Source organism: Aeromonas aquatica (genome assembly GCF_000764655.1).
GTDB classification, from domain to species: Bacteria; Pseudomonadota; Gammaproteobacteria; order Enterobacterales; family Aeromonadaceae; genus Aeromonas; species Aeromonas aquatica.
The window spans coordinates 1-55469 of the sequence record NZ_JRGL01000089.1 but is presented as its reverse complement, the minus strand read 5'-3'; the positions used below and the strand labels follow the sequence as shown (position 1 = coordinate 55469).

The following is a 55469-nucleotide window of genomic DNA, read 5'->3' as shown; positions in this document are numbered from 1 at the left end:
TAGATGGCTTTGTCGGCGGATGCCTTGTTGTCTTTAATGAAGGATCTGATATCCCCTTCCAGCTCCTCATCTTCGAGCAGCATGATGTGGCCTTCGAAGATGGCCTCTTTTTCCTCACCGAAGGTGCGACCGGCCATCTCTTTGATGGCTTCCAGCTGTGTGGCTGACTTGGTGCGAGCTTCGAGGAAGCGGTTGATTTCGGCGTCAATCTGGTCAACAGAAATCTTGCCCTGATTGATAACGATTTCATCTTCTTTCAGAAGAAGCGCCTTGCCGAATGCGATACCGGGGGACGCAAGAATGCCAGATATCATAATCCTTCCTATTAAAACGACTGTGGGGGAGGAATAAAGCCGGATTACTCCAGCTCGTCCATCAGGGCAACCAGCTTCTCAACGGCTTTCTGAGCGTCCGGGCCGTCGGCCTGGATGGTCACGTTGGTGCCTTTGGTCAGGCCCAGGGTCTGCAGCTTGAACAGGCTCTTGGCGCTGGCGGACTTGCCACCGGAGACCACAGTGATCTCGCTTTGGAATTCTTTGGCTTCTTTCACGAACTGAGCTGCGGGACGGGTGTGCAGGCCGTTTTCAGCAGTAATAACAACAGACTTCTCGTACATGGTTTCACCCCATATTATTGATATTGTGTGGAGAGATGGTTGCTTATGAGGCTACCTGTCTCACCGTGTCAGTATGGATATGTTGTAAAGTAACGAAATCAGACCCGCAATGGTTTAATCCAGGTCAATTTTCTGTGCAGTATTCGGCGTCCTGGCTAAGTCTTTTTCGTTATCGGGCTACAAGCCGCGTCAGGACTGGCCTGAAATTAATTTATAACGAAAAATAACACTTTGTTACCTTGTGATACCTAACCGGCAAACACCTCGTGACGCCGCACAGGATATGAGATTTATCACAGAATGTCTGCTTTTTTTGTCACTCTGAAATTTGTTATTTTACCCCAAAAAATAAGGGGTCGACTGAAACTAATGACGACTGAGTTTAGCTCATAAAGAAAAACGGCGCCCCGAAGAGCGCCGTTGTTTTGATGTAAGGAGATCAATTACTGCTGCAGTTCCTGCTCGCTGAACACACCGGCGAACAGCGCGCTGGAGAGGTAACGCTCGGCGGCGCTCGGCAGTATCACGACTATGGTCTTGCCCTCGAACTCCGGCAACTCGGCCAGACGGGCGGCGGCCACCACGGCGGCCCCCGAGCTTATCCCCGCCAGAATTCCTTCCTCTTCCATCAGGCGACGGGCCATCTCGATGGATTCCTCGCTGCTCACCTGCTCGACGCGGTCGAGCAGGGTCAAATCCAGGTTGCCCGGGATGAAACCGGCGCCTATGCCCTGGATCTTGTGCGGACCCGGCTTGATCTCGAGACCCGCCAGTCTCTGGCTGATGACGGGGGATTCTGACGGCTCGACCGCCACCGAGACGATGGCCTTGCCCCTGGTCTGTTTGAAATAGCGGGAGACCCCTGTGATGGTGCCACCGGTGCCGACCCCTGCCACGAACACATCCACGTCACCGTCGGTGGCGTCCCAGATCTCGGGGCCTGTGGTCTTCTCGTGGATCTCGGGGTTGGCGGGGTTTTCGAACTGTTGCAGCAACACATACTTGCCCGGCTCGGATTCGAGGATCTCGTTAGCCTTGGCGATGGCACCCTTCATGCCGAGGGGACCTTCGGTCAGCACCAGGTTGGCGCCGAGCGCCTTGAGCAGCTTGCGGCGCTCCAGGCTCATGGTGGCCGGCATGGTCAGGGTGATGGGATAACCACGGGCGGCGGCCACGAAGGCCAGAGCAATGCCGGTGTTACCGCTGGTGGGCTCGATGATCTCCTTGCCCTTGGTCAGCACGCCGCGTTTCTCGGCATCCCAGATCAGGTTGGAACCGATCCGGCATTTGACGCTGAAGCTCGGGTTGCGGCTCTCGATCTTGGCCAGCACGCGGCCCTTGGTAACACGGTTGAGACGAACCAGCGGGGTGTTGCCTATGGTCTGGCTGTTGTCCTCAAAAATTTTGCTCATGGTGTTATCCCTGTGTTTGTTAAGGCGATGAAACCAGATTACCCTGTGATTTCTGAATGAGAAGTGACGAATCGTTATAACAATATGTTATTAGAACATATAGAACTTATTCTTTCTTACCGGAGCCCTGGCCGGGCCCTGTGCTACCAAAGGAATGGACGTCATGGGATTTGCAGGAAGCGATCGCTATCTCGCCTCAACGGCACTGAGTATGGCCGTCAATGCCGCCATCGTGCTGGAAAAGCCGCTGCTCATTAAGGGGGAGCCCGGGACCGGCAAAACGGTGCTGGCGGAGGCGGTGGCCGAGTCGCTCGGCGCCGAGCTGATTGCCTGGCACATCAAGTCCACCACCAAGGCCCAGCAGGGGCTCTATGAATATGACGCCGTGGCGCGGCTGCGGGACTCCCAGCTCGGGGATCCCCGGGTGGGGGACATCAACCACTACATCCGCCGGGGCAAGCTGTGGCAGGCCTTCGGCGCCGAGCAGAGACCCGTGCTGCTCATCGACGAGATCGACAAGGCGGACATCGAGTTTCCCAACGATCTGCTGCTGGAGCTGGATCGGATGGAGTTCGACGTCTACGAGACGGGCGAGCGGGTCAAGGCCCGCCAGCGCCCCGTGGTCATCATCACCTCCAACAACGAAAAAGAGCTGCCGGATGCCTTCCTGCGCCGCTGCTTTTTTCACTACATCCGTTTCCCCGACAAGGCCGAGATGCAGGCCATCGTCCGTCTGCACTATCCCAAATTGAAAGAGGCGCTGCTGGACGAGGCCATGGCGCTGTTCTTCGAGCTGCGGGAAGTCGAGGGGCTGCGCAAGAAGCCCTCCACCTCGGAGCTGCTGGACTGGATCCGGCTGCTGCTGGCGGATGGCATCTCCCCCGAGGCGATGCGCAATCGCGAGCCGGGCAAGCTGGTGCCGGCGCTCTATGGCGCCCTGCTCAAGACCGAGCAGGACTTGCATCTGTTCGAGAAGCTCGCCTTCCTGGCCCGGCGCGGCGGCTGAATGCTGATCGACTTTTTCCTCCATCTGCGTCGCCACAAGCTGCCCTGCAGCCTGCGGGAATTGCTGGACCTGCACGGGGCACTCGCGGCCCGGCTCGTCAGCCTCGACATGGATGCCTTCTACCTGCTCGCCCGCTGCCTGTTGGTGAAAGACGAGGCGTACCTCGATCGCTTCGATCGCGCCTTCGCTGAGTATTACGACGGCTTGCAGGCCAGCCCCTTGTTGCCGGAAACCTTGCCGGATGACTGGCTGCGCCGGGAACTGGAGCGCTTGTTGAGCCTGGAAGAGCGAGATTTGCTGCGCTCCTTGGGGGGCCTCGACAAGTTGCTGGAGACCCTCAACCAGCGCCTGGCGGAACAGAAAGAGCGTCACGCCGGCGGCAACAAGTGGGTAGGCACGGGCGGCAGCAGCCCCTTCGGTCACGGCGGCTTTCACCCGGAAGGGGTGCGCATGGGGGGCGAGGGGGAGCACGGCCGTGCCGCCAAGCTGTGGGAGGCGCGCCACTATCGCAACTTCAGCGACGATGACTCTCCCTTGGGCCAGCGGGCTATCCAGCTGGCCCTGCGCAAGCTCAGGCGCTGGGTGCGTAAAGGGAGTCTCGACGAGCTGGATCTCGACGACACCATCCAGAGCACCGCCCGCCAGGGCTGGCTCGATGTGAAGCTGAGGCCCGAGCGCCACAACGGGGTCAAGCTGCTGGTGTTCTTCGATGTGGGAGGCTCCATGGACAGCCACGTGGCCGAGGTGCAGCGACTGTTCTCGGCCCTGCGCCACGAGTTCAAGCACCTGGAGTTCTTCTACTTTCACAACTGCCTCTACGACTTCGTCTGGCGGGACAACGCCCGCCGCTTCGAGGAGAAGTTCGATACCTGGCGCCTGCTGCGCACCTACGGCCACGACTACAGGGTGATCCTGGTGGGGGATGCCAAGATGGGACCCTACGAGATAACCTGGCCAGGGGGCGCCGTCGAATACTGGAACGAGGAGCCGGGTCAGCTGTGGCTCGCCCGCCTGCAGCAACAGTATCCGAAGCTGGTGTGGATCAACCCTCTCCCGAGGCGGGAGTGGCTCTGGCATCCCTCCATCAAGTTGATCAACGAATTGATCGGCGGGCGCATGCACCCGCTGACCCTGGCTGGTCTCGCCCAGGCGATCGATCAGCTGTAATCCTCTGACCCTACAAAACAGACAAGCCGGGATTGCACCCGGCCAGGAGCAAAGATGACTTCCATCGTAATCAGCGGCTCAGGCCTCTATACCCCGCCCTTTGCCGTCAGCAACGAAGAGTTGGTGGCGGCCTTCAACCAGTATGTGGATCTCTACAACGAGGAGAACGCCTCCGCCATCGACGCCGGCCAGCTGGACGCCAAGCAGCATTCGAGCTGCGAGTTCATCGAGAAGGCCTCCGGCATCAAGAGTCGTTATCTGGTGAGCAAGGAGGGGGTGCTGGATCCCGATATCATGCAACCGCTGCTCCCCGAGCGTCCCGATGACAAGCCCTCCATCATGGTGGAGATGGCGGTGGCGGCCGCCGAGCAGGCACTGATCGCCGCCGGTCGCGAACCCGGCGAGATCGATCTGGTGATAGTGGCGGCTTCCAATATGCCGCGCCCCTATCCGGCGCTCTCCATCGAGCTGCAGCACTATCTCGGTGCCGGTGGCATGGCGTTCGACATGAACGTGGCCTGTTCCTCCGCCACCTTCGGCATCAAGACGGCGGCGGATCTGCTGGCGGCGGGCACCGTCAAACTGGCGCTGGTGGTAAACCCGGAGATCTGCTCGGGTCACCTCAACTTCCGCGACCGGGACAGCCACTTTATCTTCGGCGATGCCTGCACCGCCGTGCTGCTGGAGCGGGAGGCCGACTGCAAGGTGGCGGCCCCCTGGCAACTGGTGGCCAGCAAGCTGGTGACCCAGTACTCCAACAACATCCGCAACAACTTCGGCTTCCTGAACCGCTTCAGCCCGCGCACCCGCTACGGCGATGACAAGCTGTTCCGCCAGCAGGGGCGCAAGGTGTTCAAGGAGGTGTTGCCCCTGGTGTGCGAGCAGATAGATGGTCAGCTCAAGGCGCAGGGCTGGGAGGCGGATGAGTTGAGCCGGCTCTGGCTGCATCAGGCCAACCTCACCATGAACCAGTTCATCGGTCGCAAGCTGCTGGGCCACGATGCCAGCCAAGCGGAGGCGCCGGTGATCCTGGACAGCTACGGCAACACCAGTTCGGCGGGATCCATCATCGCCTTCCACCTGTTCAATCAGGATCTGCCGAGCGGCGCCCGCGGCGTGCTCTGCTCCTTCGGCGCCGGCTACTCCATCGGCAGCCTGCTGCTGCAGCGCCGCTAAAGGCTCCGACCTCGTTCTTACAATGAAAAAACCACCCGCTCGGGTGGTTTTTTACACTGCATGACTCGCGTTTTTCATGTCGGTTCTATGGCTATAACGACACACTCTGGTTCCTTTATCTGGAACCTGACGTTCAAGTCGAACAATCTCACCCCGTACTCCTTCTCGTCCGGCTTGCCCTTCTTGTAGGCGGGACGGGGATCCTGGGCCAGCACCTCGCTCACCAGTTGGCGCAGCTCGGGATGGTGGCTCATGAGTTGAGCGAGCTGCTGCTCGGCCTCTTGGCCGAAGCTCACCGTCAGCGGCGGGGTGGGGGCATCCGGGGCGAAGCCGCCACGGGCGGCCGGCAGGCTGTCCGCATAGGGGATGTAGGGCTTGATGTCGACGATGGGGGTGCCATCGAGCAAGTCCACCGCACCGAGTTCGAGCCACAGCTTGCCCCGCTCGCGCCCCACCCCGTGCAGCTCGACCACCGACAGGCCCAGCGGGTTGGGGCGGAAGGTGGAGCGGGTGGCGAAGACTCCGACCCGCTCGTTGCCACCGAGGCGCGGCGGGCGCACCGTCGGGTGCCAGCCCTGGGCCATGGTCTGGTGGAACACGAAGCTGAGCCAGAGGTGGGAGAACTGCTCTATGCCGCGCAGCACGTCCGGCTGATCGTAGGGAGGCAGCAACTCGAGCCGGGCGCGGGCCGATTTGACCAGGCCGGGCTGGCGGGGGATGGCAAACTTCTCCTTGTAGGGAGAGTGGATGATCCCGAGGGTGTCGATTTCGAACTTCATGGCGGACTCGTGACTAAAAACCCCGGCAATTTAGCACAAGCGGCCCCAAAACGCAGGCTCCACCTCGCTCCGCTCATCTGCATCGCCCTGCCGTGATCCCTGTCTCATCCCGGCACTATGGCGGCTGTGCCACGGCGTCGACTTGCGTAGGCTGGGGCGAGAGTCATGTCGGCATGGCACTCGCACCTCATTCAAGGCAAGCGATCGCGCCGCATAGGGGGACAGGGATGAAACTGCTTGTTATCGGCGGCACCGGCTTTTTGGGGCGCCATCTCACCGCGCTGGCGCTGGATTGGGGCCACGAGGTGACGCTGTTCAATCGCGGCCACCGCCAGCATCCGGACTGGCGCGAGCTGACCGCGCTGCGAGGGGACAGAAGCCAGGATTTGAGCGCGCTGCTGGGGAAGGGATTGCACTGGGATCTGGTCATCGACACCTGCTGCTATCGACCCGAGCAGGCGGCCAGCCTCTCCGCGGCCCTGCTCGGGCGCTGCGAGCGGCTGATCTTCATCTCTACTATCAGCGTCTATCGCGACTTCGCCCAACCGGGAATGGACGAGTCGGCGCCGTTGCACCGGATCCCCGCAGGGGAGATGCCGGATGACTACGGCCCCCTCAAGGTACTGTGCGAGCAAGAATACCTGGCCCGCTGGGGGGAGCGGTTGTGCATACTGCGCCCCGGGGTGCTCTGTGGCCCCCATGATCACACCGGAAGATTGGCCTGGTGGGTGAAGCGGGTAGAGCGCGGCGGCCCTTGGCTGCTGCCGGGGGCGGGGCAGGACAGGCTGCAATATCTGGACGTGCGGGACTGCGCCGAGTTCGTGCTGCGGGCCGCCGAGCAGCGGTTGGGAGGGGTGTTCAACCTGCTCAAACCAGGCATAGCGCTAGGGGACTGGGTGGAGCGCCTCGCCGCGCGGCTGGCCCCGGCGGTGCCTATCCAGCCCGAGTGGCAGCCCTGGCCCGCACTGCTGGGGGCCGGGGTAGAGTCCTGGCAGAGCTACCCCACCCTGCTGCCGAGCGAGCTGGCGGAGTATGCAGGTTACGGCCGGATCAGCGCCGAGGCGGCCATAGTGCAGGGGCTCAACTTCCGGCCGCTGGAGGAGACGGTGGCCGATCTCGCCCAGTGGCTGGCAGAGGGAGGGCAGGGGGCGGTGACGGGGATGACGGCGCAGCAGGAGGAGGCCCTGCGTCAGCGCCTGCGGGTCAGCGCTCTGCCATAGGCTGTGGTTGGTCTATGTCATGCGATAAAGGGCGTCCCACGGGACGCCCTTTATCGCAATGAAACCACGAGATTTAGCGCAGGCTGGCGCCGCAGCCGACCAGCAGCTCTTTCAAGATGCTGCGATGACAGCGGGACTCCTGCTCGCAATAGCAACCCACCGACAGGTTGCTGTGGTGGGAGAGGGCGGCCAGCAGCGCGAGATCGTGCCTCGCGGCCGGTGTCGCCATCTCTGCCTTGTACTGCTTGCAGAAGGTGGCCCACTGAGCGGGGGTCTCGGCGCCCTGGCCCAGCTTCATGGTCTCGGGGCTGGGGGCCAGGTTGGGGAACCAGACGTCGTACCAATCCTGGTTCGCGAATTCGCTCTTGGGCACGCCACGGGGCGGGCGACGGACGGTGCCAATGCGCAAGCCCTCATCGGGCAGGCGGGGGCTGCCGAGCCGGACGATGGCCAGCGCCATTTCTGGTTACTTCTCTTCGGCCACTTTCAGCGCCTGGCCGTAGCAGATCACCTGCTTCAGGCAGCCCGGCACGTCGCTGAATTCGGCGCACTTGTCGAAGCTGACGCCGTTGCCGCCCATGTCGGCCACGCGGCGACGGGCCAAGGTGCGCGCCTCCCCTGCGTTGGGCACCGCCTGATTGGCGTCGCTCTGGCAGGATTCCCCCTCGACGGTGCCGAGGTAGAGGTAGTTGAGGTCGGCAAGCTGGCTCTGTTCATAGATCCGGACGCCGCCCGGCTTGAAGTAGTCGTCGAAGTTTTCCTTGTCCAGATTGCTGTTGAAGGAGAAGTAGGCGCAACCTGAGGTGAAAAGGGGCAGCAGCAATAGGGTCAGGCGTTTCATGTCGGCATCTTGTTGAACGGTGAGGGGGTCATTATAGGGGCCAGTTGCTGCCCGGGACCAGCCCCATTTTTAGCCAGCAAGACGGGGTGTGACGGGGATCGGGCCTGTGCTGGTCTTTGGGGGCTGGCGACGTTCGTCGTCATCGGACCGGCATTTTTTCAAAAGAGGCAAAAGAGTGAGGGGGCATGAATGCCCCCTCTTGGGTTCATAGCGTTCAGGCTGGTGTGAGCCGCTGATGCAGGCTGCGGTAGTCGTCATCGGCCAGCAGCTCGGGGAGGAGGGGGCGCACAGGCGGCTTCCCCCTTCTTTCGTGCTTTTTCTGGCACGGGAATCAGATCGGCGCCAACCGCTGATGCAGGCTGCGATAGTCGTCATCGGCCAGCAGCTCGGGGAGGAGGGGGCGCACAGGCGGCTTCCCCCTTCTTTCGTGCTTTTTCTGGCACGGGAATCAGATCGGCGCCAACCGCTGATGCAGGCTGCGATAGTAGTCATCGGCCAGCAGCTCGGAGAGGAGGAGGGCGCACAGGCGGCTTCCCCCTTCTGTCGTGCTTTTTCTGGCACGGGTATCAGATCGGCGCCAGTCGCTGATGCAGGCTGCGGTAGTAGTCGTCGGCCAGCAGCTCTGCGTGGGGCGCGCACAGACGGATCTGTCCTTCTTCCATCAGGGCTATCCTGTCCATCTGCTCCAGCCCGATCAGCCGGTGGGAGATGAGCAGCAGGGTGCGCTCGGCGCCGAGCCTGAACAGCAGCGCCATGATCTCCCGCTCGGTCTGGCTGTCGAGCCCCTCGGTCGGCTCGTCCAGCAGCCAGAGCGGGGCGTCGTGCAGCAGGGCGCGGGCGATGCCGATACGGCGGCGCTCGCCACCGGAGAGCGGACGACCGCCATCCCCGAGCCAGGCGTCCAGCCCGGCATCATCTTCCAGCCCAGAGTCATCTTCCAACAAAGTGCCGAGGCCCACCTGCTCCAGCACCTTGATGAGCCGTGCATCGTCGGCCTCTGGCGCGGCCAGCTTGAGGTTGTCCCGCAGGGTAGCGGCAAACAGGTGCACCCGCTGGCTCACTACCGAGAAGGAGGTGCGCAGTGCCGCCTCGCTGTACGAGGTCAAGGGTTTGCCACCCAGCAGGATCTCCCCCGCCTGCGGGTTCCACTCCCGGGTCAGCAGCCCCATCAGGGTGGACTTGCCACAGCCGGTCTGGCCCAGCAGCGCCAGCTTCTCACCGGCCTGCAGTCGCAGGCTGCAACCCCGCAGCACGGGCTGAGGGTTGCCGGGGTAGGCGAAGTGGAGATCGGTGATCCGCAGGGAGCCATCGTGGGCAGGCTGCTGCTCGTCACCCCAGTCGGGGGCCTTGGCCTCCTGCAGGATCTCGTTGAGACGACGGGCCGAGGTGAGGCTGGTGGAGAGGTGCTGGAAGGCCCCCGCCAGTGGCAGCAATGCCTCGAAGCTCGCCAGGGTGGCGAACACCATGAGCGCCGTGATGGGATCCGGCAACGCGCCGCCGACCCCGTGGCCGGCCAGCCACAGCATCAGGGTCAGGGTCCAACCACTCAGCAGCTGGACGCTGGCATTGGCCAACCCGCTCACCCTGGCCATGCGGGCCTGGGCGCGGATCAGGGCCTGCTCGGCCTGTTGCAACTCATCGAGCGCCTTGGGGGCGGCGGCAAACATCTGCAACTCGGCCTGGCCGTCCAGATAGTCCACCAGCCGGGTGCGCAGGCTGGATTTCTCGGCGATCAAGGCCTGGCCCGGCTTGCGACCGGCGAAGTAGAACACCAGCGGCAGGGCAATCATGCCGAGCAGCAGTATGGCGCCCAGGGTCAGTGCCAGCTGGCTGTCGAAGAAGGAGAGGAAGAACACCAGCCCGGCGCAACTCAGCAGGGCCGCCCCTATGGGGGTGATGAGGCGCAGGTAGACGTGATCCATGGCGTCTATGTCGGCCACCAGCCGGTTGAGCAGGTCCGCCTGGCGGAATCCGGCGAGGGCGCTGGTCTGGAGCGGGGAGAGCTTTTGCCAGAACCAGACCCGCAGCCGGGTCAGCACCCGGAAGGTGGCGTCGTGGCTCACCACTCGCTCACCCCAGCGGCTGGCGGTACGGATGATGGAGAAGAAGCGCACCCCACCGGCCGGGGTCATGTAGTTGAAGGTGTCGCGGCTGGCGATGGCCAGACCGGCCACCGCGGCGGCGGAGAGGAACCAGCCGGAGAGGGACAACAGCCCCATGCCCGCCACCAGGGTCACCAGCGCCAGCAGCAGGCCGAGGGAGAGGCTGAGCCAGTGCTGGCGATAGAGGCGCAGAAACGGCAGTAGATCACGCATCGAGAGAGTCCCCTTGGGAGAGGTGTTGTGACAAGAGGCGGGCAAAGGGCCCCTTGGCCTCACTGAGTTGCTGGAAGCTGCCTTGCTCCACCAACAAACCGCGTTCCAGCACCAGGATATTGTCCATCTTGGTGAGCTGATCGAGGCGGTGGGTGATCATCAGCAGGGTCTGGCCTGCCGCTGCCTGCTCGAGCGTGCTCATGATGGCGCGTTCCGAGTGGCGATCCAGGCTGGCGGTAGGTTCATCCAGCACCATCAGCTGGGTCGACTTGAGCAGGGTGCGGGCCAGGGCGAGACGCTGGGCCTGACCGACCGAGAGGCCGCCCGCCTGATCACCGACTCGATAGTCAAAGCCCTTCTCCCTGGCAAACTCCCAGGCCTGGGCCCGTTTCAGAGCCGCTTCCAGCTCGGCGTCGCTCGCTGAGGGCTTGGCCAGCAGCAGGTTGTCGCGCAAGGAGGCGTGGAACAGCTGCGGGTTCTGGGATAGCCAGCCCAGTTGCAGGCGCCACTGGCTCATGTCCAGTTCGGCGAGTTCCTGGCCATCGACTTTCAGTTCACCGCGATAGGGGGCGAAGCCGAGCAGGGCGTTGACCAGCGAGCTCTTGCCCGCTCCGCTGATGCCGACCAGGGCCGTACGCGAACCGGCTGTCAGCTGGAAGTCGAGTGGGCCGACCAGCACCTTGCCCTCGGCGCTCAGCACCTCGAGCCTACGGGCTTCCACCCGGATGGGGTTATCTGCATGGAAGGGAGCATTGCCGGAAGCCGGTTCGCTGACCTCGGCCTCCAGGAACTCCAGCAACTGCTCGGCGGCGCCGATGGCCTGTGCCTTGGCGTGATAGTGGGCGCCAAGCTCCCGCAGCGGGGCATAGAACTCGGGGGCGAGGAAGAGCACGAACAGGCCGGTAAAGAGCGTGACCTTGACGCCATAGTTGCCAAAGTTCAGGTGATCTATGTAGGAGAAACCGAAATAGACCGCCACCAGTGCCACCGCGATGGCGGCGAAGAACTCCAGCACGGCGGTACTCAAGAAGGCGAGGCGCAGCACCTCCATGGTGCGCTCCCTGAAGTCTTCCGAGGCATCGCGGATGGCCTCGCCCTCGGCCTGGGTGCGCAGGAAGAGTTGCAGGGTGCGTAATCCCTTCAGGCGGTCGAGGAAGTGGCCGGAGAGGCGTGCCAGCGACTGGAAGTTGCGGCGGTTCGCATCGGCGGCGCCGACCCCCACCAGGATCATGAACAGCGGGATCAGGGGCGCCGTGCCGAGCAAGATGATGCCGGCGGCCCAGTTGACCGGGAACACGGCCACCAGGATCACCAGGGGGATGAAGACGGCAACGGCCATCTGGGGCAGGTAGCGGGAGAAGAACTCCTGCATGTCTTCGATCTGCTCCAGCAGCAGGCTGGCCCAACTGCCAGCGGGGCGGCGCTGGATGTAGGCAGGGCCAAGGCGACCGAGGCGGGTGAGCACCAGCTCGCGGATGGCCTGGCGCACCGCGCTGCCCGCCTTGAAGCTGGCGACCTCGCGGCCATAGGCCAGCCCGGCCTTGGTCAGCGTCACCAGCAGCAGGCTAATGAAGAGGGGGATGGATTGCTCGGGGGTAGTACCCTCGATGATGAAGCCATGGAGCAGGGTCGCCAGCAGCCAGGCCTGGGCCACCATCATGATGCCCTGGCCCATGCCAAGGCCGATGGAGAGACCGATCCAGCGTCGGCCATGGCTCGACTGCTTGCGCAACCAGCCATAGAGATGTTTCTGCGTATTCTTGTCCATTACCACCCTCCTCAAACGAGTGGCGCAAGACTATCGTCGCCCCCTGTGCTTGGCAACCTTGCCGTGCCGGGAGCCTGAGACTGTTTGCTTGAAAAACGACCTCCATGCTCATTAGTTGGTCGAACAGCTTGATTTACGGCAAAAAACACCCTGGCGGTGATTGCGCTCACCGGCAAAATGCATATAGTAGAGGCCACTGACGCGGGTGTAGTTCAATGGTAGAACGGTAGCTTCCCAAGCTGCATACGTGGGTTCGATTCCCATCACCCGCTCCACATTCCGATATCCGGTAGACGACCCGTCTCGTTATTGCCTCTGCCTAGCACGCTACCCCAGACGCAGACCCATCCCCGAATATCGACAGCAGTTTCTGAGCCTTGCGGGCATCGTATAATGGCTATTACCTCAGCCTTCCAAGCTGATGATGCGGGTTCGATTCCCGCTGCCCGCTCCAGATTTCATGCAAAAAGCCCACTCAATCGAGTGGGCTTTTTGTTTTCCGGCTCATTGGATGGGCCAGCTTCGCTTGCCTCGATCGCCGGAAACAGAAGAGGCGCCAACGGCGCCTCTTCTTACCACACAGGGATCTGACGAACAGGGATTATTCCTGCTCCAGCTCGCCGCAGAAGCGGTAGCCTTCGCCATGGATGGTGGCGATGATCTCCGGGGTGTCACCCACGCTCTCGAAGTGCTTGCGGATACGGCGGATGGTGACATCCACGGTGCGATCGTGAGGCTTGAGCTCACGGCCGGTCATCTTCTTGAGCAGCTCGGCGCGGGTCTGGATCTGGCCCGGGTTTTCGCAGAAGTGCAGCATGGCACGGAATTCGGAGCGCGGCAGTTTGAACATGTCGCCCGCCGGGCTGACCAGTGCGCGGCTGTTGATGTCCAGCGCCCAGCCGTTGAACAGGTAACGTTCGACCAGCTTCTTCTCTTCACCGCCCGCCGTCACGTTCATGGTGCGGCTCAGCAGGTTGCGGGCACGGATGGTCAGCTCGCGGGGGTTGAACGGCTTGGTGATGTAATCATCGGCGCCGATCTCCAGACCCAGGATCTTGTCCACCTCGTTGTCACGACCGGTCAGGAACATCAGGGCGATGTTGTCATCTTCACGCAGCTCGCGTGCCAGCAGCAGGCCATTCTTGCCCGGCAGGTTGATGTCCATGATCACCAGATTGATGGTATGAGTGGTCAGGGCCTGGTGCATCTCGTCGCCATTGTTGGCTTCAAGCACTATATAGCCTTCGGCCTCAAAGATGCTTTTGAGCGTATTGCGAGTGACCAGTTCGTCTTCGACGATCAGAATGTGCGGTGTTTGCATTGAGTATTCCCAGATTCTTATCAGTTAATTTTCGAAATTTTAACACTCTTTGGCGTTATCCGACCGGTCCTGAAAATTTATTACGTCATCCTGGATATGAAAATCAGGTCGAATCATCGCGAATGTGGTATCAGCGTTGGCAAACATCCCTGTGCCATGCATAGGCACTCATCAAGTCTGAGCGAGCAAAGCCTGAAAAGTCATCCATTACAAAAGTGGCTGCATTTTATCAGTTAACAGGCGCATAACAACACTCTTTGCCGTCAGATAGCAACTTTTTAACTCAGGTTTGATATAAGTCAATCCCTGAGTTCGCTGCATGATACTTGGGCTAGCCCGCTTTTTCGCCCCCATGAAATGTAATGGGATGTAACATGTGGTTGACATGGATTTGTGGGAAAACTACAGAAAACTGTGTCTTATTGCCCCTCGGTACCACCATCCAGGCCTGCCTGTGCCATGGTCAAGGCCCAGAATGCAGCCCATGTTCGAGCCTGGGTCGTCAGCGCTGCCTCTCTCTGGATTGTCAGCATAGCGGCTTGATGAAAGAATGAGCGGACTTACTCATTCCACGGAAGGATGCTGAATATGCTGGATTTACTGCCCGATCTTTGCGACCAACACGGCGATGCCCTGCAGGTGGCGCAGCCCCTGTTTCACGACTATGGCGGCAAGTCGCTGTTTTACGGCGAGGCGGTCACCCTCTCCTGTTTTGAAGACAACAGCCTGGTGCGCGAGCTGGTGACCCGTCCCGGTCAGGGCAAGGTGATGGTGATCGACGGCGGTGGTTCCCTGCGCCGTGCCTTGCTCGGAGATCAGCTGGCCATCAAGGCGGTGGAGCAGGGATGGGAAGGGATCCTCATCCACGGCGCGGTGCGGGATCTGGGTACCCTGGCGACGTTGGCGTTAGGCGTCAAGGCGCTGGCGGCCTGTCCAGTCAAGACCGAGAAGCTGGGGCGGGGTGAGCTGGATGTCGTGGTCTCTTTTGCCGGGATGATCATAGCGCCGGGCGACTATGTCTACGCCGATCTCAATGGCGTGCTGGTGAGCGGCGCCCGGCTCCTCTGAAGGATCAGAAGTTGAGGCCCACCCCCAGGATGAGAAATTGCTCGGCACTGAAGGCGCTGACACCGTAGTTGGCGGTGAGGGCGAGCTGAGGGGTCAATAACAGGCTGCTGTTGAGCTCCACCAGGGTGCTGGGCTTGCTGGTTTCCAGTTGTTTGAGCTGGCTGCCGATGTTGAGCGAGGGGGAGAGCTGGTAGCGCACCCCTGAGCTGATATTGAAGCCAGCCTGTTCGCTGCGGGCGCCGATGGCGGGCCCTGCCTCCATGTAGAGGCTGACATTATCCTCGACCGGATATTGGTAGCCGGTGTTGATGAGCCAGAGATCGAAGTTGTCGCTGTGGTGGGTCTGAGTACCGAGCAGTACGCCGGAATAGCTTTTCACGTAGAGCTGGCTGTCTGATTCGTTCTGGAGAAAGCTCCAGTCGGCTGCCTGGGCCGAAAGCGCAAGGCTGGATGTGAGCACAATAATCAGAGACTTGACCATTCGTTTCCCCTCCCTGGGTCCGAACAGGACTACAAGCATGGCACAGGACTGCGGGGAGTAAAGGCAACCTCGCTCACAATAAAAGAGTTTTAATTGGCGCCACGCTCGTGGTACACAGGCCCCTCATTCCGCGTCTTCACGCTTTTTTCCATCGGGAGATGAACGCATGAACAAGAAACTGACCCTGCTGGCCGCCCTGGCCCTGGGAGGCTGCGCCATGGCAACGGGTTCCAATATGGCAGAGCTGCAGGCATCGAACTGGCAACTGCAAGGGGCAAGCGGCGACGCCTTCACCCTGCAGGTCGCCGGTGACAAGGTGGCCGGCAAGGGCGGCTGCAACCGCTACTTTGGCGCCATCACCCAGCAAGGTGACGGTGTCCTGGTGCTGGGCCCGCTGGGGGCGACCCGCATGATGTGTATGGGGGACTTGGCCGGTAAGGAGATGAGTTATCTGCAGACCCTGGAGAAGGTCGCGGCCTTCCAGATCAAGGGCCAGCAACTGGTGCTGAGCGATGCCAACAAGGCGACGCTGCTCACCTTCGATGCCGTGAAATAACCGGCACTGCCGTCAGCGTCTGTCGCAATCGGACGCTCGCATCGGTATTAGAAAGGGACGCCATGGCGTCCCTTTTTTGATGGTCATCGGGATGAGATGACTCATCCCCCCCGCTGAAACCGGAAGCGTTTCTTGCGTCGATAGGGATAGACATCCTCGAACACCCCCTCCTTGATGTTGCCCTGCAGCATCTTCCAGTAGCTGGCATCGAACAGCTCCTTGTGCACCTGCATCATGATCGTTCGCACCTGGGGCTTTTGCAGCAGGAAGGTGGCGAATTCCTCGGGGAAGATGTCGTTGGGGGCGACCGAGTACCAGGGCTCGGCGCTCCACTCGTCCTCGGGATAGCGCGGCGGCGGGATCTGGCGGAAGTTGCACTCCGTCATGTAGCAGATCTCGTCGTAGTCGTAGAACACCACCCGACCGTGGCGGGTCACGCCGAAGTTCTTGAACAGCATGTCGCCGGGGAAGATGTTGGCCGCAGCCAGCTGCTTGATGGCGTTGCCGTACTCCTCCAGCGCGAGCCGGGTCTGCTGCTCGTCCGCCTTGTCCAGATAGAGGTTGAGCGGGATCATCTTGCGCTCGGTGTAGAGGTGCTTGATGACCAGCTTGTCGGCGGTGAGGGTGAGCGCAGAGGGGGCTACCGTCTTGAGCTCGGCCAAGAGCTCGGGGGAGATCCGCTCGAGGGGAAACTCGAAGTTGGTGAACTCCTGGGTATCGGCCATGCGGCCCACCCGATCGTGCTGTTTCACCAGCCGGTACTTCGCCTTGACCTGCTCGTGGCTCACATCCTTGGGGGGGGTGAACTCGTCCTTGATCACCTTGAACACCACGTCGTAGGAGGGGAGGGTGAATACGCTCATCACCATCCCCTTGATGCCGGGGGCGATGACGAACTGCTCCCAGCTCTGGGCCAGGTGCTGCTGATAGTGGCGATAGAGCTCGGTCTTGCCGTGCTTCTGGCAGCCGATGGCGTTGTAGATCTCGTAATCGGGCTTGCGGGGCATGATCTGGCGCAGGAACAGCACGAACAGCGCCGGCACCGGGGCATAGACCATGAAGTAGGCGCGGGCGAAGCCGAACACGATGGAGGCCAGCTCCGGCTCGAAGATGACGGTGTCCACATAGATGCTCTGGCCGGTGCTGAGCAGGGGCAGAATGAAGGGATGCACCTCGCCTTTCACCCGAATGAGCCCCACCAGATAGGCCCCCTTGTTGCGGTAGAACACCTCCTTGAGCAGCTCGATGGCGAACGGCTCCTCGTGCAGTATGGCCGGGCCGCTCTCCGCCAGATGACGATGAATGTCGATGATGTCCCGCTGCTTGTCCTCAAAGGGCAGGGTGAAGCTGTAATCCCCCAGCAGTTGGCTCAGGGTCTGCGGCAGATGGGCGAGATCGGTGCGATAGACCCGCAGCAGTGCGCTCAGGTCGGGGTGATCTCCCCGGCTGCGGAACGGGTGTATGTAGAGGTTCTCGTCGCGGATGTTGCGATGGCGGAAGATGCGGCGGTAGACGGAGTTGAAGAAGGACTCCGCCACCTCGAAGTTGTCACAGCGGGGCAGCAGATCGCTGAAGGCCCCCTTCACCTGCTTGAGCAGCGTCTGGCTCGGCAACTGCTCCCCCATCATCTGCTTGATCAGGGCCGTGGTGGCGCCGACATGATGGTCATAGAGGCGGATACGCTCGCGTCCGGCGAGCTGCACTCCCAGCCAGTCACCGTGCTCGAAGCGGCTCTTGCTGCCCTGGGTGATTTCGAGAAACCGGCTGTAAAACGACTCGAAGCGCTGCAAGATCGTCTCGGCGACGGCCTGTTCCAATGGCTGCTGCATCTCTCTCTTCCTTGTGATGAGCCGGCCCGATAGCACGGCGGTGGTGGCCTGTCTGTCGGCTCGTTCCCGATCCGCACACCGCCGGTCCATCGCGGTAACTTCGTGGATCATTGACGGCAATTTGGCCACCTATTGGGTCACTATGGCAACATTCAAACGTCTGTTCAAGTGGCAATTTTCGGGGATAAACGGTAGATTGCGCCCCTGTTTTGCCGATGCTTTACCCTTGATGAGAGAGGTCGGCCCTGCCCAAGAGGAAACCCAATGAAACTCTATTTTGTCCTGGTGGCACCAGCCCGGGCGGCCAACGTCGGGGCGGCCGCCCGCGCCATGAAAACCATGGGCTTCGATGCCATGCGCCTGGTGGCCAGCCGGGTACACGAAGAGGAAGAGGCGAGTTGGGTCGCCCACGGGGCGCAGGAGATCCTGGCCGAGGCTGAGGCCTTTGATAGCTTGCCTGAAGCCCTTGCCGACATGGATCTGGTGATCGCCACTACGGCCCGCCAGCGCGGTCGCTACCAGCACTACCTGACGCCGGGGGAGATCCGCGACCAGATCCGCGCCAAGCCGTCGGTGAACAAGGTCGCCATCGTGTTTGGCTGCGAGGAGTCCGGCCTCTCCAACGAGCAGCTCGCTCAGGTGGATCTCATCAGCTACCTGCCGCTCAAGGTGAGCTACCCGTCGCTGAACCTGGGGCAGGCGATCATGCTGTATGCCTATGAGATGAGCCCCTTGCTGGACGAGGCCGAGGTCGTAGCAGAAAATATTGATAACACCGGACAGGTTCGGGTACTGAAATCAAAAACAGCAGAAATACTTGGTGAGATCGGAGTTTCGCAGGATGAAAAACTACATCAATGGGTGATGGACCGAGTGCCCATGCTGCCGCAGCGGGATCTGAATATGCTGCATCTGCTCTGTAAAGACCTCGCTCGCAAGTTCGGCAAAGAGGTTTAGGTTGACAGCCTTGCTGTCGGCGCGGTATTGCTAAAAGCCAGCTTCGTTCAAGAGTGTTCGTCATGCAGTCATTCATCAACGTCATCACCACCACCATTATTACCGGTACCACCACAGGTGGCACTGGGGCCGGTTGATGCGCTGACGAACAAGCACAGAAATCTTAAAAGGCCCGTACCCACCCAGTACGGGCCTTTTTGTTGAGTTGTTTTTAGACCGTTTTCAGATCAATTTGCAGGGTTCACAGGGAGATAAGCGATGAGAGTGTTGAAGTTTGGCGGGTCGTCACTGGCCGACGCAGAGCGTTTTTTACGGGTAGCGGATATCGCGGTCAATACCCACGGCCAATCCCAGGTTGCCCTGGTGCTGTCGGCACCGGCCAAGGTGACCAATCACCTGGTCGCCCTGGTGGAGCAGACCAGTCGCGGCATGGATGCCAGTTCCACCCTGTTTGAAATCAACGGCATCTTCTCCCGCCTGCTGGCCGGGTTGAAGGCCGCCTATCCGGCGCTGGATGACAAGGCGCTGCAGGCCCGCCTCACCGCAGAGCTGGATCAGGTGGAGCGGCTGATGCAGGGCATCCGCCTGCTGGGGCTCTGCCCGGACAACGTGCAGGCCCGCATCCTGAGCCGCGGCGAGAACCTCTCCATCGCCTTCATGCACGAGTTGTTGCGAGTGCGCGGTCTCGAACTGGATCTCATAGTGCCGGAGCAGTTGCTGGTGACCGACGGCGGTTATCTGGAAGCCCATGTGGACATCGAGGCTTCCCGCCTGCGCTTTGCCGCCAAGGGATTGCGCCCGGTTGTAGAGGGGCAGGACCCCTCTGGAAAAGAGTCATGCCTCTACCTGATGCCGGGCTTCACCGGCGGCAGCGACAAGGGCGAGACTGTGCTGCTGGGCCGTAACGGCTCTGATTACTCCGCCGCCGTCCTGGCCGCCTGTGTGGACGCCGAGTGCTGCGAGATCTGGACAGACGTGGAAGGTTGCTACAACTGTGACCCGCGCCTGGTGCCGGATGCCTACCTGCTGAAGACCCTCTCCTATAAAGAGGCGATGGAGCTCTCCTATTTCGGCGCCAAGGTGCTGCACCCGAAAACCATAGCCCCGGTGGCCCAGTTCCACATTCCCTGCCTCATCAAGAACAGCTTCAACCCCCAGGGGCCTGGCACCCTGATCGGGGTCGATCAGGGGGATGACGATCTGAAAGTGAAGGCCATCTCGGATCTCTCCGGCATGTGCATGTTCAACGTCTCCGGCCCCGGCATGAAGGGCATGGTGGGCATGGCGGGGCGCATCTTCTCCGCCGTCTCCCGCGCCGGGGTCAGTATCGTCCTCATCACCCAGTCATCCTCCGAGTACAGCGTCAGCTTCTGTATCCACAGCTATGACAGCGACAAGACCCGCAAGGTGCTGGAGCGCGAGTTCGAGCTGGAATTCAAGAACCAGCTGCTGGACCCGCTCGAGATCATGACCGATCTCGCCATCATCTCTCTCATCGGGGATGGCATGCGCACCAGCAAGGGGATGGCGGCGCGCTTCTTCACCTCCCTGGCCCAGGCCTCCATCAACATCGTCGCCATCGCGCAAGGCTCGAGCGAGCGCTCCATCTCGGCGGTGGTGCGGGATCGCAAGGTGGCGGAGGCCATCAAGGCGTGCCATCAGAACTTCTTCGGCAGTCAGCAGTTCATCGATCTCTTCGTGGTCGGTGTGGGCGGCGTCGGCGCGGCCCTGGTGGATCAGATTGCCCGCCAGCAGCCGGTGCTCGCCGAGCAGGGCACCGGCCTGCGGGTGGTCGGCATCGCCAACAGCCGCCAGATGGCGGTCAACAAGGATGGCCTGAGCCTCGCCAACTGGCGTGAGCAACTGGTGGAAGCCCGTGACAGCTTCAGCCTGGAAGCGGTGAAGAAGCTGGTGGAAGAGAGCCACCTCATCAACCCGGTGATCGTCGATTGCACCTCGAGCGAGGCCGTCGCCGTCCAGTATGCGGACTTCCTGGCCGCCGGTTTCCACGTGGTCACCCCGAACAAGAAGGCCAACACAGGGTCGCTGGATTACTACAAGGCGCTGCGCCGCACCGCCCGCCAGACCCGCCGCAAGTTCCTCTATGAGACCAACGTGGGCGCCGGCCTGCCGGTCATCGAGAACCTGCAGAACCTCATCAAGGCCGGTGACAAGCTGCGTGCCTTCGACGGCGTCCTGTCCGGGTCGCTCTCCTTCATCTTCGGCAAGCTGGACGAGGGGATGGCTTTCTCCGAGGCGACCAAGATTGCCCGTGGCAACGGCTTCACCGAGCCGGATCCCCGCGACGATCTCAACGGCATGGACGTGGCTCGCAAGCTCTTGATCCTGGCCCGCGAGGCCGGCATGGCGCTGGAGCTTTCCGATGTGGAAGTGGAGCAGGCGCTGCCCCCTGGCTTCGATGTGAGCGGTGATGTGGAGTCCTTTATGGCTCGTCTGCCCGAGGCCGATGGCTGGTTCCGCGATCAGTTCGCCGCCGCCCAGCGGGAAGGCAAGGTGCTGCGCTACGTGGGCTCTATCGAAGGAGGCAAGTGCAAGGTCGCCATCAAGGCGGTTGGTGCCGACGAGCCCCTGTTCAAGGTGAAAGACGGGGAGAACGCGCTCGCCTTCTTCTCCACCTATTACCAGCCCATCCCGCTGGTGCTGCGCGGCTATGGCGCGGGTACCGAAGTGACCGCCGCCGGTGTCTTCGCCGACGTGCTGCGCACCCAGAACTGGAAGCAGGAGCTGTAACATGAGTTCAGCGATGAACCCCGATTTTGAACAAGATGCCATGGCGCAGGGCGGCAGCGTGGTCGCCTATGCCCCGGCCTCCAGCGCCAACCTGAGCGTGGGATTCGATGTCCTGGGGGCGGCGCTTGCCCCTGTGGATGGCTCCCTGCTGGGGGATCGCGTCCAGGTAAAGGCTGCCGATGTGGCGTTCGCCCTCTCCTCCGTGGGCCGCTACGCCCACAAGCTGCCGGACGATCCCAAGAAGAACATCCTCTATGACTGCTGGCTTGCCTATGGGGAGGCCCTGGAGAAGCGCGGCCTGACCCTCAAGCCGCTGGCGATGGTGCTGGAGAAGAACCTGCCGGTGGGCTCGGGTCTGGGCTCCAGCGCCTGCAGCGTGGTGGCGGCACTGGAAGGGCTCAACGCCTTCCACGGCGCGCCGCTTGATGAACACGATATGCTGTTGCTGATGGGGGAGATGGAAGGCAAGATCTCCGGCTCGGTCCACTACGACAACGTCGCCCCCTGCTATCTCGGCGGCATGCAGCTGGTGCTCGAAGAGCACGGCGTCATCAGCCAGGGCATTCCGGTGTTCGAGCAGTGGTACTGGGTGGTCTGCTACCCGGGCACTGTGGTCTCCACCGCCGCCGCCCGCGCCATACTGCCGGCCCAGTATCGCCGCCAGGACTGCCTCACCTATGGCCGTCGGCTGGCGGCCTTCGTGCACGCCAGCTACACAGGTCAGGAGGGGTTGGCGGCGAGCGTGCTCAAAGACGTGATTGCCGAACCCTACCGCGCGGCGCTCATCGAAGGTTTCAACGAGGTGCGGGCTCAGGCGGCCCAGAACGGGGCGCTGGCCACCGGCATCTCCGGCTCAGGCCCCAGTGTCTTCGTGGTGATGAAGGATCTGGCCCAAGCCGAGCGCATGAAGGATTGGATGGACGCACATTTTGTGCAGAACGAAGATGGATTTGCCCGGGTCTGCAAACTGGACATGGCCGGGGCACGGGTAACAGGAAGCGAGCTATGAATCTTTACAATATCAAGGACAAGAGTGAACAGGTGAGCTTCGCCCAGGCGGTGCGCCAGGGTCTGGGCCGCGAGCAGGGGCTCTTCTTCCCCGAAACCATCGCGCCCCTGGCCGATGTCGATGCCCTGCTGGACTTGCCGCTGGCCGAGCGCTCCGCTCGCATCATCAGCCACCTGCTGGGGGACGAGGTGCCCGCTGCCAAGGTGAGCGAGCTGATCGACGCCGCCTTCACCTTCCCGGCGCCCCTGGTGAAGCTCAAAGATGGCACCTATGCCCTGGAGCTGTTCCACGGCCCGACCCTGGCGTTCAAGGACTTCGGCGGCCGCTTTATGGCCCAGTGTCTGGCTGCGTTCAGAACCAACGACAAGATCACCATACTCACCGCCACTTCCGGTGACACAGGCGCCGCCGTGGCCCACGCCTTCTACGGGTTGGAGGGGATAGAGGTGGTCATCCTCTACCCCAAGGGCAAGATCAGCCCGCTGCAGGAGGCACTGTTCTGCACCTTAGGCGGCAACATCCGCACCATCGCCATCGATGGCGACTTCGATGCCTGTCAGGCGCTGGTCAAAGATGCCTTCGATGACGAAGGACTCAAGACCGCCATCGGCCTGAACTCCGCCAACTCCATCAACATCAGCCGTCTGCTGGCCCAGGTCTGCTACTACTTCGAGGCGCTGGCCCAGTTGCCCAAGGCCGACCGCGCCAAGGCAGTCATCAGCGTGCCGTCCGGCAACTTCGGCAACCTGACCGCTGGTCTCATCGCCAAGGCGCTGGGGCTACCGGTGAAGCGCTTTATCGCCGCCACCAACGCCAACGACACAGTGCCGCGCTACTTGAAAACCGGCAGCTGGGAGCCGCACCAGACGGTCGCGACCCTGTCCAACGCCATGGATGTGAGCCGCCCCAACAACTGGCCGCGCGTGGAAGAGCTGTGCCGCCGGGAAGGCTGGGCGCTGGAGACCTTGGGGTCCGGCATGCGCAGCGATGCCGAGACTCGCGATGCCCTTAAACGCCTGCACCAGCTCGATTACCTGTGCGAGCCTCACGGCGCCATCGCCTGGGATCTGCTGGGCGAGCAGCTCGCCGAGGACGAAGTGGGGGTCTTCCTCTGCACAGCCCATCCCGCCAAGTTCAAGGAGTCGGTGGACGAGATCCTGGGGCTGGACGTGCCGCTGCCCGGCCCGCTTGCCAAGCACGCCGCCCTGCCGCTGCTCTCCCACAACCTGCCGGCAGAGTTCGCCCCGCTACGGGCCTTCCTGCTTGGTTAAGCGCCCATAAAAAATCCCCCGGTCTTGATAGAGAGCGGGGGATTTTTGTTTCCAGCCTCCGGCGGGGAAACCCGCATCGGATTAAGAACCTGTTCACGATCTGTGACGAGAGGTCGTCAGCAAGGTAAAGAGCAGCGCAGGAACCGGAGCGTATAGATATACGTGAGGATTCCGAGCAGCACATGAGCCTTGATCACGGCCTCGCAGTAAGATTGTGAAGAGGTTCTAAGGAGCACTGTATGAGTCAACATCCACTACGGGCACTTATCGAGACCTGTGACGCCGCCATCTCCCGGCGCGACTTCGACGCCCTGATGGCTTTCTACGCCGAGGACGCCGCCCTGGTTGTCAAACCCGGCATGGTGGCGCACGGCATCCCCGCCATCCGCCGCGCCTTCACCGCCATCTCCGATTACTTTCAGGGCCGGCTTGAGGTCACCCAGGGCGCCATGGAGGTGATAGAGGGGGCCGACAACGCCCTGGTGATCATGGAGACCCGGCTGCGCTACCCGGGCGGCGAGGGCTGGATCGACGAGAACCGGCGCGCCACCTATGTGTTTCGCAAGGAGGACGATGGGCAGTGGCGCTGCACAATCGACAACTCCTATGGCACTGCGCTGCTGGGTATGGTTGAGTAACCGCCGAATCACTGTTCTCGCCAGTTTCTGACTGGGGTGCTGGCCGATTATCCGGGCACATTGCTGCTTGTCTCCCACGATCCCGAGTTTGTCGCCGGAGTGGGGATTGGGCGGGAGTATTGGTTGGAGGGATAGGGATAAAACATGAGCCAGCCGAGTAATGGCTGGCTCAGAAAGGTGGGTGTCTTAGATTTGCTTCCGCATCAAAGGGCGGACGACCTGGTATGAGTCGGTGGAGCAAATGCAGACAGACCTGGATAGCTATCTGGAGCAGTACAACACCAAGCGGCCTCATCAGGGCCAAATGATGGAAGGGCAGACGCCCAACAGCATGTTCAAGAAGGGACTGAAATTGATACCGAAGGAAGTACGCGATTACGTAGCGTAAACAAGACACCGGTTTGAGGCCGGTGTCAGGTGATAACTAGATCTGTACAGGTTATAGTTCAATTTCCTCTAATTCCAATTCTTCCTCTATTATCTGTTGTCCTACAGGCCTTAAAGAGTGTAAGTATTGAATTGCCTCCTCACACTCCATCATACCTGCAAAAAATGCAGACTCCCAATCCTTACCTATATCAGCTCTCGGTAGCTCGCTGAGGCGTGTTGCAAATGCATCTATAATGTTAAAGTTATTTCTTCTTAACTTATTAGACCAGCTAATGAATTGAGCGCGACAATATTGTTTTACTCTGCTTAGTACATCAAGTTTTTCAAGATGTAATTTAATTCGAGCAATATCATTCTGTCCGACTGTTGTTTGCTTGATGATCTTTACTTCAAATGTTGGTTTAGAGTTCTCGATATCAAAAGAAACATTTATTTTAAACCTAAAAAGATCAAGTAGATTGAAATAGAATGGGTGAGTGAACATTACTATGTTATTTTGTGAACAATAATATTTCTTCCCTTTTATTGGTGCGCAAGTTCGGCACTGAGGCACTAGATTATTTGCAAAAATTGAGAACTCAGGCCAGTCATCTTTTGGTACAAAATGATCCAGTGTATCTGGTGCCCTTGGGTTACCACAATATGGGCATCGACTTAAACCATGATCATTTCTTTTTATTTTTAATAGTCTGTTTAATTCTTTAGGGGCATGATTATAAAAATCTGTTAAGACATCATAGGAACCTTGAAATGATGTTTGAGTAAGTGAGTTTTGATAGTTTAAAATAAGGTTGTTGTAATCGTTGTAGCGTAAGTTAAGTTGAGCTGATATGGCTATAAGTTGAGGTGCATTTCCCTTTTGACTTGATGTTGCTAAAGGCAGCCAAGAACAGGGTAATGCAGTTATGCTGTTACTTATAAATTGCAATTAGTCATCCTCAAAAGTAATTTCATTATTGCCATCTTCAACTAATGATAAGGCATATGCTATACCATCATTTCCTAGTTGATCGCTCAAGGGTAATATTGAGTTATTTAAGTTAAGATACTTTTTAATTTCTCGTTGATAGGGTTTATTTATTCTGAAATCATCAAAGATATCAGAGATAATATTGTCAAGAGACTCACCATATGTCTGAATTGTTGCTATGTTTGAAGTAGTGTTGCCATGACTCCTTCTTAATATATGTACTGCATTACGATCAATTTCTCTTGTTATGATTGCAGAATGGGTTGCAATAATTGCATAAGATTTAGTTTCATTTAAAATATATTGCAACATATTGATAATGCCTACTTCTAACTCTGGATGTAGGTATAGTTCTGGCTCATCTAGAACAAGTAAACTCTCCTCTTCTAGCTCCGCAATAATTGCTGGGATCATATATGAATATATGATCTGGCCAGAACTTAGAGGTATAGAAATACCATTCTTTTTAAATGAAAAACCTTTATTGTAATCAATCTTTTTCTCTGTTAAAGGGTGCAATCTATTGCTTGCGGGTATATCAAAAAAGCTTCCATCAGTACATAATAGAGAGATCGAATCAAAATCAATGCACAAAGACAATGTCTCAACAAGAACTTGAAATCTAGTTTTGTCTTCCCACCATGAGTTTTCTCGATCATAGCGTAATATTTTTATTATGGACTTAGCACTCTCTGCTATTGGGTGGTTTAGGTCGTGCTCACCTTTTTCATTTTTAAAACCGATATATGAATACGCATTGACATGTAATCTTTTTCTAGTAAGACTTTTTTTATTATTTTGTTCTGAGTTTCTTGAGTATTTTTTCTCTAATAGGTTGAAAATTTCGTTTTCAGTATAAAAACTTTCAAATGGTGAGAATGCAATCACAATTAATTTATGGAAAAATGGATGGGCTTCATCATTTTCAACAACACCAGTTATTGTCTCACTCAATTTTTTTAGTATGTGAGACTTTCCTGTTCCATTTTTACCAATCAATACATTTATATTGGATTTTCCAATTTCTTTATTTATGTCAAAACAAAACTCTATTTCATCAAAACTATCTTCCAATTGTGATATTTTAATTTTGAATTGTTTGGCTGGGCTATAATTTCCAAGTGCTATTTGGTAGCCTTTTTTTAGAATTACTTCAGAAGCACTGCCTCTCATAAAACTGCCAGAAAAGCCTTCCCATGTTGAATAGTCGGAAAATTTTTCAAAGTGAAAACCGGCATCGCAAATAAACTCTAAAATATCGTTAACTTGATTCCTTGGAAATATTGAGTTTATTTTTTTATAGAAATCCAGATCTTGACCAAGCAACACAATTTTGTTTATGTTGTTGAGCTTACTGTTGATTTTAATTGTTTTCTCATTGGGTGATGACTCTTGAAAATAGAGAGATGTATCTTCATAGCCTTTAGTCAGTACTTTACATAGCCCTATATCTCGCTTCTGTTTTTCATATACATAAAACAATTTGAATGTAATTATATATCCAAAATCATCCCATGGGCTTGAATAATTAGTTCCTTTATGATCTTGTAGAAAGTGAATGCCATTATGGTTTTCAATATTTAATGTTTCTGAGTAGAAATAATCCATAAATTCTCTATGTATATTGATTGTATATTTTAGTTAAAAAGCTATTTAGGTGTTTAGTTATATTCTTAAATGTGCCTTTAATAAGTCACGATGATGGATATCACTAGCAAGTTTTATCAGGGCCCATGCTCACGCTACCGCCCCTGGATTACAGCTTCCAATACGCTCCATCGACCAGCGGGGCGGTCCCCTAATGGTTCAATAGGCACCGAATGACCAGCATATGCCCAAGCCTCATATGTAAACCAGTCAGAAAGTGACGCAACTATCAGGAAGATCTGCGTTTTTTGCGCCAGCTCAACAATTGAAGCGAAGGCGCTGGGTGGCCGGAGCGGGGGCTGGGAGGGGGTTGTAGGCAAGGAAGAGCATTTTGTTGTCACGGGGCGGGGGGACTATAGTGCAGCGAGGCGAGGGTGCCTCGTTTGGCCCGCGTGAGTGGGGGCTAACCACAATGGATAGAACGAAGGGAGTTGGTCATATGAAGCGGATCCTGATGGTGTTGAGTCTGTGTGTGACGGTAATGGGCATGGGAATGGGGGTAGCCCAGAGCGCTACCTCTGGGGCGCAGCAAGAGTGCGAGGCGCAGGCTGCGGCGAAGAAGCTGGCGGGGGCCGCCAAGACCAGCTTTGTGGGCAAGTGCGTCAAGGATGCCTCGGCCAACGGCAAGGCAGCCCAGTGTGAAAAAGCTGCCGCCGACAAGAAGCTGGCGGGGGCTGCCAAGAACAGCTTTATCCAGAAGTGCGTGAAGACGGACGCCGCCACCGACAAGGCGGCTCAGTGCGAGAAGGCGGCGGCCGACAAGAAGCTGGCTGGGGCGGCCAAGAACAGCTTCGTGCAAAAGTGCGTCAAGACGACCTGATGCCATCGCTTGGCGAAACGTGCGTGGAAAGCGGGGGCCTGATGGCCCCCTTCTTTTGGCTCGACGACCGCGACTTGTTTCACAAAGGAGTACCGGGCCTATGGCTAGAGCCCAACTTTGGCAACTTCGGCCACCTTGGCTTCTTTAGCCTCTTTGGCAACTTCGGCCACCTTGGCTTCTTTAGCCTCTTTGGTCACGGAGACCGTCTGGAGAGCGTTCGGATCAGGGTAGGGCGACCGCCGGATAGGCTTCCACATAACACTCACCCAAGACGCCGACGTAGCTCACGGTACGGGCGTTGAAATCGACCTCGTAGGTGACGACGCCAGCTTGCCAGGCGGCGCTCAGGAACTGCTCGAAGCTGCTCTGGCCCGCCTGATCGGTGCGCAGGGCGCGGATCAGAGCCTCCTGGTTGAAGCTCGGCACCTCGTCGATGCCGCTCACCAGCGGCGTGCCCTGCATCACCACATTACCCTGGGTGGTGAGGTAGAGACTCTGGCAGGAAGGCAGCGTCCAGCGGTTGTGGGTCACCCCGGCGGCGCGCAGCACCTCGGCGAGGTGGGGGAAGCCGCCCACCTCGGGGCGGTTCTCCATGGCGTGTTGCATGGCGGCGGTCAGGTGATGGATGGCTTGGCTCATGGGGATCTTCTGTGGTTGGGCGTGCGAGGCGCACGGGAAGGATGCACGGATTGTGATCGACTCGCCGGCGCCTTGCAATGGCGGGGAAGGAGCCGGCATGGGGAGACCCTTGCGCGCCGGTGCGGTAATCTTCCGGGTCTGGCCATCTGCCCGGCCATGGTTTCGAGGAGAGAAACATGCTGGTTCGTGAGGCCAATATCGCCGATATTCCTGCCCTGGTGGCGCTGCGCATGAGGTTATTCTGCGAGGTGGGGGAACTCGACACACCGGGTGGGGATCCCGCGCTCTGGCAGGCGACCCGGGACTATTTCACCCGGGCAATGGGAGAGGGCAGTACCCGCTCCTGGGTGGTGGAGACCGAGGGCGCGCTGGTGGCGTGTGGGACCCTGGCGCTCTTCGTGCGCCCGCCCTATCCCGGCAATCTGAGCGGGCGGGAAGGCTATGTGCTCAATATCGTTACCCTGCCGGCCTGGCGCAGGCGGGGCATGGCCGGCGCCCTGCTCGATGCCATGCTGGTTTATGCCCGCGAGCAGCAACTGGGCAAGCTGTGGCTGCATACCAGCGACGAGGGCCGCGCCCTCTATGAGCGGCGCGGTTTCGTGGCCAATACGGCCTATCTGGAGTGGTCGCCCGCCGGCTGATGGCCGCCAGCCGATCCCGCCAAGCCGTGCCTGCCGAGTCACCGTCGTCTGTTGGCGCCTTTCATACCCTGCCCACCGGCTGAATTCCCGAGCCGGGTGATCCTGAGCCGAACAGATTACGTACTGCCGCCCTCGGCGGTTTCGCCGCTTTTTTATTCCGGGCGCTTGCACACGACTGAAATGTCGTCCGACCACTCTTGCCGGTCTCGCAGTGGCCGATACAGTGGCGCAATGGAAGTGGGTGGCGTCGCCCCCGGATCGTCAGAGAGGCAGGAAGTACCATGTTCAATCACAAAATCAAGGCGCAGCTGCAGGCGTGCCAGACCCTGCTGGGTGAGCAGCGGGGCTTCGTCGAGGCCATCAAGCAAGGCATCGCGACCATCATCTTCACCCCGGAGGGGGAGATCCTGGAGGCCAACGAGGCGTTCCTGACGCTGATGGGGTATGGGGCGGCCGAGCTGCAGGGGCGGCACCATGGCCTGTTCTGTCGTCCGGAGCTGTCCCGCTCGGCCGACTACCAGCAGTTCTGGGCCCGGCTTCGGCAGGGGCAGGTCCAGTCCGGCCTGTTTGAACGCCTCGACGGGCAGGGCGAGACACGCTGGCTGGAGGAGAGTTACAGCCCCGTCCTGCTGGAGGGGCGGGTGAGTCAGGTGGTGATGGTGGCCACCGACGTGACGGCCCGGCACCAGCGCCTGCAACGTCAGGAGGCGCTGGCCCAGGCGCTGGACAGATCCCAGGCGATGATAGAGTTCACCCCGAGCGGCGACATCATCACCGCCAATGGCAACTTCCTCGCCTGCATGGGGTACAGCCTCGGCCAGTTGCAGGGCAAGCATCACAGGATCTTCTGCGACGACGCCTTCTTGCGTGAGCAGCCGCACTTCTGGGCGGAGCTGGCCCGTGGCCAGTTCAAGTCCGGTCTCTTCATGCGCCACAACAGCCGGGGGGAGGCCATCTGGCTGGAGGCGACCTACAACCCGATCCGGGACGAGGGTGGCAGGGTGGTCAGGGTCGTCAAGTTTGCCAGCGACATCACGGCGCGCATCCATCAGAGCCATGCCACCCGGGAGGCGGCGCGGCTCGCCCACAGCACGGCGCAGGAGACTTTGACCAGCGCCGAGCAGGGGGCCGAGTTGCTGCGCGCCGTGGTCGATACCTCCTCCCTCATCGCCGCCCAGGTGGATCAGGCCATCACCCTCATCGGCCAGCTCAACGAGCAGTCCAGGCACATCGAGGCCATCGTCTCCACCATCAGCGCCATCGCCGATCAGACCAACCTGCTGGCGCTCAACGCGGCCATCGAGGCGGCGCGGGCGGGGGAGCAGGGGCGGGGCTTCGCGGTGGTGGCCGACGAGGTGCGCCAGCTGGCGGCCCGCACGTCTCTGTCTACCGGCGAAATCGCCAAGGTGGTGCAGAAGAACCGCGAGCTGACCGCCAGGGTGACCGACGACATGGCCGGGGTGGCGGGCAGCGCCGAGCTCGGCAAGCAGCAGATCGCCGGTGTGGATCGGCTGATGGCCGAGATCCGGCAGGAGGCGAACCGGGTCTCGGAGACGGTATCCAACCTCTCCAGCTGATCCGGGCGTTTTGTCGGTATCACAGACGGTCTTCAATCTTGCCAGCTGATCCGGGCGATTCGCCCAGCACCGGCCCCTGCGACGGCATCTGACAAGAATGTTTCTTGCACGCGCGGTCAGTTGCCCAAGCTGAACGCCGGCTGAATCGCCTCCGGATTGCGAATTGTCTCCCCCTACCGCCTTGTTTAGTCTGCCGGCTCATTTTCATTGAGCGGGTAGAGAACGATGGCAGTTGGACAGAAAAGCAGGGCCGCGGCGCTGCTGCTGGGGATGGTGGCGAGCCTGGGCCTCGGCGGTTGCATGGGGCAGATGGGGATCTCCGCCATGTTGACCAAGGGCAACCTCAGCGCGGTGGACAACCGCTACGGTCGCGCCGGCGTCTTCATGCTGCTCTCCCCCGTCTATGCCGTGGCGGCGACGGCGGACTTGTTCGTGTTCAACACCATCGAGTTCTGGTCTGGCAAGAACCCCATCACCGGCAAGGCACCGGCGCTGGTGGATCAGAAGGCCGATACGGTGATCAAGGTCAACCAGCACCTGGACCCGGCCCTCAACAAGGTGCCGCTCGCCATGCTGCCGCAAGGGGTTCGCGAGGTGGAGATCCATTATCCGGATGAGCACAGCGCCCAGATGGAGATCCACTACCTCGACGGCCGCAACAGCATGATGCGTGGCGAGATGCGCGGCGAGCTGCTGGACATCTACCTCGACGACAAGCTGGTCTCGACCCTGACCGAGCAGCAGCTGGCCGAGATGAGCCGCGAGGGGCGCGGTTTCGCCTGATCCCCGCCTGGCCTTGAATTGACGGGTTGAGTGATCATCCTGTCAGCTGACGAAGCCCCGCCCTGGCGGGGCTTCTTCTATTTGCGGGTCGAGGACTTGCCGTAGGGCTGCAGCACCAGCCCGAGCAGGCGGCTCAGCTGGGTGAGCTGCTCGGTGAGCTGCACGTTGAGCCACAGATAGCCGCTGACGGTGGCATCGCCCTCGGCGCTGAGCCGTACCTGGGCGCGAACCCGGGTCGCCGCCTCGTGCAGGTTGGCGAGGGCGCGTTCGGCCTCCTGCTGATCGCCGCTCTTGAGCATGAGGGCGAGCTGGGTGATCAGCGCCTCGGTCGCCTGCTGGCAGGCCCGCAACTCCGGGGTGCTCTGCATCAGGAAGTGGCTTTGGCGATCGTTCCAATAGGTGCTCGCCAACATCTCCAGGGTACAGAGGGTGTTGCGCATCGTGGTCTGGATGGCCTCGAACAGGGGGGCGTTGAGGCGGGTCTCCTTGACGGCGGGGGCTAGCAGGGGGCGCAGGCTGACCATCTTGGCGAGCAGGTGAGCGTGATTGCGGGTCAGCTTGGGGCGCTCGAGCACATTGGGGGAGAGGTGAGTGTGATAGAGGCGATGGGCCATCAGCAGGGTGTCGTGCATCTGCAATCGCCAGTGGGTGTAGGCCCGCTGGGGGTAGATGCTGCAGAACATCAGCGCCAGCAAGGAACCCAGGATCACGTCGCCGCTGCGCCACAGCGCCGTCTCTATGTCCCCCGGCGCCCCCCCCATGATGACGCCCAGAGTGATGCCGATGAGCAATCCCACATAGGGACGCTTGCCGAGGGCCAGGTAGCCGCACAGGAACATGATGGCGCAGCTCCAGACAAGCATCAGCGGCAGGGAGTAGAGCTCAAGATAGAGCGCCACCACGCCGCAGGCCGCACCGAAGATGGTGCCGACCACCCGTTGCAGGGCCCGTGACAGCACGTTGCCCCAGAACGAGATGGGCCCCATCACCACCACCAGGGTGATGAGCGGCCAGGTGCTCTCCGGCAGCTTGAGCTCCCGGGTCAGCAGGAAGGTGAGGGTGAAGGCCAGGGCGATGCGCAGGCCATGCACCAGGCGATAGCGGCCATAGATCAGCAGATCGAATCGGGAGAGGGGAGCATTCAGGCGCAAGGGATCGTCTCATCTCGGGTGAATAGGGTATGTGCCCGCCGCAGGGGCCCTGTCAGTCCGGCAGCAGGCGGATCCAGACTCGCTCGCCTGGGGCCATGGCCCGCCCGCAGGCTGGCCGCTCGATCAGGCAGTTGGCTTGCTGCGAGGTTGAGGAGATAAGAGCATGTGTCGGGCGCACCCGCAAGATGCCGTTGGCATCCTGCTCGAGATGGCCGGGCAGCACAAGGTCGTCCCCCTTCAGGCCCGGTGTTGCCATCGGTATGGCCGCCGGTATTGCCACCAAGGCACGGGCGATCAGGCGCAGGGGCTGGCGCTCCGCCGACCCCACGGCGGGTTGTGATGGTCGCTCATCTTGGGCGGCGCTGCGTTCGGCCAGCCAGTGGCAGATGAAGTCGGCGATGGCGTCCAGCGCCTCGAAGTCGAAGCAGGGCAGGGTGCTGCGCTGGGGGCTGTCGCTTATCAGGGCCATCACATCCGGGTCATCCGGGAACAGCAGGGGCCGGCCGATGGCGCCGCGATGCAGCTCTATCTTGGGAAAATGTTCGTGCTTGAAGCCCTCGATCAGCAGCAGATCGAGGCGCTCCCAGTCGAAGCCAGCCAGCAGATCGGCGAAGGGCGTCTCGCCGTCCGGGGTCTCGACGATACGCGCGTGGCGCAGGCTGGAGGCTGCCATCACCTGGCCGGCGCCGGCCTTGCGCAGGCGATGGCTGTCCTTGCCCGGCTGATCGATGTCGAACTGGTGGTGGGTGTGCTTGAGCACCCCGAGCCGCAGGCCGCGCCGATTGAGCAGGGGGATGAGCCGCTCCAGCAGGGTGGTCTTGCCGGTGCCGCTCCAGGCGACGAAGCCGAGCAGGGGAAGATGGAGGGTCATCAGGCTTGCTCCCTTGCCGCGCCGTTGCCGTCAGCCAGCAGCCGTGCCTCGTAGTCGGCGAGCTCGCTCGGGCTATTGAGATTGATGAAGGCATCCGGCTGGTCGGCAACGCTCACCACCGCCATCCGGTGGCGGGCAAACCAGGCGGCTGTCTTGCGCTCCCCCTCTGCCAGCGCCTGTTGCAGCGAGGGGAGCAAGGATTTGTGCAGCAGGGCGACCACGGGCTGCAGGTGACTGCCGTCGTGGGCCACTACCAGCTCGGACGTCGGTTGCTCGTTCAGGGCGCTGCGAAAGCGGGCCATCAGATCCCGTGGCAAACCGGGGCCGTCGCAGGGCACGAACAGCACCCAGTCATGGCGGGCGGCACTGAGCCCGGCCTGCATGCCGGCGAGCGGCCCGAGGAAGCCGGCATTGTCGTCACCGACCACGGGGGCGAGCGCCCGGTAGCGGGCCTGGTTGCGGTTGGCGTTGATCAGCACCTCGTCCACCTGGTGACGCAGTCGCTCGAGTACGTGTTCGACGAGGGGCCTGCCCGCCAGGGGCACCCAGCCCTTGTCGTCGCCTCCCATGCGGGTGGCGCGGCCACCGGCCAGGATCACGGCACTGACGGGAAAGGCGGGGGACTGGGGATCGCGGATGCTCATGGTGCTCCATAGGGTCGAGAGGGGGGGGCAGTGCGTTCATCCATCTAGACAGGGATTGAGCCCTGCGGAGGCGTTCGCTGCACCGACAATCCACCGATCTTGCGCCAAGAGTGGCGTCGGAGCAACCCGATGTCTGCCCCATGCCGAGTGCTTTGGCCGCAGGGTATGCCCAAGCTCACAAAACCGAATCCCCAAACGTCATATGATCCCCTGTAATCTGAGTCTTGCTCTCCTGCCTAATGGCAACTTCATGTAAATCAAAGAGAATGACTATGGCTACCGGACAATATCTGCTGTGGAAAGACGCACAGGGAGAGGACTTTCGCCCCGTTGCACTGACAGGCACCGATCTGCTCAACGATCGCAATCTCAACAAGGGCACCGCCTTCACCGAACAGGAGCGGGCCGATTTCGAGCTCGATGGCCTGCTGCCGCCCCAGGTGCAGACCTTCGAAGCCCAGCTGGAGCGGGTCTATCAGGGTTTCCTGAGCGCCTGCAGCGACATCGAGAAGTACCAGAACCTGCGGGCCTTGCAGGATCGCAACGAGACCCTGTTCTACGCCCTGCTGTCGCGCCACGTGGAGGAGATGACCCCCTACATCTATACCCCGACCGTGGGCAAGGCCTGTCAGGAGTTCAGCCACCGCTTCCAGAAGCCGCGCGGTCTCTACATCACCCCGAAGAACGTCGATGACATGGGCTCCCTCGCCCGCCACATGGACGCCAAGGCGGTGCGCATCATAGTGGTCACCGACAGCCAGGGGATCCTCGGCATCGGGGATCAGGGGGTGGGGGGCATGGGCATCCCCATCGGCAAGCTCTCCCTCTATACGCTGGGAGCCGGGATCCATCCCGCCTGCTGTCTGCCCATAGCGCTGGACGTGGGCACCGACAACCAGGCGCTGCTGGATGACCCCATGTACCTGGGTCAGCCCCACAAGCGCATCCGCGGCAAGGAGTACGACGACTTCATCGACAAGTTCGTGGCCGGGGTCAAGCGCCACTTCCCCAACGCCGTCTTGCAGTGGGAGGACTTCAGCAAGTCCAACGCCTTCAACAACCTCTCCCGCTACCAGCAGACGCTGCCCTCGTTCAACGACGACATCCAGGGCACCGGGGCCGTGGTGCTGGCGGGCATCATAGGGGTGGTCAAGTCCAAGGGCGAGACCCTGGGTCAGCAGCACTACCTGGTCTATGGGGCCGGGGCTGGCGGGGTCGGGGTGGCGGATCAGATCTGCGCGGGGATGATCCGCGAGGGACTGGACCCGCAGGCGGCCCGGGATCGCATCTACATCCTGGATACCCAGGGGCTGGTGTGCGACAACCGCGAGGGGCTGGATGAATACAAGCGCCGCTACGCCAAGCCGGGCCTGCTGCTGGCCCAGTGGGATCTGCAGGGCAAGGCGGGGCTGACCGAGGTGCTGCGCCACGTGCCCATCAGCGTGCTGCTCGGCACCAGCGGCGCCGGTGGCGCCTTCCAGGAGGAGCATATCCAGCTGATGCTGGCCCACTGTGCGCGCCCCATGGTGTTCCCCCTCTCCAACCCCACCGCCAATTGCGAGGCGCTGCCGGAGGACATCTACCGCTGGAGCCAGGGCCGCGCCATAGTCGCGACCGGCAGCCCGTTCAAGGACGTGCACCATGAGGGTCAGACGTTCCGGGTCGGGCAGGGCAACAACGTCTTCATCTTCCCGGGGGTGGGGCTGGCCGCCATCGTCAGCCAGCTTCGCGAGATAAGCCCGGAGATCTTCACCACAGCCGCCTTCGCGCTGGCCGAATGCGTGGATGAGGCGGATCTGGCCAGGGGCACCGTCTACCCGCGGATCAGCGAGCTGCGCAGCATCTCGGTGCACGTGGCGACTGCGGTGCTCAAAGACATAGTACGCCGCGACCCCTCCCACCCGCTGATCGGCCAGGATCTGCAGCAGCACATCCTGAGCCACATGTGGGAGCCGGTCTATCTGCCCTATCGCAGGGTCTGAGGAGAGCGCCGGGTCTGATGGCTAATTGGCGAAAAAAAGAGGGTGGCCCAGGCCACCCTCTTTTTTGTCGGCAGACCGGCATCAGCCGATGCGTTCGATCCGCGCCATGTAGAAACCGTCGAAGCCGGTCTCGGCCGGGCTGACGGTATGGTCGTCACGCAGCCGGTAGTTGTCGTTGGCGGCCAGGAACTTGTCCACCTGCTGGCGGTTCTCCTGGGGCAGGATGGAGCAGGTTGCATAGACCAGCAGACCACCGACCTTCACCATCTGGCTGTAGCGCTGCAGGATCTCCTCTTGCAGGGCGACCAGCACCGGCAGCCGCTCGGCGGTATCGCGCCACTTGGCATCCGGATTGCGCTTGAGCACGCCGAGGCCGGAGCAGGGCACGTCCAGCAGCACCCGATCGGCGGTGCCTTTCAGGCGCTTGACGGTCTTGCTGCTCTCGATGACGCGAGTCTCCACGTTGTGGGCACCGGCACGGCGCGCACGCTGCTTGAGGCTCTCCAGCTTCCACTCTTCTATGTCCATGGCCAGCAGGCGGCCCTTGCCGCTCATCAGGGCGGCGATGTGCAGGGTCTTGCCACCGGCACCGGCGCAGGCATCGATGACGCGCATGCCGGGGCTGACTTCCAACGCGGCGGCGACCAGCTGGGAGCCCGCATCCTGCTGCTCGAACCAGCCATCGGCAAAGGCCTTGGTGCGGAACAGGGCGGCATCGGAGGTGACCTGCAGGGCGGTGGCGACCCCCTCGACCGGAATGGTGGAGACATGCTCCTTGGCCAGCACGGCCTGCAGCTCTTCCCGGGTGCCCTTGAGGGTGTTGACCCTCAGGTAGCGCTTGGGCATCCAGGCCAGGGCGGCCCGCTCGGCAGGCCAGGCCTCGCCCAGCTGCTCGCTGCCCAGCTGCTCCAGCCAGCTCGGGCAACCATCCATCAGCACCGGGTTCTTCTTGGCCTCGGTGAGACGGCGGCGGAAGGCCTCTTCATTGAAGCGATCCAGGCTGGGGTGGTTAGACTGAGTTATCTTGTGGAAGGCGTGCCAGCTGTGCAGCAGCGGCCAGACGTTCTTGGCGGCCTGACGCACCTGAATGCCGGTGAGGAAGCAGTAGAGGCTGAGGCGGCGCAGCAGATCGCCGGTGACCAGGGCAATCCTTGCCTGTTCTTGCGGTTTGAGTTCGATGCCGGAGAAGTGACGGGCATAGGCTCTGTCCAGGGTGAGACCCTGAGCCAATACATCGTCAACGATGGCAACGACCAGATCCCCGGAACGGGGCAACAGTGGGGACTTGAGCATGAGATTAACCTTGGCCAAAAAAGGATGAACCGGCCCCGTTGCACAGGGGGTTCTGAAACGGACAAATCCGCGCAATGATAGGGGTTAGACCGCGTTGGCGCAACCGTCCCCATACGGGGAATGTACAGCGGATGGCGCTGGACTTATCGGCGCGGCGGGAAAATGATGCCGGGGCAGTTCGGGCGAACGCATTCAAAAAAGGAATTAAAAAAGATGCAGGTGATGAAATTTTCCCCGCTGGCCCTGATGGTGGCCGGCCTGATGGCCTCCAGCGGCCTTGCCGCCAAGGAGTGGAGCACGGTCGCGGCGCGTGCCACCGCCGCCGATGGCTACGAGGTGCGAGCCAGCCAATACAGAGTTGCCACCGTACCTGCCGATTATTTCGCCGGCTTGCTGGCGGGGGAATCGCGGCTGACCCTGCCCCTGCCGGACGGCGATGAGGTGACTTTCAGCCTGCAACCCTATGATCTGTTGCCTGCGGATCTGGCCGCCAAGTACCCCGACATCCGGGCCTTCAAGGGGCATAATACGGCATCGCCGGTGGAGACGGGGCGTTTCGATCTGGGGCCGCAGGGCTTCCACGCCATGTTCAGCCATCAGGGCAAGATGGTGTTCGTCGATCCCCTGCGCAATGGAGAAGGCTACGCCATCTATTACCAGCAGGACGCCCACAGCCGGCTGGAAGAGGAGGCGGACAGCGTCATAGGTAGCCAGGCCAGGACGCTGGCGCGGCAGGTGCTGGTGGATGGCAACGAGCGCAAGCGCTACGTCATCGCCATCTCGGCGGCAGGGGAGTATACCCAGTACCACGGCGGCACAGTGGCTGGGGGGCTGGGGGCCATCGCTACCCTGCTCAACCGGGTCAACGAGGTGTATCAGCGTGACGTCGCCGCCGAGTTCCAGCTCGCCAGCGGCAACGACACCATTATCTATACGGATACTGCTGCCGACCCCTTCCAGAACGATGACAACGACATCGATATCAACGTCCTCGTGCAGCAGCGGGCCCAGACCCAGGCCGGCACCAAGCTCGGCCCCTTCGACATCGGCCACGTGGTCAACACCGGGGGCGGTGGCTTGGCACAGCTCGACTCGCTCTGCGGGGGCAGTGAGAAATCGGCCGGCATGACGGGCTCCCCCAACCCGGTGGGGGATGCCTTCTTCATCGACTATGTGGCCCACGAGATCGGTCACCAGTTTGGCGCCGAGCACACCTTCAACGGCACCACCGGCAGTTGTGGTGGCGGCAACCGTTCCCCCGGCCAGGCCTGGGAGCCGGGCAGCGGCAGCTCCATCATGGCTTATGCCGGGATCTGCGGGGCCGAGAACCTGCAGCCCAACAGCCTGCCCTATTTCCACAGCAAGTCCATCGAGCAGATGCGGGCCCGCATGGCGGCCGTGCCGAGCTGCGGCACCCGCCTGAGCCTGGTCAACAACGCCCCTCAGGCCGCCGCCGGCAGCGACTATGTGATCCCGGCCAATACCCCCTTCGTGCTCAAGGGCGCCGGGGCCGATCTGGACCAGGATCCCCTGAGTTACACCTGGGAGCAGATCGATCTGGGCACCGAGTCCTTCAGTCCGGCCAGCATGGTCGACGATGGCTTCCGCCCGCTGTTCCGTTTCGTGGCGCCGACGGCGGTGCCGGAACGTGTGCTGCCAAGCCTGCCCTCCCTGCTCTCCAATACTCTGGCGAAGGGGGAGGCCTGGCCCACCACCAACCGGGATCTCAACTTCCGTCTCACGGTGCGCGATGGCAAGGGCGGGGTTGTCAGCGACGAGATGAAGGTCCAGGTGATCGATACCGGCAAGGCGTTCGGCCTGACCAGCCCGCTCATCACGCCCCTGGCGGCGGGTCACAACCAGACCATCGGCTGGGAGGTGGCCGGTACCAACGCCGCCCCCATCAACTGCAGCAAGGTGGACTTGGCCATGACCCGGGACGAGGGGGTGAGCTGGATCCCGCTCGCCAGCGGCCAGCCCAATTCTGGCTCGGCCAGCGTCACCATTCCGGCCGGTAACGACGGCACCGCCAGATTGAGGGTCGCCTGCAGCGACAATATCTTCTTCGCCATCAGCCCGCTCAAGCTGTCGGTGACCCAGCGGGTGGAAGAGGGCGGTGGCGGCGGTGGTGCCCTCGGCCTCTGGACCCTGGTGCTGGCCCTGCTGGGCTGGCAACGGAGACGGGGATGAGAGCCGGTTACGCCCTGGTGCTGACGCTGCTCACGGGTTGTCAGGCCGATGCCGGCACCCTGGAGCAGGCGCTCGACGACAGCCTCGCCAGGCAGGATTACCGGCTGATCGTGCGGGCGGGGCGCGGGGAGGTGGCCCCCGGTATCCCGGCAGAGGCGCAGGCTGATGCCAAGGCTCGCTGCGGCGTGCGCTACCTCGATGGGCTGGGCGATGTCATCCGGCCCGAGCAGAAAGAGGAGCACGCCAAACTCAGCGCCTACGCCGCCGAGTACAACCAGCGGATGCTGGCGCACTGCCCCGGGGGGGCGCCGCTGGAGAAATAAGCCCGCCCTCGAGGTGACCACGATGAAGGGAGGCCAGAGCCTCCCTTCATTCATTTTCGGGTCCCCTGTTTTGCGGGCATTCGGGCTTGTACCCCCGGCGTGCTCGTCGCACAATGCCTGCATGCGTAGCCGCGCTGGCGGCAAAGAGAGAAGGAAAATCAAGATGATGGATGTAGCCGATCTGCGCCGTGAGTACACCAGGGGCGGATTGCACCGGGCCGATCTGCCGGCCCAACCCCTCGAGCTGTTCGAGAAATGGCTGGCCCAGGCCTGCGAGGCCAAGTTGACCGATCCCACCGCCATGGTGGTGGCGACCGTGGACGCCGATGGCCAGCCCTGGCAGCGCACCGTGTTGCTCAAGCACTACGACGCCCTGGGTATGGTGTTTTACACCAACATGGGCAGCCGCAAGGCGGGCCAGCTCGAGGGCAACCCCCGCATCAGCCTGCACTTCCCCTGGCACACCCTGGACCGGCAGGTGCATGTCACCGGTCGGGTGGAGAAGCTCGGCACCCTGGAGGTGATGAAGTACTTCCACAGCCGCCCCAAAGACAGCCAGATCGCGGCCTGGGTTTCCCAGCAGTCGTCCCGCATCTCGGCGCGCGGCGTGCTGGAGGCCAAGTTCCTCGAGCTCAAGCAGAAGTTTGCCAAGGGCGAGGTGCCGCTGCCGAGCTTCTGGGGCGGCTATCGCGTCGTCATCGACACCGTGGAGTTCTGGCAGGGGGGCGCGCATCGCCTGCACGATCGTTTCTATTACAGCCGGGAAGGGGAAGGCTGGCACATAGAGCGACTGGCGCCCTGATGAACATCGCCCGGCTCAAGAACTTCACCGAGATAGTGAAGAACAACTTCAATATCTCGGCGACGGCGGAGAAGCTCTACACCTCCCAGCCGACCCTCAGCAAGCAGATGAAGATGCTGGAAGACGAACTGGGGCTGGCGCTGTTCACCCGCAAGGGCAAGAACCTGGTGGGTCTGACCTCCATGGGGGTGCAGGTGATGGAGCTGGCCAAGGGGGTGGTAGCCCAGGTGGATCAGATAGGTCAGCTGTCGGTACGCGAGCAGCTTGCCACCAGTGGGGTGTTGCGCATCGCCACCACCCACACCATGGCGCGCTACAAGCTGCCGGCGGCGATCACCGCCTTCTCCCGCCGCTATCCCGAAGTCACCCTCCACCTGCATCAGGGAGCCCCAGCCCAGCTCGCGCAGATGGTGCAAAACGGGGACGTGGAGATGGCCATCGCCACCGAGTCCATGCACCTGTTCGACGAGCTGGCCGCCGTGCCTTGTTACCGCTGGGGGCGCAGCGTGGTGGTGCCCCACGGTCATCCGCTACTCGCGTGCCAGCCGCTCTCCATGGCGGATCTGGCCCGCTATCCCCTCATCACCTATGTGTTCGGCTTCACCGGCCGCTCCAAGATGGACAAGGCGTTCGGCCGCCATGGCCTCAGCCCTCGCATCGTGCTGACGGCGACCGACACCGACATCATCAAGCACTATGTGCGCCTCGGCATGGGGGTGGGGGTGATCGCTACCTCGGCCTTTGACGAGGGGGACAAGGGGAGCCTGGTCTGTCTCAACATCGACCACCTGATCGCCTCGAGCGTGGCCCATGTCTGCCTGCGCAGGCATGCCCATCTGCGGGACTACATGTATGATTTCATTCACCTCTTCGCCCCCCACGTGAGCCGGGAGACGGTACAGCTCTCCCTCCTCAACCAGCCGCAGGCGACCAATCCGGCGACCCTGCCCTGGCTGTGAGGGCTGCGGCACTGTGGTGGATAAAACCACTGCCCAGAATAAAAAAATAGAGGCCATTGGCCTCTCTTTTCGTTAGGTGGCAGGGTTTTACTCTGCCTGGGTCGCCATATTGAAGACGATCCAGATACCGATCAGCGGGCGTCGTCATTCAGCTAGTCGAGGGCTTGGTGCGGATTGCGTCTAATCTCCCTGGCTTGGCCGACGTCTGCTGTCGAGGGCGGTATTTAATCCGCCAGGGTCGCCAGATTGACAAATATCTGGGCGCCGATCAGCAGGCAGTCGTCGTCCAGGTAGTAGGGGTTGGCGTGCAGGTAGTTGCAGATCCCCTTGGCCTGGCAGCCGCTGCCGAGGAAGAACATGGCGCCCTTGCGGTCCGGGGTGGCGTTGATCATGTAGCTGAAGTCCTCGCTGCCGGTCATGGGCTGGCCCTGAGCATTGATGCCCTCGGCGGGCAGCACGCTGGCAGCCGCCTGTTGCAGCCGAGCGCAGGCGGCGCCGTGGTTCTCCACCGCCGGGTAGCCGGCGTAGCTCATGCTGGTCTTGAAGCCGCGCAGCTCGCTCTGGGCGACGATGTCCTTGAAGCTGTTTTTCAGGATCTGATCGGTCTCGGCGTCCATGGCACGGATGGTGCCACGGGCCTGCACGTGATCGGCCACCGCATTGGGGATGGTGCCGCCGTTGATCATGCCGCAGCCAAACACCGCCGGGCTGAACGGACTGGTGCGCTTGGCGACTATGTAGTCCATGTCCTCTATGATGCGCACCGCCTCGCGGATGGCGTCCAGCCCCTTGTGGGGGGTCGAGCCGTGGGCGGAGATGCCGTGCACCTCCAGGGTCCAGGCTGAGCCCCAGGAGGACATGACGCCGCGGTTGAACTTGATGGTCCCCGTCTCCATGGCGCCGTCGTTGTGCAGGGCGTAGACCTCGTCCACCCCCTCCATGCAGCCGAGCTCCACCAGCTTGCCGGCGCCCGGTACCCGCATGTCCTCCTCGGCCATCTGGAAGAGGATGCGCACATTGTATTGCAGCCGCTCCCTGTGCTGGGCCAGGAACCGGGCTGTGGTGAGGGCGATCGCCATGTGGGAGTCGTGGCCGCAGTTGTGGGCCATCCCCTCGTGGGTGGACTTGAACGCCACCTCGCTCATGTCGTGCATCTCCAGGCCGTCCATGTCGGCCCGAAATGCGATGGTGGGCAGGCTGGGGTCGACGTTCAGGTCGCCATGAAAACCGGTGAAGCCCGGGTAGTCGGTGATCTTGTAGCCGAACTCTTCCATCAGGGCGCGGCAGTAGGCCGAGGTCTTGAACTCGGCCCCCGAGTATTCCGGGATGCGGTGCAGGTGGTGGCGCACCTCGCAGCTGAAGTCACGCAGGGCGAGCAGATCCGGTTCGATGTGGTAGTGGCGCATCAGATGATCCCTTGAATGGAGAAGCCGAGTTGGGCAACCAGCGAGGCGCCGAAGAAGCAACAGGTGGAGACGATCATGAAGATGAGGATCACCTTCCAGGACATCTTCTTGAGCTCCTCGAGCTGACCGCCCACGGAGAGGCCGGCGAAGGCCAGCAGCGGCACGCAGCAGGAGAGGAAGGAGATCTTCGCCACCGCGTCGATGAAGAGGCCGCGCACCGGGGTCTGTGGCAGGCAGATGAGGATGCCGATGATGGTGGCATAGGCAAAGGCCGGCAGGGAGGAGGGCAGGTAGCGCTTGGCCACCAGGGAGGCGAACACCACCAGCGCCATGGCGACGAAGCTGTCCCCCATCTGCCATAGCGGCAGGCCGGTGGTCAGGGTCTGGGTAAACATGGCCAGCAGGATCGCCAGGAAGACGAACCGCATATCCATCACGATGCTCTTCATGCTTGTTCTCCTTTGGACGACATGGCGAAGATTTTCTCGGCGAGCGGCAGCCCCAGGTAGGTGAGGGAGAGGGCGCCGAGGGCGGAGGAGAGCAGATTCGAGGCGGCGGCGATACTCAGCACCTGCTGGGCCATCGCCTCGTCGAGGCCGTTGATGAGGGCGCCGGAGGCGGCACTCAGCATGGAGCCGGAGCCGACGCCAGAGCCGGCGGCCAGGGCCAGCGGGTGCAGACCGGTGAGCGGGGCTATGCTGCCGAGCACGCTGAACCAGAGGGTACCGATGACGGAGCCGCACAGGTAGATGGCGAGCACGCCTATGTACTCCTGGGAGCCGGTGCCGAATTTGCCCTGGATCACCGCGACCGAGGGTTCACGGCTGATGGAGGAGCAGGCCCCGATGGCGCGGCGACCGAAGCCGAACTTCACCGCCAGCGGGATGGCGATGAGGATGGGCAGCAGGTTGCCTATCTCCTGCAGGAACAGCGGCACCCCGACGCTCAGGATCATTTTCAGGTTGGGAATGATCATGCCGGCGTACTGGGTACCCAGGATCAGCAGGCTGAAGCCCACCATCTTGCCGCAGAAGCCCTCTTCCTTGTCGCTGAAGAGGCGCTTCCAGCCGGGGATACGATCCTTGACGGGTTTGGCGGAGACGATCATGCCGATGATGACGGCGAACAGCATGGGCAGAATGGGGATGATGGCGATGCCTATCCTGATCTCCTGTTTCCCGATCAGGTATTGGGCCACGAAGATCAGCAGGGCGGTGGCCAGGGTACTGACTAACACCGTTTTGAAGGGGTTGGATTGCTGCATAGTGTGTTCTCTTGTTATGCGTTGTCATTCATGACCGGCGCTGGCCGGTGCACGATGGGGGCATGATAGGAAGGGCGGGACCCCATTAATGTGACGTTCATCAAGCCTGGCATATGGCATTTTTTCATGGGGTATGCCGTTTAACCGTGTTAAACATGGGGGTTAACAGTGAATTATCAGCAGCTTGTGCTGCCTGTTTGAAAGGATGTCCCGACGGTGGAGGATGGCGCGCCGCCTGGGACCAGGATCTGGTTCGCGTGACGGCAGGTCATCGCCGGTGCGCGGCTCACAGGGGGAGTGATGGAGTTGTTGATCGAGGGGGGGCTCTGGCAACCCCACTGGCAGGGCGCGCTGCAGGCGTGGCGGGGGCAGGGGCACCGCTGGCAACTGCTGCAGAGCAAGCGGGCCGCGCACTATCCCGAGGGGGAGGCGGCCCCCTGGGCCGCTTGCCCACCCGACGGTACCCTCTCGGCCAGCGCCTTGCTCGCCGCCTGGCTGGACGGGGACGAGGCGCCCTGCATGGGGGCGGATCCAAGCCAGCGGATCCTCATCAGCGCCTCATCCGCCCTGCTGATCCTGGCCAAGGAGAGCGGTCTGCTCACCCTGGGCCCCGTGGGGGCGGATCTCGCGCTCAATGCCGGCGACGACCTGGCCGCTGTGCTGAGGCAGCTACTCGCCCGGCGGCTGGTCATCCCCGAGCTGCGTGAGCCTGAAGGCCCCGGTGCCCTGGTGCTGCGGCCATTGCGGCCGGAAGATGAGGCTGACATAGCCCGTTACTGCTCTGACGAGGCGCTGGCCCGTTACACCCTCAATATTCCTCACCCCTATCCACCCGAGGCGGCCCGTGACTGGCTCGCCCTGAGTGGGCGAAAAGCAGCGCTGGGCTTGGGCTGGACCTGGGCCCTGACGCTGGATCCAGCGGATGAGCCGGCCCCCCTGATCGGGGTCATCTCCCTGCACTGGAACGGCGAGCTCGCCTGGTGGGTGGGGCTGCCCTGGCAGAACCGGGGGCTCGCCACCCGGGCGGCGGCCCTGGTCAGGTCATTCGCGTTTGAGGCGGCGAAGTTGCCTGCGCTGACGGCCCGCCATATGCCGGACAACCTCGCCTCAGGCCGGGTGATGGCCAAGCTTGGCATGCACTATGGCGGCCGCAGCACGGGGACGGATCGCTATCCCGGTGAGTTGAGCCACTGGCGGCTGGACCGCAGCCTGGCGCTGCCCGAGCAGGTTCTGGCGAGGTTGGCGCCGCTGCTCGCGGACCCGCAGGTGGCGGTGGTCATACTGCACGGTGCCTGGGCCCGGGGAGAAGACGGCGGCGCGCTGGAGCTGGCCCTGTTTATGGACAATGCCGACCTGGGGAGCGAGCGGGCCAGGATAGCGGGGGTCGAGCTGGTGATCCGGCGTCATCCCTTTGCCTGGCTGGCGCGCCGGGATCCCTGGCAAGAGTCCCACTGTGGCGGCGCCTTGCTCAAGGATCGGGGGGAATCGGGGCTCGATTACCTGCGGCGGCGGCTCGGTGAGCGGCAATAGCGGCCTGTTTTGATTGGATCTGTCGTCCATGCCATTCGTTTTCCTGAGTCCGCCCTCCCATTTTCGAATAAAGGAATTCAAGTCGGGCCCAACTTCTGTGAAATAATGGTCGCCCTGCTGTACGAGGAGTAATGCCCTATGTTGAGAACCGAGCGCCCCGGCGACATGCTGCCAGTCTATGAGCTGGTGAGTGCCGCCTTTGGCCGTAGCGACGAGGCCGAGCTGGTCAATCGCCTGCGCGAGTGCGGCGCCGCCGTGGTCACCATGGTCGAAGAGGAAGAATACGAGTTCATGGGGCACCTGATGCTGAGCCCGATCACCATTAACGGGCAGGACGGTCCCTGGCTCGGTCTGGCGCCGGTGGCCGTGCATCCCGAGTGGCAGGGACAGGGCATCGGCTCTGATCTGGTGCGAGAGGGGCTCGATACGGCGCTGGAGATGGACTGGAAGGCGGTGGTGGTGCTCGGCGATCCGGCCTATTACGCCCGTTTCGGCTTCCGCCCGGCCAGCGATTTTGGCCTGCACTGTATCTACGAGGTGCCCGCCGACTGCTTCATGGCGATGGAGCTGCAACAGGGTGGCCTCAGCGGCATGCAGGGTGAGGTGCTCTATCACCCCCTGTTTGACGAGATGGAAGAAGAGTAGGGCCAGGGCAATCCGTCCCAACATGCTGATGAGACAATGCCGTTCACTTTCGGGTGAACGGCATTGTCCTGTATGGCGGCCCGATATCGGCACGGCGCCGTTTCAGGCGCCCGGGCTGGTACATCACGGGTGCGGCCGTTGCTCCTGCTGGCCACCCTGCATGTGGGCAGCCGACGAGCTCGGTTATTGAGCCAGGGATTTCAGTTGCAGCTTGTCCGGCGGATTGTTCCAGTCGATGGGGCCGTGGGTGAAACGGTATTGCAGCCTGGGCAGGCTCAGCTCCAGCCACTCTTCCCGGAAGTAGGCATAGCCCTGATCCCAGTCCGGATCCTTGGCCCAGCCGGTCTGCAAGAAATAGAGCCGGGTACCCTGACCCTCCGGCACGAAGCGCAGGCTGACCTGGGTCTTTTGCTGGCGGATATGGTGGAACTGGGGAGGGAAATTCCAGCTGAAGCTGAACAAGTCATGGGGCATGACCGCCATCACCCGACAGCCTTCACTGCCACGCTCTCCCAGCGGGGCATCGGGCCTGAAATAGATTTCGAAAGGGCCGTTGGGCTCTGGCACCATCAGGCACTCCGGTGCCAGGAAACTGCACAACCCGCTCTCGGTGGTCCAGGCCCGCCAGACATCATCGATGTGGGCCGGAACCAGAATGCTGCCTTCTATCTGTTTGTTATCCATAAATCAGTGAACCTCAAACCAGTCATGGACGGGGCTCAGGCAGTATAGCCCCTGAGGCGATTAAATTGGCAGTCATCTGTCACAGCATTAGGTATTCAGGAGGGTCTACTTTGCCCATTTGACATGGTGGCAGGATCCATCGAAAGTGGGAGTTCATGGTCACGTGAATCAAGGATGCAGGCATGATTAGAAGGATGCGAGAGGCGGATGCACCCGTGCTGGCACAGCTGTTTCTCAAAGGGCGGCGACAGGCTTTTCATTGGGTCGAGCCCTCCCTGTTCTTGTTGAGTGATTTTGCCGAACAGACCCGGGGCGAGCAGATCTGGGTGGCCGAGCAGGGTGGCACCCCCTGTGGTTTCGTCTCAATCTGGGGCGAGGACAGCTTCGTGCACCATCTGTACGTGTCGGCAGACTGGCACGGGCAGGGGGTGGGGCGGGCCTTGCTGGCCGAGGGAATGGCAGGCTTTGCAAAACCGGCATCCCTCAAGGTGGCTACCCGCAACACCACGGCGCTGGCGTTTTATCACCGACTGGGCTGGCAGAATACGGACGAGACGGGCCACTGCGATATCACCGGCCCCTGGCGGACATTGATGCTGGTGGCTGGCGACTAGCCTCCCGGTGCCCTGCAGGGCACGAACACCAACCTTGGTGCCCTGACGGCAGGTTCTGCTGCGGAGATCGAGATAAAAAAAGCCACTTCTTGCGAAGTGGCCTTTCCAAACGTTGTTGGGGGAGGCTGAATTAAGCTGGTAAATAATTGATATGATGTGTTTTTATTGATGATTGAAATCGTTTGATGTTACTGCTGGTGCTACCGTTATCAAGGCCGCTTCCTTGAATAGCCATCCCTAATCTAGGCACTTCCCGCTCGCGCCGTGCTTCCCTCCTGACCAAGGCATGTTCAAGAATGCCTGTCAGTCATAGCAGCATTGGCTATCCAGTCCAGAATACCATCCGTACTTGCACACCCAGCTTACGTAGCCAATTAGGTTAAAGTACCCTGCGGGATGACCCCCTGGGGGATAATGGCAGGGAAAAAGCGCATCCCGAGGTGAGCTTAGAATGCGCTGCAATGGACCTCAGTGTCAGGCAGTGCTTTGCCAAGACTCGCCCAACAACAATGCCAGCTCCAAAGAGTGCGCGCTGCTTGCGGTGCTTGGCCAAGATTTGCCTAACAGGTATGCCAGCGCCAAAGACTGTGTGCGATTGAGGCGTGGATCTGAATCGCCCCGGGTTATGTACGATGTCGAACAGAACTTCCCGCAACCCCGTGTTAAACCTTCGTCACCGCGAGCGGATTGCATTGATGCTGCCGGGCGCGCGCTTTTTTCACCCTCAGGGAAGGACCCATCATGAACCACACACTCAGAACCCCTTTGCTCGTAGCCGGTCTGTTGCTGCTGCCGGTAGCTGGCCAAGCTGCCGAGACTTCCTACGGTGCCGATGCCACGACATCGACGACAATGGAATATGTCGAGGATTCGATGATCACCACCCAGATCAAGGCTGAACTGGCCGCCGAGCAGATCTCCAGCCTGGTCAATATCCATGTCGATACCGACCAGGCCGGGGCGGTTGTCCTGAGCGGTGGCGCGGCGGATCAGGCGGCGGTGGACAAGGCCGTCTCGATTGCCGAGGGCGTCGAGGGGGTGACCTCTGTCAAACATGATATCAGGGTCGAGGTCAACCAATAGGCAAGCGCTGCTACCCACAGCTATCTCGTGCAGTAGGCCCGCTGACCGTGGCGCGTCGGCGGGTCCTTTGCTCAGGCGAGTCACTCCATCGATGGTGGCGCGTTGGCGCGTCGCCTGTTCGGGTCACTCAAGCTATCAACAGGCGGGCGGGCCATGATCCTGACTGTGGTAACGCCGGCTGCCATCACCCTGACGACACCGCAGGCGTTGGCGTTATCGGGTGCGTGGACGGCGCGCGGCATTGGCCGGCTCACCGGCGAGCTCGATGCGCTGTCGGCCCCGGCGGGTTCGGCCTGGATCATCGACGCCTCGGACATCGAGGCCTTCGATATGGTCGGCGCCTGGGTCGTGCAAAAACTGCTGCGCCGGCTGCGTGGCGATTCGACTGGCGTCGAACTGCGCCAGTTGCGCCCCGAATTCGCCAGATTGCTCGATGTCCTCGACCAGGATCTGGACGCCAGCCACTCACCCATCCCGGCTCCTGCCCCTGTTCTTTCCCGCCTCGCCAGCCTCGGCCGCGGCACGGCCAGCGCCTTGGAACAAGGCTGCGCCCTGCTCGCCTTCATCGGCGAATGCACGCTCGCCTTTGGCGGCTGGCTGGCCCACCCGGCGCGCATTCGCTGGCGTCCCATCCTCTACAACATACGCAGCGCCGGTTTCGATGCGCTACCTATTGTTGGCCTGCTCTCCTTCCTGCTCGGCATCGTCGTCGCCTATCAGGGGGCCGACCAGCTGCGCCAATATGGCGCCAACATCTTTGTCGCCGATCTGGTCGGTCTCTCGATGTTGCGCGAGTTCGCGCCGCTGATCACCGCCATCATCGTCGCCGGTCGCTCGGGGTCGGCCTACGCGGCGCAGATCGGGACCATGGCGGTGACCGAGGAGATCGATGCCATGCGCACCATCGGCATCCCGCCGTTCGACATGCTGGTCCTGCCCAAGGTGCTCGCCCTGCTGGTTGCGCTGCCCCTGCTCACGATCTTTGCCGACCTGCTCGGTGTCTTGGGCGGCATGCTGATGGCGCGCGTCCAGTTGGCCGTCGGCGCCGTCGAATTCCTCGACCGCTTCGTCAAGACGGTCAGCGTCACTGACCTGCTGCTCGGCATCGGCAAGGCACCGGTCTTTGCCGCCATCATCGTGACCGTCGGCTGTTTCCAGGGATTTCGCACTCATGGTGGGGCCGATAGCGTCGGGCGGCAGACGACCCGCAGCGTCGTCCACGCCATCTTTCTGGTGATCGTGGCCGACGCCCTGTTCTCGGTCGCCTTCAGTGCCCTGGATCTCTGAGATGAACGGCCAGCCCCCCAGCGCCATTCCGGCTATCGCCATCAGCCAGCTGACGACCCGCTTCGGTGAGCATGTCGTGCATGCCGGGATCGATCTGGTCATCGGCCACGGCGAGATTTTCGCGCTGATCGGCGGCTCGGGCTCGGGCAAATCGACCCTGCTGCGGGAGATCATCCTGCTCCAGCAACCCGAATCGGGCACGATCCAGGTGCTTGGTGTCGATCTGGCCAATATCGACGACACTGCTGCGCTCGCCTTGCGCCAGCGCTGGGGTGTCATGTTCCAGAGCGGCGGCTTGTTCGGCTCGCTGACCGCCAGGGAAAACATCGGCCTGCCGCTGCGTGAGCACACCGCGCTGGCCGATGGGCTGATCGACGAGATCGCCGACTGGAAGCTGGCGATGAGCGGCCTGGATCCAGCCGTCGGCGCTCAATATCCGGCCGAACTGAGCGGCGGCATGATGAAACGCGTCGCACTCGCGCGTGCCCTGGCTCTGGATCCGGAACTGCTCTTTCTCGACGAGCCGACCGCTGGCCTCGATCCCGAAAGCGCCGGCGAGATCGATCAGCTGATCCGCAAACTGCGCGACCTGTTTGGCCTGACCATTGTCCTCATCACCCACGACCTCGATCTGCTGTGGCAGGTGGCCGACCGCGTCGCCGTGCTCGGCGATGGCAAGGTGCTGGGGGTCGGCTCGATGGCCGAGCTGGCGGACATCGATCTGCCGGCAATCCGGAAATTCTTTGACGGTCCGCGCGGGCGGGCCGCCCAGCAACAGAGCGGGGCCATATGATGGAAACGAAAGTCAATTACACCCTGGTCGGCAGCTTCGTCGTCATCCTCGGCACCATGCTGGTTGCCGTCATACTCTGGCTCGCCTCGGGCGGCGCCTTCCAGAAGCAGTACGATCTCTATCTCGCGATCTCGGAGGAGTCGGTCGCCGGCCTCAACCTCGATGCGCCGGTCAAATACAACGGCGTCGATGTCGGCAAGGTACGGCAGATCCAGCTCGATCCGGCCAATCCCGAGTGGGTCAATCTGCTCTTCGCCCTCGAGCAGGGCACGCCGGTCAAACAGGACACAGTGGCGGTCCTCAAGACGCAGGGCCTGACCGGCATTGCCTATGTCGAACTGAGCGGCGGCACCAACGACTCACCCCTGTTGCGGGCCACCGCCGGCCACAACTATCCGGTGATCCGGACAGAACCCTCGCTCGCCGCGCGACTCGAGAACGTCCTGACCAGCGTACTGGCCAAGCTGGACAGCACCTCGAACAACCTCAACGCCCTGCTCGGCCCGGAAAATCAGGCTGCTTTCAAGAGCACCCTGGCCGACCTCGCCCGGGTGGCACATACCTTGGCCGCCCGCAGCGAGAGCATCGATGCTGGCCTTATTGATGCTGCCCGGACGATGAAGAATAGTGCGCGAGCGAGCGCCGAACTCGAGCCGTTGATCGCGCGTATCGGCCGAGCGGCCGACGCCGTCGATAAAATGGGCACTGAACTCGCCGGCACCAGCGCCAGCGCTGGCAAGACCATCAACGCGGTCGGTAGCGACATCAACCGCTTCACGGCGGAAAGCCTGCCCCAGCTGGAACGCCTGCTCGGCGAACTCAGCGTGCTGAGCAGCTCGCTGCGTCGTCTTAGCGAACAGACCGAGCGCAATCCCTCGGGGCTGCTGTTTGGCCGCACACCTGTGCCGGATGGCCCTGGAGAATCATCCGAAAGGAGCCCAAAGCCATGATCCGCCAAGTGCAATTCCCCCTGTCCCGGCTCGCCGTCGCCGCCCTGTTGCTGGCCCTGCTCGGCGCCTGCAGCATGCTGGGCGGGACCGAGGAGCCACCACCGGCCTTCTATTCGCTTTCCGGCGTCGGGCCTGTCCCACCGGTGACCGCCTCGCCGGCGGTCCGATCGAACAGGGCGCCGACGCTTGTCGTCAATCCGCCGCGTGCAGCGCCCGGTTTCGACAGCCAACACATCATCTACGTCCGCGAGCCCTACCGGCTGGCGTATTTTGCGCACAGTGAATGGATCGATACGCCGGCCAGGATGATAGCCCCGCGCATCGTCGCCGCGCTCGAAGGCACCGGTGCCTTCCACGCCGTCGTCCTGGCCCCCAGCGTTGCAGCTAGTTCCCTGCGCCTCGATGTCGACATCATCCGCTTGCAGCATGAGTTCGACCATTCGCCCAGCCGTGCCCGCTTCACCCTGCGTGCCTACTTGGTCGATAGCGACAGCCGCCAGGTGCTGGCCTGGCGCGAATTCGACGAAGCGGTGGTGGCGGTCGAGGATAATCCCTACGGCGGTGTGATGGCGGCCAATAGCGCCGTACAGCAGGTCTTGCAGCGTCTGGCCAATTTTTGTGCCGACGCGGCGGGCAACTGGCAACTGGCAGCCGGCGCCAGAGACGAGCCAGCAGACCGGAGAGGCACCAAAGCGCGGCAAGAGTAAAGGCAGGCAAGAGAAGAGGACTTCACAGGGATAGATGGGCTCAATGACGGCCAGCATCCTGGGCCAGGGGAGCCATTGCTCCAGTCGAGACAGGAGTATTTCTTTGCGGGTCTGGCGGCGTTTGCCGTTGAACTCGCCGTCAGCAAAAGTCAGTTGATGACTCACGCTGGTTCTCGTTCATGGTACCAAGAGGATCTTGTGACCTCATGGGAGGGACTTTTTCGAGCCTCTTCCTGACTCGGTAGAAAAACGTATCCCCGGTCTGTGTGGTGGCGAACAGACCCGGTCGGTGGACTCGTTGCACTATCACCATGAAATGGGTCGTGTATATCACCCCATATGCAACGCTTAGGCGAAGGAAATGACCATGGGAACCATTCTACTGATCGTGCTTGTTCTGCTATTGATCGGTGCTATTCCAAGCTGGCCGCACAGCCGGAGTTGGGGTTACACCCCTAGCGGCCTCATCGGACTGGTGCTGATCATCATGCTTATCCTTGTTCTGCTCGGCAAAATCTAGGCAACCTAATCCAGGCAACCTGGCACCGGAGAAATAAACAGATGAAACACAGCAACACTATTCTCGCCATCTCGCTGCTGCTCGCGTTCGGGATGAGCGGATGTGACAAACCGGGGACGGCCGAACAGGCCGGCAAGAAAATAGACGACGCGGTCAGCGATACCGGCAAGAAAGTCGACGAAACCGTTGACGAATATGAAGGCAAGATATCGGAACAAAGCGCCAAAAACGCCCAATCCTGGGATGACACCGAAGTGACCGCCAGGGTCAAAACCGGGCTCCTCGGCGAACCCGGTCTGAAATCGATGAAGATCAGTGTCGACACCGTCGGCGGTGTGGTCACGTTGACCGGTACGGTCGACTCACAAGCCAACAGCGAAAAGGCCAATGCGTTAGCGATGGCGGTAGACGGCGTCGAGAATGTCGTTAACAAGCTGGTGGTCACCCCGACCCAATAATGTCCTCACCTGCATCCAAGGAGAACATCATGGAAGTGTACAAGGCATATAGAGAAAAAATGAACGCGCAGCTCAAGGAGTGGAGCAGCCAGATCAATCTGCTGGAAGCCAAAATGGAAAACATCACCGCTGATATGAGAGTCAAGCGGGCGGAAGAGATCCAGTCCTTGCGCGTCAAGCAATGCGCCGCCACCGAAAAGATGGAAGAACTCGGCAGGGCGAGCGGTGAATCCTGGGAGCAGATCAAGATCACCGCCGACAAGATGTGGGGCGATCTGAAGGCCGGTTTGGCCGACGCCCAGTCGAAATTCAAGTGAGTACACAAACTTGCGCCTTTGGGCGTCGGGTTCAGAAAGATGTCGCGTTCCAAGGCGCAGGTTCCTGCAAACACGAGAACTTGTGCCTTGCTACTTGGCTACCGCCCCTTGTGGCGGAGATAGGTAACGCTGTCTTGCCTGCGATGTGCTCCACTTTTTATGGGAACAGGGGCCAACCCTGCTCACCTTATTTCAGCTGTATCTGCCCCTTGTGTTGGGCGAGCCACTCATCGACGCTCTGCCGCGCAGAAGTCAGTTCCCGACTGGGGCAAGGTTGCGGCAGCCACAGACAACGTCATCAAAGCAGGCCCGCGTTGACAAACACCGACACACTGGACCACAGAGGCGTTGGCAATAGCAACGATGAGAGGGATGCTCTTTTATGGTTCGGGTGATCCCGTGTCTTTGTTACCCAGCGTCAGTTCCGATCGGGCGGCAGCGGCCAGTGCCTGGTACTTCACCTTGAACGCGTCCAGGTTCTCCTCTTCCAGCTCCTCGAGATCGAGGAGCGCGTTGTGCGCGCCTTGGGTTGCCCGAATGAGTTCATCCAACTTGATCTGGATGGCTTCGGTGTCGCGGTTCTGGGTATTCTGGATGAGGAAGACCATCAGGAAGGTGATGATCGTCGTACCGGTGTTGATCACGAGTTGCCAGGTGTCACTGAAGCCGAACAACGGGCCGGTGACCACCCACACCAGGATGACCCCCACCGCGAGTGAAAACACTCTGGGTCTGCCGCAAAAATGCGCGGCGGCTTTCGCAAAACGGGAGTACCAGACTGCATTGCGCATGGGGGCTTCCTTCTTGGCGGCTAAGGTTTGACATCAGGAGCTGCGCCCGGCTGGGTGACCTCCTCTCGCTGGAGAGGAGCGGCGCCTGCTGCGCCCAGCGCCCCTGCTATTTGCTGGTGCTCATAGGACGTTATTTCGAACGGATTTCCGTCGGGATCGCTGAAGTAGAGTGACCAGGCGAGATGGTGATCGACGGCCTTAACGTCATGGCCGAGGATGGCAGACAGATGAGCACGCCAGGCAAGAAACGCCGCGGCCGTGGTGCGAAGGGCGACGACGGAATGGCACTTTTCGACGGGACGCTCGAACAGCGCGAGGTGGACGGTAGCTGTCGCATTGCCCAGGGTCAGCGGGCCCTGCGCCGACAGCCAGGGTTCACACTCTGGCAGACGCTGCAACCCCAGCACCCGTGCGTACCAGGCTTCCGACTGCGCACGATTGGCGACATGAATGTGGACGTGGTCAAGACTGTCGAGCGTGGGTGCCATCACCGGCTCCTCAAGAGGTGAATGTGCTCCAAAGCGTTCGCGATGGGGCGCCATGCCAGTGCTCATCCC

Annotated in this window: 55 protein-coding genes, 2 tRNA genes and 2 pseudogenes (1 of these 59 running past the window's edge); 34 read left to right on the top strand and 25 right to left on the bottom strand. The window is 61.2% G+C overall.

What is annotated here, in order from left to right; genetic code table 11:
* The 3 genes from ptsI to cysK all read right to left on the bottom strand — a co-directional run.
* Positions 1-314, bottom strand: the 5' end (the start) of a protein-coding gene (gene ptsI / locus LG30_RS0109420; protein WP_033130453.1) for a phosphoenolpyruvate-protein phosphotransferase PtsI. The gene continues 1414 nt to the left of window position 1, outside the view; only the first 314 of its 1728 coding nucleotides appear in the window; its start codon is at positions 312-314; its stop codon lies beyond the left edge, outside the window.
* A 44-nt stretch (positions 315-358) separates the two neighbouring features.
* Positions 359-616, bottom strand: a complete 258-nt coding sequence (locus LG30_RS0109415; protein ID WP_005303128.1) for an HPr family phosphocarrier protein — start codon at positions 614-616, stop codon at positions 359-361.
* Positions 617-1059: 443 nt separating this feature from the next.
* The gene (gene cysK, locus LG30_RS0109410) at positions 1060-2028 is read right to left on the bottom strand and encodes a cysteine synthase A (protein WP_033130452.1); all 969 of its coding nucleotides are present in this window, start codon (positions 2026-2028) and stop codon (positions 1060-1062) included.
* Between the two features lie 163 nt (positions 2029-2191).
* On the opposite strand from cysK, the gene LG30_RS0109405 reads away from it, so the two are divergent.
* The 3 genes from LG30_RS0109405 to LG30_RS0109395 are packed head-to-tail and all read left to right on the top strand — an operon-like array spanning position 2192 to position 5377.
* A complete protein-coding gene (locus tag LG30_RS0109405) occupies positions 2192-3034 on the top strand; it encodes an AAA family ATPase (RefSeq protein ID WP_033130451.1) in 843 nt (280 codons plus the stop codon).
* Positions 3035-4201 (top strand): vWA domain-containing protein, encoded by a 1167-nt coding sequence (locus LG30_RS0109400; protein WP_033130450.1) that lies wholly within the window; start codon positions 3035-3037, stop codon positions 4199-4201.
* Between the two features lie 54 nt (positions 4202-4255).
* On the top strand, positions 4256-5377 hold the full coding sequence (locus tag LG30_RS0109395; RefSeq protein ID WP_033130449.1) for a beta-ketoacyl-ACP synthase III: 1122 nt from the start codon (positions 4256-4258) through the stop codon (positions 5375-5377).
* A gap of 74 nt (positions 5378-5451) precedes the next feature.
* Here LG30_RS0109395 and tsaA read toward each other — a convergent pair whose 3' ends face one another.
* Positions 5452-6156 carry a tRNA (N6-threonylcarbamoyladenosine(37)-N6)-methyltransferase TrmO gene (tsaA, locus tag LG30_RS0109390; RefSeq protein ID WP_033130448.1) on the bottom strand — a complete coding sequence of 235 codons (705 nt, stop codon included), beginning with the start codon at positions 6154-6156 and terminating at the stop codon, positions 5452-5454.
* A 227-nt stretch (positions 6157-6383) separates the two neighbouring features.
* On the opposite strand from tsaA, the gene LG30_RS0109385 reads away from it, so the two are divergent.
* Positions 6384-7376: an NAD-dependent epimerase/dehydratase family protein gene (locus LG30_RS0109385; protein ID WP_033130447.1), complete on the top strand. Its 993-nt coding sequence runs from the start codon at positions 6384-6386 to the stop codon at positions 7374-7376.
* Positions 7377-7449: 73 nt separating this feature from the next.
* Here LG30_RS0109385 and LG30_RS0109380 read toward each other — a convergent pair whose 3' ends face one another.
* From LG30_RS0109380 to cydD, 4 genes are all read right to left on the bottom strand, one after another.
* Positions 7450-7836, bottom strand: coding sequence for a DUF488 domain-containing protein (locus tag LG30_RS0109380; RefSeq protein WP_033130446.1), 387 nt, complete (start codon positions 7834-7836; stop codon positions 7450-7452).
* 6 nt (positions 7837-7842) lie between these two features.
* Positions 7843-8217, bottom strand: coding sequence for an Rcs stress response system protein RcsF (gene rcsF / locus LG30_RS0109375; RefSeq protein ID WP_033130445.1), 375 nt, complete (start codon positions 8215-8217; stop codon positions 7843-7845).
* Positions 8218-8783: 566 nt separating this feature from the next.
* On the bottom strand, positions 8784-10532 hold the full coding sequence (gene cydC / locus LG30_RS0109370) for a heme ABC transporter ATP-binding protein/permease CydC (RefSeq protein WP_033130444.1): 1749 nt from the start codon (positions 10530-10532) through the stop codon (positions 8784-8786).
* Positions 10525-12300 (bottom strand): heme ABC transporter permease/ATP-binding protein CydD, encoded by a 1776-nt coding sequence (cydD, locus tag LG30_RS0109365; RefSeq protein WP_033130443.1) that lies wholly within the window; start codon positions 12298-12300, stop codon positions 10525-10527. Before cydD ends, cydC begins: the two co-directional genes overlap by 8 nt.
* 201 nt (positions 12301-12501) lie before the next feature.
* On the opposite strand from cydD, the gene LG30_RS0109360 reads away from it, so the two are divergent.
* Both LG30_RS0109360 and LG30_RS0109355 read left to right on the top strand, forming a co-directional pair.
* A tRNA-Gly gene (locus LG30_RS0109360) sits at positions 12502-12575 on the top strand.
* A 104-nt stretch (positions 12576-12679) separates the two neighbouring features.
* Positions 12680-12754: transfer RNA gene (locus tag LG30_RS0109355), tRNA-Gly, on the top strand.
* A 147-nt stretch (positions 12755-12901) separates the two neighbouring features.
* Here the strand turns inward: LG30_RS0109355 and arcA are convergent.
* Complete coding sequence (gene arcA, locus LG30_RS0109350) at positions 12902-13621, bottom strand: two-component system response regulator ArcA (protein WP_033130442.1); 720 nt, start codon at positions 13619-13621, stop codon at positions 12902-12904.
* A gap of 588 nt (positions 13622-14209) precedes the next feature.
* Here arcA and LG30_RS0109345 point away from each other — a divergent pair.
* A complete protein-coding gene (locus LG30_RS0109345) occupies positions 14210-14689 on the top strand; it encodes a putative 4-hydroxy-4-methyl-2-oxoglutarate aldolase (protein ID WP_033130441.1) in 480 nt (159 codons plus the stop codon).
* A 4-nt stretch (positions 14690-14693) separates the two neighbouring features.
* Here the strand turns inward: LG30_RS0109345 and LG30_RS0109340 are convergent, their stop codons facing one another.
* Complete coding sequence (locus LG30_RS0109340; protein ID WP_033130440.1) at positions 14694-15170, bottom strand: hypothetical protein; 477 nt, start codon at positions 15168-15170, stop codon at positions 14694-14696.
* Between the two features lie 166 nt (positions 15171-15336).
* Between LG30_RS0109340 and LG30_RS0109335 the strand changes: the two genes are divergently transcribed.
* On the top strand, positions 15337-15726 hold the full coding sequence (locus tag LG30_RS0109335; RefSeq protein ID WP_033130439.1) for an META domain-containing protein: 390 nt from the start codon (positions 15337-15339) through the stop codon (positions 15724-15726).
* A gap of 101 nt (positions 15727-15827) precedes the next feature.
* On the opposite strand, the gene aceK is transcribed toward LG30_RS0109335, so the two are convergent.
* A complete protein-coding gene (aceK, locus tag LG30_RS0109330; protein ID WP_033130438.1) occupies positions 15828-17555 on the bottom strand; it encodes a bifunctional isocitrate dehydrogenase kinase/phosphatase in 1728 nt (575 codons plus the stop codon).
* Between the two features lie 264 nt (positions 17556-17819).
* Between aceK and LG30_RS0109325 the strand changes: the two genes are divergently transcribed.
* From LG30_RS0109325 to LG30_RS21545, 6 genes and pseudogenes are all read left to right on the top strand, one after another.
* Positions 17820-18512 carry a tRNA/rRNA methyltransferase gene (locus tag LG30_RS0109325; protein ID WP_033130437.1) on the top strand — a complete coding sequence of 231 codons (693 nt, stop codon included), beginning with the start codon at positions 17820-17822 and terminating at the stop codon, positions 18510-18512.
* Between the two features lie 258 nt (positions 18513-18770).
* Complete coding sequence (thrA, locus tag LG30_RS0109320; protein WP_033130436.1) at positions 18771-21263, top strand: bifunctional aspartate kinase/homoserine dehydrogenase I; 2493 nt, start codon at positions 18771-18773, stop codon at positions 21261-21263.
* Between the two features lie 40 nt (positions 21264-21303).
* Positions 21304-22272 (top strand): homoserine kinase, encoded by a 969-nt coding sequence (gene thrB, locus LG30_RS0109315; RefSeq protein WP_152599176.1) that lies wholly within the window; start codon positions 21304-21306, stop codon positions 22270-22272.
* Entirely contained in the window at positions 22269-23543 is a 1275-nt protein-coding gene (gene thrC, locus LG30_RS0109310; RefSeq protein ID WP_033130434.1) for a threonine synthase, read from the top strand. The genes thrB and thrC overlap by 4 nt, the downstream gene beginning before the upstream one ends.
* 239 nt (positions 23544-23782) lie before the next feature.
* Complete coding sequence (locus tag LG30_RS0109305) at positions 23783-24181, top strand: YybH family protein (RefSeq protein WP_033130433.1); 399 nt, start codon at positions 23783-23785, stop codon at positions 24179-24181.
* Positions 24182-24377: 196 nt separating this feature from the next.
* Positions 24378-24569: pseudogene (locus LG30_RS21545) on the top strand (IS481 family transposase); the annotation flags it as partial.
* Between the two features lie 51 nt (positions 24570-24620).
* Here LG30_RS21545 and LG30_RS22035 read toward each other — a convergent pair.
* Together LG30_RS22035 and LG30_RS21540 are read right to left on the bottom strand one after the other, a co-directional pair.
* Positions 24621-25499, bottom strand: coding sequence for an HNH endonuclease (locus tag LG30_RS22035; protein ID WP_152599168.1), 879 nt, complete (start codon positions 25497-25499; stop codon positions 24621-24623).
* The gene (locus LG30_RS21540; RefSeq protein WP_081966120.1) at positions 25500-27149 is read right to left on the bottom strand and encodes an AAA family ATPase; all 1650 of its coding nucleotides are present in this window, start codon (positions 27147-27149) and stop codon (positions 25500-25502) included.
* Between the two features lie 520 nt (positions 27150-27669).
* Here LG30_RS21540 and LG30_RS0109300 point away from each other — a divergent pair.
* Entirely contained in the window at positions 27670-28008 is a 339-nt protein-coding gene (locus LG30_RS0109300; RefSeq protein ID WP_420796344.1) for a hypothetical protein, read from the top strand.
* Positions 28009-28230: 222 nt separating this feature from the next.
* Here the strand turns inward: LG30_RS0109300 and LG30_RS0109295 are convergent, their stop codons facing one another.
* Complete coding sequence (locus LG30_RS0109295) at positions 28231-28647, bottom strand: DUF1398 domain-containing protein (RefSeq protein WP_033130432.1); 417 nt, start codon at positions 28645-28647, stop codon at positions 28231-28233.
* A 176-nt stretch (positions 28648-28823) separates the two neighbouring features.
* Here LG30_RS0109295 and LG30_RS0109290 point away from each other — a divergent pair, with 176 nt between their 5' ends.
* The 3 genes from LG30_RS0109290 (at position 28824) to LG30_RS0109280 (ending at position 31648) form a co-directional block, all read left to right on the top strand.
* Entirely contained in the window at positions 28824-29288 is a 465-nt protein-coding gene (locus LG30_RS0109290) for a GNAT family N-acetyltransferase (protein ID WP_033130431.1), read from the top strand.
* Positions 29289-29569: 281 nt separating this feature from the next.
* A complete protein-coding gene (locus tag LG30_RS0109285; protein ID WP_033130430.1) occupies positions 29570-30865 on the top strand; it encodes a methyl-accepting chemotaxis protein in 1296 nt (431 codons plus the stop codon).
* A gap of 225 nt (positions 30866-31090) precedes the next feature.
* Positions 31091-31648, top strand: coding sequence for a DUF3332 domain-containing protein (locus tag LG30_RS0109280; protein WP_033130429.1), 558 nt, complete (start codon positions 31091-31093; stop codon positions 31646-31648).
* 77 nt (positions 31649-31725) lie between these two features.
* On the opposite strand, the gene LG30_RS0109275 is transcribed toward LG30_RS0109280, so the two are convergent.
* From LG30_RS0109275 to mobA, 3 genes are read right to left on the bottom strand one after another with little or no spacing between them, the layout of a single operon-like run.
* Positions 31726-32799, bottom strand: coding sequence for an FUSC family protein (locus LG30_RS0109275; RefSeq protein ID WP_033130428.1), 1074 nt, complete (start codon positions 32797-32799; stop codon positions 31726-31728).
* A 52-nt stretch (positions 32800-32851) separates the two neighbouring features.
* Positions 32852-33670 (bottom strand): molybdopterin-guanine dinucleotide biosynthesis protein B, encoded by an 819-nt coding sequence (gene mobB, locus LG30_RS23000; protein ID WP_033130427.1) that lies wholly within the window; start codon positions 33668-33670, stop codon positions 32852-32854.
* Positions 33670-34314 (bottom strand): molybdenum cofactor guanylyltransferase MobA, encoded by a 645-nt coding sequence (mobA, locus tag LG30_RS0109265; protein WP_033130426.1) that lies wholly within the window; start codon positions 34312-34314, stop codon positions 33670-33672. The genes mobB and mobA overlap by 1 nt, the downstream gene beginning before the upstream one ends.
* 272 nt (positions 34315-34586) lie before the next feature.
* On the opposite strand from mobA, the gene LG30_RS0109260 reads away from it, so the two are divergent.
* Complete coding sequence (locus tag LG30_RS0109260; protein ID WP_033130425.1) at positions 34587-36296, top strand: NAD-dependent malic enzyme; 1710 nt, start codon at positions 34587-34589, stop codon at positions 36294-36296.
* Positions 36297-36377: 81 nt separating this feature from the next.
* Here the strand turns inward: LG30_RS0109260 and LG30_RS0109255 are convergent, their stop codons facing one another.
* Positions 36378-37589 (bottom strand): RsmB/NOP family class I SAM-dependent RNA methyltransferase, encoded by a 1212-nt coding sequence (locus tag LG30_RS0109255; RefSeq protein ID WP_033130424.1) that lies wholly within the window; start codon positions 37587-37589, stop codon positions 36378-36380.
* A gap of 213 nt (positions 37590-37802) precedes the next feature.
* Here LG30_RS0109255 and LG30_RS0109250 point away from each other — a divergent pair, with 213 nt between their 5' ends.
* From LG30_RS0109250 to LG30_RS0109235, 4 genes are all read left to right on the top strand, one after another.
* Positions 37803-39779, top strand: coding sequence for a reprolysin-like metallopeptidase (locus LG30_RS0109250; protein WP_033130423.1), 1977 nt, complete (start codon positions 37803-37805; stop codon positions 39777-39779).
* Positions 39776-40102: a hypothetical protein gene (locus tag LG30_RS0109245; RefSeq protein WP_033130422.1), complete on the top strand. Its 327-nt coding sequence runs from the start codon at positions 39776-39778 to the stop codon at positions 40100-40102. Before LG30_RS0109250 ends, LG30_RS0109245 begins: the two co-directional genes overlap by 4 nt.
* A 163-nt stretch (positions 40103-40265) precedes the next feature.
* Positions 40266-40904, top strand: coding sequence for a pyridoxamine 5'-phosphate oxidase (gene pdxH / locus LG30_RS0109240; protein ID WP_033130421.1), 639 nt, complete (start codon positions 40266-40268; stop codon positions 40902-40904).
* Positions 40904-41863, top strand: a complete 960-nt coding sequence (locus LG30_RS0109235; protein ID WP_033130420.1) for a LysR substrate-binding domain-containing protein — start codon at positions 40904-40906, stop codon at positions 41861-41863. Before pdxH ends, LG30_RS0109235 begins: the two co-directional genes overlap by 1 nt.
* 224 nt (positions 41864-42087) lie before the next feature.
* Here the strand turns inward: LG30_RS0109235 and LG30_RS0109230 are convergent, their stop codons facing one another.
* Genes LG30_RS0109230 through LG30_RS0109220 form a run of 3 tightly spaced genes read right to left on the bottom strand, consistent with a single transcriptional unit; the run spans position 42088 to position 44533 of the window.
* Entirely contained in the window at positions 42088-43269 is a 1182-nt protein-coding gene (locus LG30_RS0109230; protein ID WP_033130419.1) for a M20 metallopeptidase family protein, read from the bottom strand.
* Positions 43269-43718, bottom strand: a complete 450-nt coding sequence (locus tag LG30_RS0109225; RefSeq protein WP_033130418.1) for a hypothetical protein — start codon at positions 43716-43718, stop codon at positions 43269-43271. Before LG30_RS0109225 ends, LG30_RS0109230 begins: the two co-directional genes overlap by 1 nt.
* Positions 43715-44533, bottom strand: coding sequence for a DUF3100 domain-containing protein (locus LG30_RS0109220; protein WP_033130417.1), 819 nt, complete (start codon positions 44531-44533; stop codon positions 43715-43717). The genes LG30_RS0109225 and LG30_RS0109220 overlap by 4 nt, the downstream gene beginning before the upstream one ends.
* A 300-nt stretch (positions 44534-44833) precedes the next feature.
* Between LG30_RS0109220 and LG30_RS20955 the strand changes: the two genes are divergently transcribed.
* A complete protein-coding gene (locus LG30_RS20955) occupies positions 44834-46063 on the top strand; it encodes a GNAT family N-acetyltransferase (protein WP_052100965.1) in 1230 nt (409 codons plus the stop codon).
* Positions 46064-46201: 138 nt separating this feature from the next.
* The gene (locus LG30_RS0109210; RefSeq protein WP_033130416.1) at positions 46202-46708 is read left to right on the top strand and encodes a GNAT family N-acetyltransferase; all 507 of its coding nucleotides are present in this window, start codon (positions 46202-46204) and stop codon (positions 46706-46708) included.
* 183 nt (positions 46709-46891) lie between these two features.
* On the opposite strand, the gene LG30_RS0109205 is transcribed toward LG30_RS0109210, so the two are convergent.
* Positions 46892-47392: an SRPBCC family protein gene (locus LG30_RS0109205; protein WP_033130415.1), complete on the bottom strand. Its 501-nt coding sequence runs from the start codon at positions 47390-47392 to the stop codon at positions 46892-46894.
* A gap of 182 nt (positions 47393-47574) precedes the next feature.
* Between LG30_RS0109205 and LG30_RS0109200 the strand changes: the two genes are divergently transcribed.
* The 6 genes from LG30_RS0109200 (at position 47575) to LG30_RS0109175 (ending at position 52826) form a co-directional block, all read left to right on the top strand.
* Positions 47575-48006, top strand: coding sequence for a GNAT family N-acetyltransferase (locus LG30_RS0109200; RefSeq protein WP_033130414.1), 432 nt, complete (start codon positions 47575-47577; stop codon positions 48004-48006).
* A 741-nt stretch (positions 48007-48747) separates the two neighbouring features.
* Positions 48748-49089 (top strand): BON domain-containing protein, encoded by a 342-nt coding sequence (locus LG30_RS0109195; RefSeq protein WP_052100963.1) that lies wholly within the window; start codon positions 48748-48750, stop codon positions 49087-49089.
* Between the two features lie 153 nt (positions 49090-49242).
* On the top strand, positions 49243-50376 hold the full coding sequence (locus LG30_RS0109190; protein WP_033130413.1) for an ABC transporter permease: 1134 nt from the start codon (positions 49243-49245) through the stop codon (positions 50374-50376).
* 1 nt (position 50377) lies between these two features.
* Positions 50378-51169 carry an ABC transporter ATP-binding protein gene (locus LG30_RS0109185; protein ID WP_052100962.1) on the top strand — a complete coding sequence of 264 codons (792 nt, stop codon included), beginning with the start codon at positions 50378-50380 and terminating at the stop codon, positions 51167-51169.
* Entirely contained in the window at positions 51166-52119 is a 954-nt protein-coding gene (locus LG30_RS0109180) for an MlaD family protein (RefSeq protein ID WP_202963149.1), read from the top strand. The genes LG30_RS0109185 and LG30_RS0109180 overlap by 4 nt, the downstream gene beginning before the upstream one ends.
* Positions 52116-52826 (top strand): ABC-type transport auxiliary lipoprotein family protein, encoded by a 711-nt coding sequence (locus LG30_RS0109175; RefSeq protein WP_052100958.1) that lies wholly within the window; start codon positions 52116-52118, stop codon positions 52824-52826. The genes LG30_RS0109180 and LG30_RS0109175 overlap by 4 nt, the downstream gene beginning before the upstream one ends.
* A gap of 27 nt (positions 52827-52853) precedes the next feature.
* Here the strand turns inward: LG30_RS0109175 and LG30_RS22030 are convergent.
* Positions 52854-52991: pseudogene (locus tag LG30_RS22030) on the bottom strand (IS5/IS1182 family transposase); the annotation flags it as partial.
* Positions 52992-53193: 202 nt separating this feature from the next.
* Here LG30_RS22030 and LG30_RS21535 point away from each other — a divergent pair.
* From LG30_RS21535 to LG30_RS0109165, 3 genes are read left to right on the top strand one after another with little or no spacing between them, the layout of a single operon-like run.
* Positions 53194-53346, top strand: coding sequence for a DUF3309 family protein (locus LG30_RS21535; RefSeq protein ID WP_202963148.1), 153 nt, complete (start codon positions 53194-53196; stop codon positions 53344-53346).
* 41 nt (positions 53347-53387) lie between these two features.
* Positions 53388-53804: a BON domain-containing protein gene (locus LG30_RS0109170; RefSeq protein ID WP_033130412.1), complete on the top strand. Its 417-nt coding sequence runs from the start codon at positions 53388-53390 to the stop codon at positions 53802-53804.
* Positions 53805-53833: 29 nt separating this feature from the next.
* Entirely contained in the window at positions 53834-54121 is a 288-nt protein-coding gene (locus LG30_RS0109165; protein ID WP_033130411.1) for a sll1863 family stress response protein, read from the top strand.
* Positions 54122-54501: 380 nt separating this feature from the next.
* Here LG30_RS0109165 and LG30_RS0109160 read toward each other — a convergent pair whose 3' ends face one another.
* Positions 54502-54912, bottom strand: a complete 411-nt coding sequence (locus LG30_RS0109160; RefSeq protein WP_033130410.1) for a low affinity iron permease family protein — start codon at positions 54910-54912, stop codon at positions 54502-54504.
* A gap of 20 nt (positions 54913-54932) precedes the next feature.
* Positions 54933-55469 (bottom strand): VOC family protein (locus tag LG30_RS0109155; protein WP_081966117.1); only part of this gene is annotated, 537 nt, incomplete at its 5' end.

Coding starts and splice junctions, on each gene's coding strand:
- LG30_RS21535 (WP_202963148.1), top strand. CDS start 53,194: ATGGGAACCATTCTACTGATCGTGCTTGTTCTGCTATTGATCGGTGCT.
- LG30_RS0109205 (WP_033130415.1), bottom strand. CDS start 47,392: ATGGATAACAAACAGATAGAAGGCAGCATTCTGGTTCCGGCCCACATC.
- LG30_RS0109400 (WP_033130450.1), top strand. CDS start 3,035: ATGCTGATCGACTTTTTCCTCCATCTGCGTCGCCACAAGCTGCCCTGC.
- LG30_RS0109345 (WP_033130441.1), top strand. CDS start 14,210: ATGCTGGATTTACTGCCCGATCTTTGCGACCAACACGGCGATGCCCTG.
- LG30_RS0109225 (WP_033130418.1), bottom strand. CDS start 43,718: ATGAAGAGCATCGTGATGGATATGCGGTTCGTCTTCCTGGCGATCCTG.
- thrB (WP_152599176.1), top strand. CDS start 21,304: ATGGCGCAGGGCGGCAGCGTGGTCGCCTATGCCCCGGCCTCCAGCGCC.
- LG30_RS0109255 (WP_033130424.1), bottom strand. CDS start 37,589: ATGCTCAAGTCCCCACTGTTGCCCCGTTCCGGGGATCTGGTCGTTGCC.
- LG30_RS0109385 (WP_033130447.1), top strand. CDS start 6,384: ATGAAACTGCTTGTTATCGGCGGCACCGGCTTTTTGGGGCGCCATCTC.
- LG30_RS0109195 (WP_052100963.1), top strand. CDS start 48,748: ATGAACCACACACTCAGAACCCCTTTGCTCGTAGCCGGTCTGTTGCTG.
- LG30_RS0109190 (WP_033130413.1), top strand. CDS start 49,243: ATGATCCTGACTGTGGTAACGCCGGCTGCCATCACCCTGACGACACCG.
- cydD (WP_033130443.1), bottom strand. CDS start 12,300: ATGGACAAGAATACGCAGAAACATCTCTATGGCTGGTTGCGCAAGCAG.
- LG30_RS0109180 (WP_202963149.1), top strand. CDS start 51,166: ATGATGGAAACGAAAGTCAATTACACCCTGGTCGGCAGCTTCGTCGTC.
- LG30_RS0109185 (WP_052100962.1), top strand. CDS start 50,378: ATGAACGGCCAGCCCCCCAGCGCCATTCCGGCTATCGCCATCAGCCAG.
- LG30_RS0109200 (WP_033130414.1), top strand. CDS start 47,575: ATGATTAGAAGGATGCGAGAGGCGGATGCACCCGTGCTGGCACAGCTG.
- LG30_RS0109250 (WP_033130423.1), top strand. CDS start 37,803: ATGCAGGTGATGAAATTTTCCCCGCTGGCCCTGATGGTGGCCGGCCTG.
- tsaA (WP_033130448.1), bottom strand. CDS start 6,156: ATGAAGTTCGAAATCGACACCCTCGGGATCATCCACTCTCCCTACAAG.
- LG30_RS0109290 (WP_033130431.1), top strand. CDS start 28,824: ATGCTGGTTCGTGAGGCCAATATCGCCGATATTCCTGCCCTGGTGGCG.
- LG30_RS0109305 (WP_033130433.1), top strand. CDS start 23,783: ATGAGTCAACATCCACTACGGGCACTTATCGAGACCTGTGACGCCGCC.
- LG30_RS0109245 (WP_033130422.1), top strand. CDS start 39,776: ATGAGAGCCGGTTACGCCCTGGTGCTGACGCTGCTCACGGGTTGTCAG.
- LG30_RS0109325 (WP_033130437.1), top strand. CDS start 17,820: ATGAAACTCTATTTTGTCCTGGTGGCACCAGCCCGGGCGGCCAACGTC.
- LG30_RS0109235 (WP_033130420.1), top strand. CDS start 40,904: ATGAACATCGCCCGGCTCAAGAACTTCACCGAGATAGTGAAGAACAAC.
- LG30_RS0109415 (WP_005303128.1), bottom strand. CDS start 616: ATGTACGAGAAGTCTGTTGTTATTACTGCTGAAAACGGCCTGCACACC.
- LG30_RS0109295 (WP_033130432.1), bottom strand. CDS start 28,647: ATGAGCCAAGCCATCCATCACCTGACCGCCGCCATGCAACACGCCATG.
- arcA (WP_033130442.1), bottom strand. CDS start 13,621: ATGCAAACACCGCACATTCTGATCGTCGAAGACGAACTGGTCACTCGC.
- LG30_RS0109380 (WP_033130446.1), bottom strand. CDS start 7,836: ATGGCGCTGGCCATCGTCCGGCTCGGCAGCCCCCGCCTGCCCGATGAG.
- aceK (WP_033130438.1), bottom strand. CDS start 17,555: ATGCAGCAGCCATTGGAACAGGCCGTCGCCGAGACGATCTTGCAGCGC.
- cydC (WP_033130444.1), bottom strand. CDS start 10,532: ATGCGTGATCTACTGCCGTTTCTGCGCCTCTATCGCCAGCACTGGCTC.
- LG30_RS0109340 (WP_033130440.1), bottom strand. CDS start 15,170: ATGGTCAAGTCTCTGATTATTGTGCTCACATCCAGCCTTGCGCTTTCG.
- LG30_RS0109335 (WP_033130439.1), top strand. CDS start 15,337: ATGAACAAGAAACTGACCCTGCTGGCCGCCCTGGCCCTGGGAGGCTGC.
- thrC (WP_033130434.1), top strand. CDS start 22,269: ATGAATCTTTACAATATCAAGGACAAGAGTGAACAGGTGAGCTTCGCC.
- LG30_RS0109170 (WP_033130412.1), top strand. CDS start 53,388: ATGAAACACAGCAACACTATTCTCGCCATCTCGCTGCTGCTCGCGTTC.
- LG30_RS0109285 (WP_033130430.1), top strand. CDS start 29,570: ATGTTCAATCACAAAATCAAGGCGCAGCTGCAGGCGTGCCAGACCCTG.
- LG30_RS0109230 (WP_033130419.1), bottom strand. CDS start 43,269: ATGCGCCACTACCACATCGAACCGGATCTGCTCGCCCTGCGTGACTTC.
- LG30_RS0109280 (WP_033130429.1), top strand. CDS start 31,091: ATGGCAGTTGGACAGAAAAGCAGGGCCGCGGCGCTGCTGCTGGGGATG.
- LG30_RS0109160 (WP_033130410.1), bottom strand. CDS start 54,912: ATGCGCAATGCAGTCTGGTACTCCCGTTTTGCGAAAGCCGCCGCGCAT.
- LG30_RS0109300 (WP_420796344.1), top strand. CDS start 27,670: ATGGGCATGGGAATGGGGGTAGCCCAGAGCGCTACCTCTGGGGCGCAG.
- LG30_RS0109260 (WP_033130425.1), top strand. CDS start 34,587: ATGGCTACCGGACAATATCTGCTGTGGAAAGACGCACAGGGAGAGGAC.
- cysK (WP_033130452.1), bottom strand. CDS start 2,028: ATGAGCAAAATTTTTGAGGACAACAGCCAGACCATAGGCAACACCCCG.
- LG30_RS20955 (WP_052100965.1), top strand. CDS start 44,834: ATGGAGTTGTTGATCGAGGGGGGGCTCTGGCAACCCCACTGGCAGGGC.
- mobB (WP_033130427.1), bottom strand. CDS start 33,670: ATGACCCTCCATCTTCCCCTGCTCGGCTTCGTCGCCTGGAGCGGCACC.
- LG30_RS0109405 (WP_033130451.1), top strand. CDS start 2,192: ATGGGATTTGCAGGAAGCGATCGCTATCTCGCCTCAACGGCACTGAGT.
- LG30_RS0109220 (WP_033130417.1), bottom strand. CDS start 44,533: ATGCAGCAATCCAACCCCTTCAAAACGGTGTTAGTCAGTACCCTGGCC.
- pdxH (WP_033130421.1), top strand. CDS start 40,266: ATGATGGATGTAGCCGATCTGCGCCGTGAGTACACCAGGGGCGGATTG.
- LG30_RS0109210 (WP_033130416.1), top strand. CDS start 46,202: ATGTTGAGAACCGAGCGCCCCGGCGACATGCTGCCAGTCTATGAGCTG.
- rcsF (WP_033130445.1), bottom strand. CDS start 8,217: ATGAAACGCCTGACCCTATTGCTGCTGCCCCTTTTCACCTCAGGTTGC.
- thrA (WP_033130436.1), top strand. CDS start 18,771: ATGAGAGTGTTGAAGTTTGGCGGGTCGTCACTGGCCGACGCAGAGCGT.
- LG30_RS0109395 (WP_033130449.1), top strand. CDS start 4,256: ATGACTTCCATCGTAATCAGCGGCTCAGGCCTCTATACCCCGCCCTTT.
- LG30_RS21540 (WP_081966120.1), bottom strand. CDS start 27,149: ATGGATTATTTCTACTCAGAAACATTAAATATTGAAAACCATAATGGC.
- LG30_RS0109175 (WP_052100958.1), top strand. CDS start 52,116: ATGATCCGCCAAGTGCAATTCCCCCTGTCCCGGCTCGCCGTCGCCGCC.
- mobA (WP_033130426.1), bottom strand. CDS start 34,314: ATGAGCATCCGCGATCCCCAGTCCCCCGCCTTTCCCGTCAGTGCCGTG.
- LG30_RS0109165 (WP_033130411.1), top strand. CDS start 53,834: ATGGAAGTGTACAAGGCATATAGAGAAAAAATGAACGCGCAGCTCAAG.